The 57,671-nt window shown below is 56.1% G+C and carries 27 protein-coding genes (1 of these 27 running past the window's edge); 12 read left to right on the forward strand and 15 right to left on the reverse strand.

Features of this window, described 5'->3' with window-relative positions; translation table 11 throughout:
• From nrfD to surE, 8 genes are all read right to left on the reverse strand, one after another.
• A protein-coding gene (gene nrfD, locus Pla52nx_RS18590) for an NrfD/PsrC family molybdoenzyme membrane anchor subunit (protein WP_146520288.1) crosses the window boundary here: on the reverse strand, positions 1 to 673 show its 5' portion. It extends 737 nt beyond the left edge of the window; only the first 673 of its 1,410 coding nucleotides appear in the window; it begins with the start codon at positions 671 to 673; the stop codon falls past the left edge of the window.
• A gap of 107 nt (positions 674 to 780) precedes the next feature.
• A complete protein-coding gene (locus Pla52nx_RS18595) occupies positions 781 to 4,158 on the reverse strand; it encodes a TAT-variant-translocated molybdopterin oxidoreductase (protein ID WP_146520289.1) in 3,378 nt (1,125 codons plus the stop codon).
• Positions 4,159 to 4,203: 45 nt separating this feature from the next.
• Positions 4,204 to 4,899, reverse strand: coding sequence for a cytochrome c3 family protein (locus Pla52nx_RS18600; RefSeq protein ID WP_146520290.1), 696 nt, complete (start codon positions 4,897 to 4,899; stop codon positions 4,204 to 4,206).
• Positions 4,900 to 5,109: 210 nt separating this feature from the next.
• Positions 5,110 to 6,210 carry a 2-amino-4-hydroxy-6-hydroxymethyldihydropteridine diphosphokinase gene (gene folK, locus Pla52nx_RS18605; RefSeq protein ID WP_146520291.1) on the reverse strand — a complete coding sequence of 367 codons (1,101 nt, stop codon included), beginning with the start codon at positions 6,208 to 6,210 and terminating at the stop codon, positions 5,110 to 5,112.
• Between the two features lie 744 nt (positions 6,211 to 6,954).
• Complete coding sequence (locus Pla52nx_RS18610; protein ID WP_146520292.1) at positions 6,955 to 7,842, reverse strand: hypothetical protein; 888 nt, start codon at positions 7,840 to 7,842, stop codon at positions 6,955 to 6,957.
• 635 nt (positions 7,843 to 8,477) lie between these two features.
• Entirely contained in the window at positions 8,478 to 10,073 is a 1,596-nt protein-coding gene (locus Pla52nx_RS18615) for a DUF1559 domain-containing protein (protein WP_146520293.1), read from the reverse strand.
• Between the two features lie 338 nt (positions 10,074 to 10,411).
• Positions 10,412 to 12,454 carry a transketolase gene (gene tkt, locus Pla52nx_RS18620; protein ID WP_146520294.1) on the reverse strand — a complete coding sequence of 681 codons (2,043 nt, stop codon included), beginning with the start codon at positions 12,452 to 12,454 and terminating at the stop codon, positions 10,412 to 10,414.
• Positions 12,455 to 12,792: 338 nt separating this feature from the next.
• On the reverse strand, positions 12,793 to 13,554 hold the full coding sequence (surE, locus tag Pla52nx_RS18625; protein WP_146520295.1) for a 5'/3'-nucleotidase SurE: 762 nt from the start codon (positions 13,552 to 13,554) through the stop codon (positions 12,793 to 12,795).
• A gap of 139 nt (positions 13,555 to 13,693) precedes the next feature.
• Between surE and guaA the strand changes: the two genes are divergently transcribed.
• The 9 genes from guaA to Pla52nx_RS18670 all read left to right on the forward strand — a co-directional run bounded on the left by guaA (position 13,694) and on the right by Pla52nx_RS18670 (position 26,250).
• Positions 13,694 to 15,283 carry a glutamine-hydrolyzing GMP synthase gene (gene guaA, locus Pla52nx_RS18630; RefSeq protein ID WP_146520296.1) on the forward strand — a complete coding sequence of 530 codons (1,590 nt, stop codon included), beginning with the start codon at positions 13,694 to 13,696 and terminating at the stop codon, positions 15,281 to 15,283.
• A 3-nt stretch (positions 15,284 to 15,286) separates the two neighbouring features.
• Positions 15,287 to 16,963: an energy-dependent translational throttle protein EttA gene (ettA, locus tag Pla52nx_RS18635; RefSeq protein ID WP_146520297.1), complete on the forward strand. Its 1,677-nt coding sequence runs from the start codon at positions 15,287 to 15,289 to the stop codon at positions 16,961 to 16,963.
• A 110-nt stretch (positions 16,964 to 17,073) separates the two neighbouring features.
• Complete coding sequence (locus tag Pla52nx_RS18640) at positions 17,074 to 17,439, forward strand: hypothetical protein (protein ID WP_197454618.1); 366 nt, start codon at positions 17,074 to 17,076, stop codon at positions 17,437 to 17,439.
• A gap of 95 nt (positions 17,440 to 17,534) precedes the next feature.
• Positions 17,535 to 21,776: a hypothetical protein gene (locus tag Pla52nx_RS18645; RefSeq protein ID WP_146520298.1), complete on the forward strand. Its 4,242-nt coding sequence runs from the start codon at positions 17,535 to 17,537 to the stop codon at positions 21,774 to 21,776.
• A gap of 162 nt (positions 21,777 to 21,938) precedes the next feature.
• Entirely contained in the window at positions 21,939 to 22,748 is an 810-nt protein-coding gene (locus Pla52nx_RS18650) for a sugar phosphate isomerase/epimerase family protein (RefSeq protein WP_146520299.1), read from the forward strand.
• Between the two features lie 73 nt (positions 22,749 to 22,821).
• A complete protein-coding gene (locus tag Pla52nx_RS18655; protein WP_146520300.1) occupies positions 22,822 to 23,505 on the forward strand; it encodes a DUF3467 domain-containing protein in 684 nt (227 codons plus the stop codon).
• Between the two features lie 237 nt (positions 23,506 to 23,742).
• Entirely contained in the window at positions 23,743 to 24,399 is a 657-nt protein-coding gene (locus tag Pla52nx_RS18660) for a Maf family protein (protein ID WP_146520301.1), read from the forward strand.
• 99 nt (positions 24,400 to 24,498) lie between these two features.
• Positions 24,499 to 25,596, forward strand: coding sequence for a DUF1573 domain-containing protein (locus Pla52nx_RS18665; protein ID WP_342190198.1), 1,098 nt, complete (start codon positions 24,499 to 24,501; stop codon positions 25,594 to 25,596).
• Positions 25,597 to 25,629: 33 nt separating this feature from the next.
• Positions 25,630 to 26,250: an esterase/lipase family protein gene (locus Pla52nx_RS18670; RefSeq protein ID WP_146520302.1), complete on the forward strand. Its 621-nt coding sequence runs from the start codon at positions 25,630 to 25,632 to the stop codon at positions 26,248 to 26,250.
• 185 nt (positions 26,251 to 26,435) lie between these two features.
• Here the strand turns inward: Pla52nx_RS18670 and Pla52nx_RS18675 are convergent, their stop codons facing one another.
• Positions 26,436 to 27,635, reverse strand: coding sequence for an EAL and HDOD domain-containing protein (locus Pla52nx_RS18675; RefSeq protein WP_146520303.1), 1,200 nt, complete (start codon positions 27,633 to 27,635; stop codon positions 26,436 to 26,438).
• A gap of 505 nt (positions 27,636 to 28,140) precedes the next feature.
• Here Pla52nx_RS18675 and Pla52nx_RS18680 point away from each other — a divergent pair.
• Both Pla52nx_RS18680 and Pla52nx_RS18685 read left to right on the forward strand, forming a co-directional pair.
• Positions 28,141 to 29,232, forward strand: coding sequence for a hypothetical protein (locus Pla52nx_RS18680; protein WP_146520304.1), 1,092 nt, complete (start codon positions 28,141 to 28,143; stop codon positions 29,230 to 29,232).
• Complete coding sequence (locus Pla52nx_RS18685; RefSeq protein ID WP_146520305.1) at positions 29,232 to 30,116, forward strand: DUF6655 family protein; 885 nt, start codon at positions 29,232 to 29,234, stop codon at positions 30,114 to 30,116. The genes Pla52nx_RS18680 and Pla52nx_RS18685 overlap by 1 nt, the downstream gene beginning before the upstream one ends.
• A gap of 5 nt (positions 30,117 to 30,121) precedes the next feature.
• Here Pla52nx_RS18685 and Pla52nx_RS18690 read toward each other — a convergent pair whose 3' ends face one another.
• From Pla52nx_RS18690 to Pla52nx_RS18700, 3 genes are all read right to left on the reverse strand, one after another.
• Complete coding sequence (locus Pla52nx_RS18690; protein ID WP_146520306.1) at positions 30,122 to 31,351, reverse strand: hypothetical protein; 1,230 nt, start codon at positions 31,349 to 31,351, stop codon at positions 30,122 to 30,124.
• 1,056 nt (positions 31,352 to 32,407) lie between these two features.
• Positions 32,408 to 35,569 carry a fused MFS/spermidine synthase gene (locus tag Pla52nx_RS18695; RefSeq protein WP_146520307.1) on the reverse strand — a complete coding sequence of 1,054 codons (3,162 nt, stop codon included), beginning with the start codon at positions 35,567 to 35,569 and terminating at the stop codon, positions 32,408 to 32,410.
• 522 nt (positions 35,570 to 36,091) lie between these two features.
• Positions 36,092 to 37,261, reverse strand: a complete 1,170-nt coding sequence (locus Pla52nx_RS18700) for an FAD-dependent oxidoreductase (RefSeq protein WP_146520308.1) — start codon at positions 37,259 to 37,261, stop codon at positions 36,092 to 36,094.
• A gap of 379 nt (positions 37,262 to 37,640) precedes the next feature.
• Between Pla52nx_RS18700 and Pla52nx_RS18705 the strand changes: the two genes are divergently transcribed.
• Entirely contained in the window at positions 37,641 to 38,018 is a 378-nt protein-coding gene (locus Pla52nx_RS18705) for a hypothetical protein (protein ID WP_146520309.1), read from the forward strand.
• Positions 38,019 to 38,848: 830 nt separating this feature from the next.
• On the opposite strand, the gene Pla52nx_RS18710 is transcribed toward Pla52nx_RS18705, so the two are convergent.
• The 3 genes from Pla52nx_RS18710 to Pla52nx_RS18720 all read right to left on the reverse strand — a co-directional run bounded on the left by Pla52nx_RS18710 (position 38,849) and on the right by Pla52nx_RS18720 (position 57,563).
• Entirely contained in the window at positions 38,849 to 52,429 is a 13,581-nt protein-coding gene (locus Pla52nx_RS18710; protein WP_146520310.1) for an FG-GAP-like repeat-containing protein, read from the reverse strand.
• A gap of 214 nt (positions 52,430 to 52,643) precedes the next feature.
• Positions 52,644 to 56,828 (reverse strand): serine/threonine protein kinase, encoded by a 4,185-nt coding sequence (locus Pla52nx_RS18715; protein ID WP_197454620.1) that lies wholly within the window; start codon positions 56,826 to 56,828, stop codon positions 52,644 to 52,646.
• A gap of 186 nt (positions 56,829 to 57,014) precedes the next feature.
• Positions 57,015 to 57,563, reverse strand: coding sequence for an RNA polymerase sigma factor (locus tag Pla52nx_RS18720; RefSeq protein ID WP_231742007.1), 549 nt, complete (start codon positions 57,561 to 57,563; stop codon positions 57,015 to 57,017).
• Between the last annotated feature and the right edge of the window lie 108 nt (positions 57,564 to 57,671).

Below are 57,671 nucleotides of genomic sequence, written 5' to 3' on the forward strand. Positions count from 1 at the left end.
GACGCGACGAACCGCTCCAGCCAAGGCACAGGATTCCGTAAGCCATGCGACGCCATTTGTTGGTCGATCGATCGCGGAACGTTGCCAAGTCCGGCACCATCCCCATGTACCAGAACAACAGCGAAACGGTTCCGTACGTGCTGACCGCGAAGACGTCCCACAGCAGTGGGCTGCGGAATTGGGGCCACATCCACAGGTTCAAACTGGGATAGGGCGCCAACCAGAATGCCAACCAAGCACGACCGACGTGGATACCCGGGAAAGTTCCCGCACAGGCGACCGCGAAGATCGTCATGGCCTCGGCCGCGCGGTTGATGCTGGTCCGCCATTCTTGTCGGAACAGATACAAAATCGCACTGATCAAGGTTCCGGCGTGACCGATACCGACCCAGAACACGAAGTTCACGATGGGCCAGCCCCAGAAGATGGGCGAACGGTTGCCCCAAACCCCGACACCGGTGTAGATCAAGTACGCGATACAGAGGCCGAGCCACTGCAGCAATGCGAACGAGATCAGGAAACCGATCACCCAACCCTTGCTGGGCGGACGCTCGGCAACCTGGCACACCGACTCGGTGATATCGTGGTACGTCGTTTCACCGAGAACAAGCGGGGCTCGTTCTCCTGGGCGTTCGACGGTGTTGTCCAATCCGTTTGGAATGGCTAGTGACATGATGGATTAGCGGTTAGCTGTGGGCGTTAAGCAAATTGCAATGACGTCGTGCGACCGACCGAACTGGCTTCGATAAAAAACCAAATTCGATCAAGTCCTTCTTTTCTCTACTCTTTGTTCTCGTTTGCCGGCTTCTCAGCGGCGGCACCCTCACCGGCTTCTGCCGTTGAGTGTCCTTCAGCGGGATGATCGTGGCCGTCTGCGGCCGAGTCGTGGCCGTCACCACGGTGTGCGTCCGCGCCATGGTCGTCATGGCCATGTTTGTGCGAATGCAGATCGTTGAAGTCCTCGATCTGCTTCATCGTCCACAAACGACGGTGCGGATTGCGGACGCGTGCCAAGTACTCGGTTCGTGGCTTGACGTTGAGTTGTTCCAGCATTCCATAAGCACGCTCGTTGGCTTGCTTTTTGGAAACCGCAGACTCCGCATCGGCAACATTACCGAAATCGATCGCGTTGGTCGGACAGGCAGACTGACAAGCCGTGATGACGTCGCCGTCGGCGATTCGCCGGCCTGCGACGCGAGCCGCGATCTTGCCCTTTTCGACTCGTTGGATGCAGTAGGTACACTTTTCCATCACACCGCGGCCACGCACGGTGACGTCGGGATTAAGTACCAACGACTGCAGCTTGCGGTTCGCTTTATCGATGTTCGATTCGTAAGCATCGATGCCGTAGCCGACGCCGACGTCTTCGTTGTAATTGAAGTAGTTGAATCGGCGGACTTTGAAGGGACAGTTATTGGCACAGTAACGCGTGCCGATACAGCGGTTGTAAGCCATCGCATTGATGCCTTCCTCCGTGTGAACCGTCGCAGCCACCGGGCATACTTGTTCACAAGGAGCGGTTTCGCAGTGCACACAAGCCATTGGCTGGTGAACCACATCCGCGTTGTCTTCGTCACCTTGGAAATAACGATCGATTCGCAGCCAGTGCATTTCACGGCTGTTCTTGACTTGCTCTTTGCCGACGATCGGAACGTTGTTCTCGCTTTGACAAGCGATCACGCAAGCGTTGCACCCGATGCACTTGGTCAAGTCGATCGCCATGCCCCACTGGGGAAGGAAGCTCAGTTCAGGATCACGCTCGATCGCGACGATCGGCTCGGTGTGCAGCGACTGGTGGTCACCGACCTTGGGAACGTGCGGGCCCTTGGCACTGGCGAAGTCCGGCAGCTTCTTCATCAGATCCGCGGTTCCTTCGCGAATCAGCGAGAAACTACGTCGCTCGGTTTCGTCACGACCACGCTCATCGATCGCCCAGTGATCCTGGGTGGTCGCAAACTCGTACTCGGAATAATTCGGACGGCCCTCGACTTTGTACGCGATGTGCATCGCGTCTTTGGTGCGGATCGGCGAAACATCGACACCCACGACATCGACATCGTACGCTGGGTATCCACCAACCATGCCGACTCGGGTACGTCCGTATCCGATTGCCGCAGTCACGACACCGGGCGCACAGCCTGGAATCAGGAACACCGGCAACTGAATCTTTGCCCCGTCGCGTCGCAACGTGACCGTTTGTTCGTGCGTGATCTGGAGTTTTTCAGCCGTCGCAGGGCTCATGACGGCGGCGTTGTCCCACACCAGCTTGGTCACCGAGTGAGGCATCTCTTGCAGCCACGCGTTGTTGGCGAATCGGCCATCATAGAGCGCCTCCGAGGGCGTGAAGATGACTTCGATGTCATCCTGGTTGATGTCTTTTCGTTCCAGCGCCACTGGAGCTTCCTTGGGCAACTCAGGTGCCTTGCCGGTCACCTTCATCTCGCTCGCGTCGGGCTTGATCTCATCCAAGAATCCGTCGTGCAACAATTTTCGCCACTCACGCTCGCTCAGCGATTCACCACGTATGACGTCAGCAGATCGACGAACGATCTTGGAGCCTTCCGTCACGTCGGCGTCCAGCATGCCGGCGATCAACTCGCAAGCCGTGCGTCCACCCATCAAGGGCAGGATCTGCGGTTGGCAAACGCCGTAGTGACCGTCGGGAGTGACCACGTCGCCCCACGACTCCAGCGGGTGAGCCAACGGCAGCGACCACGTGCACAACGCGGCGGTCTCGTCGTCGTAGTCACCCAAGTAAATTGAGTTCTCGATCGTCTTCAGGGCGTCACCAAAGGCGATGTCACTGGGGGCGGTCGCGACAGGATTGTTGCCCAAGATCAGCAACGTTTGCACTTTGCCGTCGGTCATCTTGCTCGTCAGTTCGTCCAGCGAAACCGTCGTCAAGTCGCCGTCGATTTCGGGGGCAAACTTCTGAATCGTTCCGAGTGAACCAAGTTTCTCGTTCATCGCGATGCCGGCCGCGACCATGTCCGCACCCAAGGCTTCGCCGACCACCACCACCGCCTCACCGTCACCGGCCTCGGCAATGTCATGGGACAAAACATCCAGGAATCGCTCCAGTCGCTCGGCAGCCGTGACCTTTGGATCATTGAACGCAAGTTCTTCCGCAGGATGGTCGTGTGAGCCGCCGCCCTTGAGCTGTTCCACTCGCAGCGCCAAGTCCGACAGGAAGGCCGGCATTTGGCTGGGGCGAAGCGCCAAACGCGAGTCCGCCATCGTCCCCGTCGCCGTGTAGCCGCCTTCGACGACATACATGCGACTCATCATGCCTTCGTCTGGATCGCGATTGGCCGCGTATCCTTTGGCGTTGGCCAGGAAACCAGGGTCGGTTCCCAAAATGTCTGCTTCCAGCGTCAGGATCACTTTGGCTTTCGCCAAATCCAATGTCTGACGTGCGGGTTTGCCGAACATCGTCGTCGTCGCGTTTCGCATCACATCGGCGCCGACACTGTCGTATCGTGCTACGGTTGCACCGGGCAACTCCGTGACCAGATCTTGAACGGCTCGAACGATCGACGGCGACCGAGTCGGCCCCATCAACACGGCGAAACCTGCTCCGTCTCCGTTTTCCTTTGCTGTCGTGATCAGCTCAGGAGCAACCTCATCAAACTCCGACCAGTCGACTTCCATGCGTCGCTCAGGACCGCGACGCAACACAAAACCGTCGTCGCCGCGTGAACGATCGGGATCGAACAACGTCAGAATGGATGCTTGCGAGAAAACGTCCGTTCCGCCGCCCGCTGGGTGCAACGGGTTGGCTTCGATTTTCAACGGGCGTCCATCGACGCAATTGATCAGGACGTTGTAAACACGATCGGCGAGTTCGAAATTGGTGGCTCGCGAGTAAGTCTCACCGGGCACGCGTCCTTCCGGGCGGATCACGAACGGGGCGATCGTTTCCTCCGGATAACGGCAACCGGTTGCTCCGGCCATTGCCAAGGATGCACCCATCAACTGGATCCATCGGCGACGCGAAACGCCCGCCGGGAATTCAGATGCAGCGACAGGGAACTCACGATCCAAGTACTGTTGAAAGTCTTCGCGGTCTTGCAGCTCGGCAAAGCTGCGCCAATAGCGAGGACCATCCTGCGTAGCGCTGGATTCGGTTTTCTGATCAGCCAAGTCGTTCAGGGTCATTATGATTGCGACGACAACGAGAGGAGTCGAAGGTGAAAGTTTGAGTTACCGGTGACAGACCGCACAGTTGCGCTGCGGATGAATGTTTTGTTCTGCGCGAACTTGCTTCGCAAATGCTTCTTGATCCCAATCCGCCGGCGGCTCCCAATCGAGCTTGGTCACAAACTCCTTGGGACGCAGATGCTCGTTCGGATTTTGGTGACAGCCGATGCACCAAGCCATCGATAACGGCTTGTCCTGATGGACGACTTCCATCTGATCGATACGGCCGTGACAGGAAACGCAACTGACGCCTGAGTTCACGTGAGCGGAGTGGTTGAAATAAACGAACTCCGGCAAGTTGTGAATTCGTTTCCAGGCAACGCTCTTGCCCGTCTTCCAACTTTCGTGGATCGGTGCCAGCTTCGGTGCCGAGCCAACCGGGTGAACCGCAGCAAGCGCGGTCTGGCCGGCATCATTCTTGGGGCTGTGGCAATTGATACACGTTGCCGTCGGCGGAACCGCGGCATGCGCGGCTTCAAACACCGTGTTGTGACAGTATCTACAGTCCAGCTTTAACTGCCCCGCGTGAATGGCGTGGCTAAAGGGGACCGGTTGTTCGGGTTTGTAACCGATGTTGAGCGTCACGGGGTCTGTGACCAGACCTCCCATAGCAACTGCGAACAAGCCTCCGCCTGCGATCGCAGCACCAGCGACGAGCAAAAAAGTGTTAACCCAGCGTGGAAACAGGAAACGTTGCATGATCCTTTGGCCGCTGTGGTGCAGCGGCGGACAACAGCATGAGTGGTGAAAGAGCCTCTGTGAAGAACTTCACAGGCGTAGAGTATCGCGGTACTGCAAGCAATCTGGCAAGGGCAGCGAACAAGCGAGCGACATTGTGTCGCACAAGCACAAGCGGGCGACGCGGTCACAGGTCATCACAAGCCATCACAACCAGCGAAAACCGGACCATCAGCACCACCACTGGCCGTCCGCGGTCACCGGTGTGACATCGCACCGCATCGACTGCATCGCCGATGCAAGCTCGCTGGCGGCCCAAACCAAGTCGTCGATCTCCAAACGATACTCGGGCCAACGCCACCCGGCAGGCCACATTTGGTGCGGCGCAGGCCACTGCGTCTCCGCGGTCGTGCGGTGCATGCGGGCCACTAATCGAGGCACCGTCTCCAGCGTCGTGTACTGACTTTGCAAACTGGGCAGCTTGGGCAGGTAAGCAGAGACCCACGGCTGGTCACCGATGGAAATGATTGGCTCGCCGGTTTCAAACCAGTCACCGTTGGAACCTTGTTGCGACGGCCCCTTTGGGGAGGCGGTGTCTTGATCGAAAACAGCGGGGCGGTCTACGTGCAGCGGCTGTTCGCCGTTTCCACTTCGGTTCCCTTCGCGGAGGATGGCGGCCGGGGTGTTGCCGACGACCGCCATCGGAGGAGGCAACGGGCGGGCAGCGAAGGTCTGCATGCCGTGGTTTTCTTGCAGTAAACGGCAAAGCTCTGCACGGGTCTCCAGGTCGCCCCCGACCAGGGCGATCGAAGGCACCCCGGCATTGAGGTGCTCCGCCAAACGTTGCAAAGTCCAGCCGAATCGCGGATCCCGAAACTCGGCGGCGACGTCGCACGCCGGCTGCAAAACAAACTGCCGCGCGGTGTATCGAGGATGGGGCACGATAAGCCCGGTCCCGCCGCCGACCAATTGCCCGTGCAGCACCACATCTAAATCGATCGAGCGCGCGTCCCATCGCCGCTTTCGCTGCCGACCCAGCTCGGTTTCCAAATGTTGCAGCAACAGCAAGACTTCACGAGCTGATGCCCGGGTATCAAACGCTGCGACGGCGTTGAGAAACGGTTCTTGCCCCCCTGGACCGCCGATCGGAGGTGTTTGGAAAAGCCGGCTGGCGCGAAAGTTGGCGTCTAGCGACGAATCGGCGACCACCGCAGATTGGGAAAGCAACGCAGCGGCGTCAGCGATCAACCGATGCCGGTCTCCGAGATTGCTGCCGAAACTGACCAAACACTGGTTGATGGGCGGCAAACGGTCGTGCGAATCGGTTTTCATGATGGTTTCTCAGTCCACCAATCTTACCAACAAGCCCGCAAGTCTTTCTAGGCTGCCATCAGATGTGATTGACCCCGCATTCGAAGGAGATTGCTGACTTTGTGAGCCGCAAGTCGCTAGCGGGCCTAATGGTGTTGACGGAACCCTTCGAGGCCCGTGGCTAGCGCCATCGGCTCACAGACACAATGCAACACGACTAAATCAGCAGTCTCCACAGCTGGGGGAGGTCGGATCGAGCGAAGCAAGATCCGGGAGGGGGCCTACTCGCTACAAACCGCGTTGGTGAACCGATTCCCTCACCCACACCCCCTCCCTCGCATTCGCCTAAACGGCTCTGCTCGACCTCCCCCAAGTTCCTTGGGGGAGGTGACACGGAGAGTAAAACGGTGGCTTCAAAAAGACGTGTCAGCAGCAAACCATGAACAGTCCAACGCTAGCCCGGATTATTCATGCGGATGATTGATTTTAGCGCAAACAGATTCTTGGCAATGAGCTGTGACATCGTTGGGAAATGCAGATTGTTTTTCATACCCCGACGCGTAAGCGAGGGATTTGCCGAGTATCCCTCGCTTACGCGTCGGGTTATGAATCATCCGGGCTAGCCGCGGGCAGCGGTGTGTTGCCCGCGGCGAGGCGATTAACGGACGCCTCCTCAATTGGTGGCGCAGTGGATTTCGTGAAAAATCCTGCTCGAAGGGAATTCTGGCGAATCCCACTACCAGGTTCGCCAGCAACGCTTTTCAACTAGATCATGATGCTTCTGACAAACCCGTCATCATGTCGCCCATTGAGATGCAACTGATGCATCCAAGTCGACTTGGGATGTCCAAGTGAATCGAACAGGGCGGGACGAAACATCTGCAACACGCTGGACGCCACGGCACGGTTCTCACGCGGTGACGCCGCGGTGTCACTGGTCCGCTGGATCATCATGTCTCGCATCGCCGCATTCATCAGCCAAGCGGTCGTTGTGCGATGCTCCATGTCCCCGTCGCGGATTTCTTCGCCAAAGTCCTTCGCCCGCTGTGTGTCGATGCTGTAAGCAAAACGCAACGAGGATTCGACCGACAATCGCCCGATCAACAAGTCATTCCAGCGCGCGATGCCTTGTCGTAAACGATTCAAGCGAACCAAGTGTTCGACGCTGCTGCCCTGGCGAGCGAGCATCATCTGGTGAACGCGATTGCTGGCTTCCAAATGAGACAGAAAGACGCCGTGAGTGATCGGTGCGATACGCTCGACGATGGATCGATCGGGACGCACTGAATTGTTCGCATTGCTTGGTCCGGCATCCATCGCAGATGTCGAGTCGTCGATCAGCGCATCGTGGCAAAACGCTTCATCCAATCCGACCGCGACCGCCGCGACCACACGCGTCAGGATCTCCGATACCAGGATCTCCTCCATCGTCGCCAAGTGTTCGGACCACCAAGCCGACATCCTGTCCCAATCATCGGCTTGTTGAGCGAGCCGAAATTGGGCGAGTCGCCGGTGCCAGGACTCAAACCGTGTCCGAGATGCCGTCCAGTACTGGACCAAGGTCTTGTCGGGCAACGGCTGGCGGCGGTAGATCAGTTGGGGGCCGTGCTGCGAGAGAGCCGCGGCCAAATCGGTCAACGTGACACAGTGCATGTTGGGGAAACTCGTGGGGAATCTCTTAGGACAGGCTTCGCGAGCCAAGTGCACTGTCGGCAGTACGATAGGACTGTGCCTGAAGCTCGGATGATGCCTGACCGGATGCAGATCCCGCGCCAAGCCGCTGGTAAGTGGTGGCCGACGCCGCTACGGATCGAAGCGTTTTGGTCCGATATCCTGGGTTTCAGGCCGTTCTGTCGACGAAACGAGAGCCCTGCGGCAGCCGAAAATGCCGCTCACCGGTTGTTGCATCCGCGTAGAACATGTTGCGTCCAGGCAACATCGCGAATGAAAAGAGAAACAGGTTGGGAGGGTCAAGCCAAGGAGCGGAGGGCTCGCCCCACGCTCACCCGTCCGCTCACTGGCTTGATACCGTGTTCTTCGAATCGAAGGCCGGTTGAACCAAAGCAACGACGTCCTGTTTGTCGGAAAACCCGCATCCCGTCCGATCGCATCCCGCGTAGGACGCATGGTTTCACGTTGAATTTCAAGCAAAATACCAGCACGACGCGCAAGCGAGTGAATAGAAACGCAAAAGGAGGATTCACTCGCTTGCGCGTCGTGCTAGTAAAGACGAGATCAACCGCTGGTGCGATCAACTTTCTCAGCGGGACGCTCTCATCCGAGAGCGCTCAGTCTGCGGCAGCGCGGGTGAACATCGATTTGGCGTCCCCCGTATCGATCCCCTCTCTCATCTCCAGGACCGCGCCGTCGCCCATTCCGACGCTGGCGACACCATTGGCGAACATCAGGCTGGTGAAGGGATGTTCCAGATGGATTTCCACGTCACTTGGCTTGGTCCACTCCACCGCATGTTCCGGTGTGGTTCGGATCAACATGATCGTGTTGGACAGACCGTCCAGCACATCGCGAAAGCGAGAGTCTCCCATTTCTGAAAACATCAGTCCTTCGCCGACCGGAACATGAAACACGGTCGTTGGCGCGTCTGTTTCGCCGGTGATGTCTCGGTAAACCTCTGGCATCTGTGGCAGCAAAGCGATGTTGTGCGGGCTGTCCCACGCTTCGTCGAGGTGAAACTGCTCATACAACGCTTGTTCTTCGATGAACGGCAGGATGTGAACTCGCCAACTGAGCAACGGCTTGCCGTCCGCGTCGCGATGGATGGCTGCCGGCAGTCTCCCATAGGCGTCATGATAGTTGTGCATCGCCAACAGGATCTGCTTCATCTGATTCCGTTCGCCCATCGTCTTGGCTGCAACGCGTGCCGACTGAACGGCGGGCAACATGATCGCCACCATCGCAACTTGGTAAGGAACGGTGTTGTTGCCTGAAATCTTATAGACCAAGTCCTGTCCGTTTTGCTCGGGCGTGATCAAGTCCTTGAACATCGTGCTGACTCGCTGGGCATACTCCAGCGTCGCGTCTCCGATTTCGTCTTCCAATTGCATCTCCGCTGCGAACTGAGCCAAGCCGATTTGCTGGGCCAAGTTCATCGCGTCGTTCAAGATGCCGGCCAGCTCACTGGCGTTGTTTTCGTTGGCGGTATTCAGTGTGATCCGCAAGCCTTCCTTTGGCGCCGAAGCGTCCACTTGGATTTTCAACGACTCCAGCAGGTTGGGAATCTCGGTCAGATTCTGCACCTGCGGCGGAATCATCTGCTGCATCATTTGAACCGTGCCGTTGATGATCGGACGGACGACCGCGATGCCTACAACAACGTTGACTTGTCCGACATCGGGCGTTTGTGAAACGATCTGGCCGAGTGCGCCAGCGTCGTTGCCGCCGGCCGCACGCAAAACGGGCGGCAGGTAGCCTTCCGATGAAACCACGATCACTTTGGGGTTGTGCTGGTACAAGACCGCACCGCCGCCGACGTCGAGACATTCGTAGTTGCCGACCTTTCTCTCATTGGCTTCACCCATCACATGCTGAGCGATGTCGTTAATCGAAACAGGCTCCTTCATCACCACCACGGCCGCCATCATTGGCGGTCCCATCGCGGGTGCGGCGACGACCAATCGGATTCGTTCGCATTGCTGAAGCGAAACGCCGAGGGTCTCATCGACCCAAGTCTCTGCGACTTCACGTGGATACAGCTCCGTTTCCGGCATCGTCATCAGTTCGGCCGGCTTGATCTCGATCATCGCCAACGCGTCGCTTGGCAAAAACCGCGTGCTCAGCATCTGCTGAGCATCACAGCGGTACCCTGAAAACGCGAAAGAGAGAAACACGCAGAGAAACAACGGGGCAGTGAGAATCCATCGCATGGCGGTTTTGTTCTGCTAAGGAATGTTCGTCGAAAAAAGACACCGCGTGCAGTGTAACGGATTCCCACCCGCCATTGGATTGGTCGCACCAGAAATCCGCATCTGAATTCCCACCAGATTTCTGTCTGCCATGCGCCGACGGTGAATCGCCTGACCGGCCTTGCCGTCGTGGGGCAGATTTTCAACCTGCCGAGGTGTAGGTCATGCTGTGCATGACGCAATCCGTTCATCGCAACCCGGAGTTGCTGGATTTGGGCGTGCGTTTTTCAGCGAATTGAAGCGGCCGGTCGTGACGGCTGACATACCGTATAGCGTCATGCGGAGCATGACCTACGATGTTAGGACGCGGCGGCGACGACGGCGTCGGCGTTGATGCCGAAGTGCTCGTAGACTTGGTCGAACGGGCCGCTGGCTCCGAAGCCGCTCATCCCGACGAACTTGCCGTCACTGCCGATCCAGCGGTCCCAGCACATCCGGATGCCTGCTTCGACCGCCACGCGGTTGGTGACTTCCGGTGGCAAGACTTGGTTGCGATAGGCTTCGCTCTGTTGGGCAAACAATTCCATGCAAGGCATACTGACGACCCGAACGTTCTTGCCTGCGGCGGTCAAGGTTTCTGCGGCGGAGACGCAAAGTCCCAGTTCGCTGCCGCTGCCCATCAGGATCACGTCCGGGGTGCCTTCGCAATCCGACAAGATATAACCGCCTTGGGCGCAACCCGAGGCCGGAGCGTACTTGGTTCGGCACAGCGTCGACATGTTTTGACGCGACAGGACGAAGGCCGCCGGGTGGTCGGTGATCTGCATGGCCGTGCGGTAGCACTCGGCGACTTCGTTCGCATCGCCGGGGCGGAACACGTTCAAACCTGGGATCGCGCGACAGGCGGTCAAGTGCTCGACCGGCTGGTGCGTCGGTCCGTCTTCGCCGACCCCGATCGAGTCGTGCGTCAAGATGTAGAGTACGGGCTGATGCATGATCGATGCCAATCGCATGGCGCCACGCATGTAGTCGGTGAAGACAAAGAACGTCGCACCGTAAGCACGCAATCCGGCGAGGCTGAGTCCGTTGACGATTCCGCCCATGGCGTGTTCGCGGATGCCGAAGTGCATATTGCGGCCGCCGTATTGATTCGGCAAGTACTCACCAGCACCGTCAAAGGTCAGGTCGGACTTGTTGCTCGGTGCAAGGTCGGCTGAACCGCCCAGCATGAATGGAATGTTCTTTGCGATCGCATTGAGGACTTTGCCGCTGCTGTTTCGCGTCGCGTCGCCTTTCTCGCTGGCTTCGAAAACCGGAATGTCTTTGTCCCAGCCGGCTGGCAATTTGCGGTCAAAGATCGATTGCAGCTCGGCGGCTTTTTCTGGGAACGCGGTTTGATACGCGTTCCAGGTTTCGGTCCAAGCGGCGAAGGCTGCGGCACCGTTGGCGCCGACGTTTTGCTCAAAGTGTTCGAGGACGCCATCGGGGATGTAGAACTTTTCTTCTGGCGGAAACCCGTAGGTTTTCTTTGCCAATTCGACTTCGTCCCATCCAAGCGGCGCGCCGTGCGCGTTGTGCGTGTTTTGCTTGTTCGGTGCTCCCCAGCCGATGATGCTTTTGACAACGATGATCGTCGGCTTGTCGCTGCAAGCCTTGAAGCCATCGATGGCTTTGGCCAAACCAACCAAGTCATTGGCGTCGGCAAGGTGCAACACGTTCCAGCCCAAACCTTCGAACTTCTTGCCGATGTCCTCGCTAAAGGCCAGTTCGGTTTCACCTTCGATGGTGATGTTGTTGTCGTCGTAGATCCAGCAAAGGTTGTCCAGTTTCAGGTGACCTGCGACCGAAGCGGCCTCCGTCGCGATGCCTTCCATCAAGTCGCCGTCGCTGCACAACGCGTAAATGTTGTAATCGAACAGGTTGTGTTCGTCGGTGTTGTAGTTCGCGGCCAGCCATTTTTGGGCCATCGCCATACCGACACTGTTGCTGACGCCGGCGCCCAAAGGTCCGGTCGTGGTTTCGATCCCGGCGGCTTCCGCGTACTCCGGGTGCCCTGCACAAACGCTGCCGATCTGACGGAAACGCTTGATGTCATCCAATTTGATCGAGAGTTCATCGAGCACGTTGCCCGATTTGTCGACGGCTTTGACGCCGGCCAAGTGCAGGACGCTGTAGAGCAGCATCGAGGCGTGGCCGCAGGAGAGGACGAAACGATCCCGGCCGGGCCAGTTTGGCTGGGCCGGGTCGTAATTCATCGCGTGATTGAACAACTGATAGGCGATCGGGGCCAGTGCCATCGGCGTGCCCGGGTGACCGCTGTTTGCCGTCTGAACCGCATCCATGCTGAGGGTGCGGATCGTGTCGACGGCGACATTTTGGATATCAGTTGATGCTACGCTCATTTCGCGCTGGTTGGGCTAGAGTTCTTGGGCGGTCTGATTCTTCGCCGAAAAGGTACCCAAGAAGGCTGGATTTTGGAAGGGAGGCAGTCGGCAACCGCCAATTATCGTCGGGCACAGGCGGGGCACTTGGTTTGTGCAAGCGGATTGGCACGAAAACAGCCTGCGCACATCAGCCGCCACGCGATAGCGTCCGGTTCTCCGCCTGTAATCGGGAACCGGACGCTATCGCGTGCCGGCTGATGAACAATCCGGGCGAGCGTTTTGTGGCTCACAAAGTCAGCAGTCTCGTCCTTGGTGCAGGTGTCCGATACGCGTCACCGGCGCAGCCGAATGCTGCATCAATGCTTCAGCCCCCAGCGGTCCATTTCATCGAGCACGTTGTGGCGTGTCATGTCGAATTGCAGCGGTGTGAGCGTCACGTTGCCTTGACGAAGCTCGGTCAGGTCGGTGTTTTCTTGGGGCGGCTCGGCGGGCTCCTCCCAGAGAGCCCAGTAGTAGTTGCGTCCGCCCGGGTCCTGGCGTTTCTCGTACCGGCGGCCGTATTGAGCCAGTCCGGTCGGCACGATTTTCAGGTCGTTGGGAGTAACCGTCGCCGCAGTCGGCACATTCAAGTTGAATAGCCCGCCGGCGGCCGACGGTTGGCGGATCAAGCCGCTGATCACATTGCGAGCGATCACGGCGGCCGACTGAAAATCGGCATCCGGGTCGTACTCCAGCGACACCGCGACACTGGTCACCCCAAAAAACGCCCCTTCGATCGCGGCCGCCACCGTGCCGCTGTACAGCACATTGATCCCCGCATTCAGGCCGTTGTTGATTCCGCTGACGACAAGATCGACCGGATCATCCCGCAGCAACTCCGTGATCGCCAGCTTCACGCAGTCCGCCGGGGAGCCTTCCACCGCCCAAGCCCAGTGGCGTCCTTCGCGGTGGATCGATTTGCAAACCAGTGGAGTCAGGTAGGTGATCGAGTGGCTGACCCCGCTCTGCTCCGTCGCCGGTGCGATCACGACGACTTCGCCCAAGTGTCTCAGTTGCTGTTCCAGGGCGGCCAAGCCGGGGGCAAAGACGCCGTCGTCGTTGGTCAACAGGATTCGCATCAATTCATCTCTTTGCGAGTGAGAGGCATTTGGCCCCTTGGGGATATCAAGGTCATTTTCTACACTTCCCGTTTGGAACCTGCGACGGGTCCACGCGATCCACACGGGCGTCAAGCTACCAAACACAAGGCAAGATTGAATGAGTGGTTCCGCAACCGCGAGTGAATCGATCATCGAAACCGACTCGTTGACGGACCAACGGATCGTCGTACTGGACTTCGGATCCCAGTACGCGCAGTTGATCGCCAGACGCGTTCGTGAACAGAACGTGTACTGTCAGATTCTGCGCCACGACATCACGGCGGAGCGATTGAAAGAGATCGCGCCCAAGGGCATCATCCTGTCGGGCGGCCCTTCGAGCGTTTACGAAGACGGCGCGCCGAGATGCGATCCCGGTCTGTTTCAACTGGGCATCCCCGTGCTGGGAATCTGCTACGGCATGCAGTTGACTTGCATGGCTCTGGGCGGCAAGGTCGAAAATACTCCCAGTCGTGAATACGGCCGCGCCGACTGCCAGATCACGGACGGCAGTGGTTTGTTTGCCGATTTGCCCGGTTCGATCGAAGTCTGGATGAGCCACGGAGACCAAGTGTCGGCGATTTCCGAGCAATTCGAGCCGATGGCCAAGACATCGACGTGTCCTTACGCGGCGATCCGTCACCGCGAACTGCCCGTGTTCGGTATGCAGTTTCACCCCGAAGTCACCCACACACCGATGGGCGGCCAAATCCTGCAAAATTTTGTGATCGGTGTTTGCGGTTGCCAGCCGAATTGGCAACTGAGCGACTTTGCCGAGCTGACGATTCAACAGATCCGCCAACACGTGGGCAAGCGACGCGTGATCTGCGGGCTCAGCGGCGGCGTGGACTCATCGGTGGTGGCCGCGTTGCTGTACAAGGCCATCGGCCCCCAGTTGACTTGCATCCTGATCGACAACGGACTGCTGCGAAAGAACGAACAAGCGTTGGTGATCGACGAGTTCACTAATCACTTCAAAGCAGATTTGCACGTCGTCAATGCAGAGGATCGATTCTTGGCATCGCTGGCGGGCATCACCGAGCCGCAAGAAAAACGCCGACGCATCGGACACGATTTCATCGAATGCTTTAAGAAGGAAGCCGAAGAGATCGAGAACGCACATTTCTTGGCCCAAGGCACGCTGTACCCCGACGTGATCGAGAGCGGCGCCGATCCGGACGGACCGGCCGCGACGATCAAGCTGCATCACAACGTCGGCGGATTGCCGGATGAACTGGGGTTTGAGTTGATCGAACCGCTGCGTGATTTGTTCAAAGACGAAGTCCGCCGGTTGGGCTTGGAGTTGGGATTGCCAGAAAAGTTGGTTTGGAGGCATCCCTTCCCCGGTCCCGGCTTGGCCGTGCGATGCTTGGGCGAAGTCACCCGTGACAAACTGGTGGTGCTACGTGCGGCCGACGCGATCGTGATCGAAGAAATCGAGGCGGCCGGACTTTATCGCGAAACCAGCCAGACCTTTGCCGTCCTGTTGCCCGTTCAAAGTGTGGGCGTGATGGGCGACGCCAGAACGTACGACAACGCGATCGCCGTTCGAAGTGTCAATACAAACGATTTCATGACGGCCGACTGGAGTCGCTTGCCGTACGACTTGCTTGCTCGAATCAGCACGCGAATCATCAATGAAGTCAAGGGAGTCAACCGGGTTTGCTATGACATCAGCAGCAAACCGCCGGCAACCATTGAGTGGGAATAAAACATGTCCAGACAATATATCTATCAAGTCGAAAACCTAACGAAGAAGCACGGCCAAAAGACGGTCTTGGATGACATCTGGTTGGCCTTTTACCCCGGTGCCAAGATCGGTGTGCTCGGTCCCAACGGCGCGGGCAAGTCGACTCTGCTGCGCATCATGGCCGGTCAAGACACCGAGTTTGACGGCACAGCACGCTTGGGCAAAGGATTCACCGTCGGCTACCTGGAACAGGAACCGCCGTTGAACGAAGAAAAGAACGTTTTTGAGAACGTGCAAGAAGCCGTCGCCGAACGTCGAGCCATCGTGGACCGCTTCAACGAAATCAGCATGCTGTTGGGCGAAGTCACCGATGACAAGGAAATGCAAAAGCTGTGCGATGAGATGGCCAGGTTGCAAGACACCATCGACGCGTTCAACTTGTGGGAATTGGATCGCCAAGTCGAAATGGCTATGGCCATCATGAACTTGCCGCCCGGCGACGCCGACGTCACCAAACTTTCTGGTGGCGAACGCCGACGCGTGGCGCTTTGCAAACTGTTGATCCGTCAGCCCGACTTGCTGCTGCTGGACGAGCCGACCAACCACCTCGACGCCGAATCGGTGGCTTGGCTGGAAAAACACTTGGATCAGTACCCCGGCACCGTGGTCGCCGTGACCCACGACCGATATTTCCTGGACAACGTCGCGAAATGGATCTTGGAAATCGATCGCGGCAAGGGACACCCTTTCGAAGGCAACTACACGGCGTGGCTGGAGGCCCGTCAGTCGCGGATGCAAATCGAACAGCGTCAACAAAAGGCCCGTGAACGCACGTTGGCTCGTGAGCTGGAATGGATCCGGATGAGCCCCAAAGCACGTCAGGCCAAGAGCAAGGCACGGATCAAATCGTACGAAGATCTCGCGTCGCAACGGTTTGAGGATCGACCCGATGAGCTCGAAATCCAGATTCCATCGAGTCGCCACTTGGGCGACTTGGTGATCGATGCCAAGAACATCAGAAAAGCGTTTGGCGACAAAGTTCTGATCGATGATTTTTCGTTCCGATTGCCCGCCGGTGGCATCGTCGGAATCATCGGCCCCAACGGTGCCGGCAAGACGACGTTGTTCCGCATGTTGACCGGACAAGACACGCCGGACTCGGGTGAATTCCGCGTCGGTGACACCGTCGATCTGGGCTATGTCGATCAAAGCCGTGATTCACTTAACGCCGACAAGACGGTGTTCGAGGAGATCAGCGGCGGTACCGAAACGATCGTGCTGGGTGGACGCAATATCAATGCGCGTGCTTACGTCTCGCGATTCAATTTCAAAGGGCCGGATCAAGAAAAGAAGGTCGGCAAGCTCTCCGGTGGTGAACGGAACCGCGTTCACCTTGCCAAGCTGCTCCGCAAAGGCTGTAACGTCTTGCTCCTGGACGAACCCACCAACGACTTGGACGTGGACACGTTGCGAGCGTTGGAGGAAGCCATCATGAACTTCGCCGGTTGCGTCGTCGTGACTTCGCACGACCGCTGGTTCTTGGACCGGCTGGCAACCCACATCCTGGCGTTCGAAGGCGACGGCAAGCTAACGTGGTGCGAAGGCAACTTCGAGATCTACGAACGAAACCTTCGCGAACGCATGGGCGATGACCCAGACGAATTCAAGTCCGCTCGCTACAAGAGCATTCACGCAGGGTGATGGACGAACGGTCGATGATGTTCACGAGCGCGCATTGTTGCGTGCCCGTGACCCAGACCGTTCGTTTCTCCCATTCCCCCTTTCACTATTCTTTTTGAGGAACCTGATTGATGACCATTTTACGCGTCGGTACCAACGAACAATACTCCAACAACTGGGACAACATTTTCAGCGGCAAGAAGTCGACCACTAAGACCTCCAAGAAAAAGACGAGCAAGAAAGCGTCTGCCAAGAAAGAAAAGCCTGCGAAGGAAACGTCCAAGAAAACCGCCAAGCCAGCCAAGCCGGTGAGCAAGAAGTCGACGAAGAAGGTGTCGAAGAAAGCATCGAAGAAGTCGGTGGCGAAGCCTGCAGCAAAAACCACCACCAAAGTCACCTCCAAGGTCGTAGCGAAAGCATCAAGCAAGTCTTCAACCAAAGCATCGGCCAAGAAAGGGAAAAAGACGGCAAAGAAAGCGACCAAGCGAAAGAGTTAGGTTCTCTCCTACCCTGGGCGCGCGCGCTTCGTCGCCCGTCCTGCCCCTTCGATTGCTACCTCACCTCCTTGCCACCAACCTCACCTCCTGCCTCCATGTCCAACCTGCCACCACCGCAGTCGCTTCGCGAATCTCTGCAGCGGTTGGCTGGATACTTGAATTTCTCATCCGGCAGCAAGGATCCGGCCATCGCGGCGACTTGGAATCAAGTCTACGAGCTGGCCAGTCGAGGAGACCCGCTGACGGGGTTGCCGGCCTGGCTGGTGGTCAAGGATTGGCTGGTGGAGACGCTGGAGGAATTGCGTCAGGAGAAACCAGCGTTTTCCGATATTTCACAGTCGCTACGGATCGTCCGTTTGCTGTGGATCGAACTGCTGCCGGCGTATTTGGATTTCCATCGCGATCTGCTGTTCCACCAGGAACCCGAAGTCGTCTTCAACGGCTTCTTCATGGGTGTGGCTGCCGAAGCGATCTTGACGCTCGATGTCGATGGTGAGCAGCAGTTTGCCAGCGACGAGGATTTGATTCAGGCAACGATCTCGCGGTTGAACGATTTCGTCGGATATCGGCCGGTGGCATTGTTGGAGAATCGGCGGTGCGAACCGTACCCCAATGAGTTTGTCCGACCGATCCCACTGTACGTGCGTGACGCCGGAGTCTCTGCCGGTCCGTATCGCGATTTGATCGAAGCGGCCATCGCAGTCCTGCGGGACACCAGCGAAGACATTCTGCGTTGGGCATCGTTTGATTTTGATCAGTTGCATGAACTCGCGTTGGACCCACGGGCCTACGACTTTGATCATCCCGTCAACCGCCGTCCCAATTATCACTTCGGCGGATGGGATGATCGATCGGTGGGGCTGGACGGATACTTTCATCGCTTCGTCTTGCGGCAAGTCACACTTGATTCGCTGCTGAGCCGCGTCCGTGATCCTGAGCTGCGGGATCATGAACAGATCGATCGCGAGGAACTGCTCATTGAAGCCGCAACGGTCTTGGCCGGTACGATCTTGATGGGCTCGGGGATCACCGGCTGGGGACCGTCGGCCTATTCCAGTGACGTCACGCTCGGCACGTTGATGAAACCGATCGCAGAGTACCGCGACGCGTTCTATCAAGATCGCTTGGCTGCACTGACAGGCGATCATCTGGATCGATTGACCGACGAACAACATCTGCGTCGACAGCCTTTCGGAGCCGCGCGACAACACCTCAATGCCGCATTGGCCGAGCGAAGAGCAGCACAAGTTCAGCATGTGCAGCTCGCTCGGCTGTACGCGAGGATGGGCTACCCCAAAGCGGCCAAACGTCAGTCGGATGTGGTCCCGGCCGCGTCGGCGAGAATCATCTGTCGAATCGATTGCGAAATGACACTCGGTTTGCGAGCACTGCGAACCGGACGAATGGACGTCGCGACGAGTGTTCCCGCGATCGCATTCGGACTGATCCGCCGTGGAATCGAATGCGGTGCGATTATCGATCCCTGGGACATTCTGGGCAGCGGCGGCATGTTCAGTCTGCACCCAAGTCCCGATTGCAGCGTCCAGGACTCTCGTGTCGATGACCTGCTGCATCTGCTCGAGCATCTCTTCAGCTACATGGCTCGGGTGTGGAGCGAAGCGGCTGCGAGGAACGACGCGGATGCCTACGAAGAAATTTCGGTGCGGTATCGCGAGATCGCCGAATGGTGGCGAGGATTTGCGGCACACACCATCGAGTCCATCGAAGCGTCCGATCCGCTGGAGTCCTATGAGTCCGCAAAACTGGTCGCGCGGGCGTTGAAGGTTTGGCACGAAGGCGGCGCGGCGGCAGGCGATGTCAAATTCTGGGCGCCTCACGCGGAGTTCTTTGATTCGCCTCGCGCCTACTGGCTGGTCATCTCCGCGCTGTTGGACCGCGATGACTTCGTTCCCGCGATGGCGTTGCTGATCCATTGGTTGGGCAACGCAAGTGAAATCGGCTTGCGGCAAGGCGGCAATTCGCTGCCCCGCTTGGCCGAACGATGGTTGATGCGGTTACGCAGTCAGTTGGAACCGGCCGAAGCGTTGGATCAAGCTGACCGAGATGCGCCAACGGCCAAACAGCCCCATGAGATCTGGCCGCTGATCCAGAAATGCTTTGACTATCTGGAAGCCAACGCGGAGGAGTTTTGGTCGGCTCCCTCATTCTTGCTCGGTGAGAATCGCGGCAAGGTCCGAGACTGGGATCGCGAGCTGGAACTCGCGGACCGGGATGACGGCGACCACGGCGATGATGCCGACTTGTTTCAAGCCGCGTACGAAAACATGACGTATCGCGATACGACCAATGATGGAAACGAAGGCGCCGTTTTCGAAACCGGCGACAACGTCAGCAATGACGAGCTGGAATCCGAATCGCGTCGCTTGATCGATCGACTCAGCTTTCTGCAATCGCTCTGTCGCATGTGGAGCGTTGCCGCGGACATCGCGGTCGCCGATGAAAGCGGCACTTTGGTCGGTGTGCAACAAGGGTCACTGCAATCGTGGGCAGACCGCGCTCGCGAGAACCGCATCGGGTTGTTGGAACTGCTCGACTCTGTCCGCAGGTACAAAATCAAACGCTCCGGCAGCGACAAAGACTCGATGCGCGAGTACGACCGCAGCCGTGTGCTGAGAGATTCGTTGATGGAACGTATCATCGGTGCGGCGGTCGAAATGTCCGATGCCCGACGTTTGATTTGCGGTGCCCTGATGGCTCACGCGGCAAAGAACAACGTCTCGGTGGGCGAGAACGGCTTGGTCGGCTTGAGCGAAATGGGCAAGGACGACTCGCAGGCGGTGAGGCTTTACTCGACCATCTTGGCCGGTGACGCGAACGCCACACGCGAGTTGTTCCCTGAGTTCATTGAAGCCATCGCTAACGAAAATCTGCTGTACATTCCCCTGTCTCGGGGCGGTGATCCGGTCAAAATCTATCTCGCTCGATTGCGGCAACGCGTATTGCGTCACTTGATGCACTGGTTGCCGCGACTGGGGCTGCTGACCGAAGGCTGCCGACTGATCGAAGTATCACGGAGAATGGAACAGCAGGAAGTCATCGGGATCGGCGCGGTCACCGAATTTGACGGCCTGTTTCGCGATGGCTTTCGTTCGCTGGTGCAATCGCTCGTCGAATCCGTGCGTTACCGAAAGCCCGACGGATGGGATGAACTGGTTGGCCGCACCACGGCGTCAGTCAAGGAAAGTCCGCCGACTGGCCGTCGTGATTCGGAGAGCAAAGACGTCAGCGAACAATCCTTCGCGGGCGCAGACCGCGCATCCGCAGCCGAGATCACCGATTTGGCGCAACGCTGGTCCGCCGATGAACTGATCGTCCTGCTCGAACGCTTGACCGAAATCATGCTCGGCAGTTGGCTCGCTCACAGCCAAACCTTGCGTTTGTCGCCCTTGGAATCCGTCAACGACCACACGCGTTGGAAACAGCTCGTCGCTTTCATCAAAGAATACGGCGACCCGATGTTCACCCAAATGTTCTTGCAACTGGGCAACGTCCGCGCGATCCTGCATCAGGGAGTCAAAGACTGGTTGCAGCGAGTCCTGCAAGACAAACCGATGCCGATCGATGACATCAAACTCTTTGAAGACCTGCAAGCAGAGCGGTTGACATTCAAGGAAGCCGATCGCTGGATCACATTGGTCTACGAAACCTTGATCGATCACCACGCCGAATACCAAGACTACAACAGCACCACAACCCAAAGCGACCGTGGTGATCTCGTTTACATGTTCCTGGATTTCCTGAGACTGCGTGCACGCTACGATCGCATCGCGTGGAACCTCAAGCCTGTCATGTGGGCGCACGAAGTCCTCGTCGGCAGCGGTCTTGAAAACGCCGCGATGATGTGGCGTCGCAGCCTCAGTGAACGCATCGGTGTGGAAGCCGACCAATACGTCAAACGCTTGCGCGATCTGCAACACGATTACTCCATGCGTATGCCCACCGTGGCCGATCGGATCCTAGAACGGTTCGTGCAACCCATGACCATCGCGCGCATGACCGCCTTGGTGGGCCCGGCCATGCGCGATGCGGAAGCCGATCGGGTCAGTCGGCACTTTGATCTGCTGGAACAAGAATCCGAGCTGCTGACGCGGCATCCCACCGGCGCTGGACTGGACATCCCCGCGTGGTTGAGCGCCTTGGAGGAAGAAGTTGAGCGTTTGGCGAAACGGCAAGCGAGCAGCGAAATCGATCCGCAGTCACTGATGTCCGTTCCGATTCGAGCGTTGACGGTCGATGAAGTTCAACAGCAGTTGGCTGCAGCACAACAACAAGGACGTCGTTTGCCTCATATGAGACCAGGTCAAGACGAGTCTTGATGAAATTCTTTGATGCGATTCGATTTTTCAAATCGCTAAACATCCATCGCATGTTTCGTTCGGTATCTTGTACAATCCTCGACCGACCTGAACAGCGAGCCAAATGATCACGCTGAGACAGGTCAAGGATTCCTTCTCTTCTGTTCTCATACTTGGACGACGATGCTCGCGGTCAGCCAACTTTCGACACTCCGCTGGGATTTAGAACAAGACGTCGCCGGTTATGCTCGGCACGGTTTCTCTGGCATCGGCATCTATCGGCCCAAGCTCGATGACTACGGTGTCGACCGAGCAGCTGAATTGCTAGCGGAACATTCCTTTGCCGTCACATCGCTTTCTTGGGTCGGCGGTTTTACCGGGAGCGATGGACGTGGGTTCAACGACGCCGTGCTCGATGCGATGGCCGCAGTTCGCGACGCGGCGGTCTTGAGAGCTGATACGTTGATCGTCTTGGCCGGTGGCCGGAACAACCACATTCGCAACCACGCACGACGGACGCTATGCAAAGCGTTACGACGCATCTGTGCGGTAGCGGAAGAACACGGGGTCAAGCTGTCGATCGAACCCATTCATCCCGGATGTGGCGACGAGTGGTCGTTTGTGAATGACCTGCAGTCCACCCTCGATATCATCGAACGAGTCAATAGCCCGTCCTTGGGCATCGTGCTGGATACCTACCACATCGGCATGGACGAAGAGTTCCTGCATTGGTTGCCTGATGTCGCACCTTATCTGCATTTGGTTCAGCTCGGGGATGGGCGGCACTGCCCCTGCGGCGAGATGAACCGATGTCTCTTGGGCGACGGTTGCGTCCCGAACGAAAAACTGCTGCAAATCGTGCAGGAATCCGGATACCGCGGCCCCATCGAAATCGAACTGCTCGGCGAAGACGTCGAAGCGGTCAGCTACCATCAATTGCTCGGACACACCAAGGAATATTTAGACGGACTGATGGGGCAAGTCAGTCACTGACTACACGAGCGTGGCACCCAATGCTTAGAATAAAGGCATACTCTCGCCACCTTTCACTCTCAATCCGATCCGCATGTCATCTGACTCACCTGAACCTGCACCCCAGCCCGAACAGCCAAACCCACCGCTGCGTGCTCGAGTACCCGACCACGTCGCCGGCGGCTGTTTCAGTACCGGGGCGATCGTGATGACCGGTCCGAGTGAATTCATCATCGACTTTCTGCAGACGATCGGACGACCGCACAAAGTTGCCGCGCGGATCGTGATTCCACACCCGGTCATGCCTCAATTCATCGACGCGTTGTCGACCAATTTGGAAATCTATCGCAGTCGTTTCGGCGATCCACAATCGCCTCAGCAACAGCCACCTGACCCGAATGCCCGCCGCCCCACGCCTCAGGAAATCTACGACGACCTCAAGATGCCTGACGAAGTACTCAGTGGCACCTATGCCAACGGTGTCATGATCGGTCACGGCGCCACCGAGTTCGGATTGGACTTTTTGACAAGCTTCTTTCCGCAGTCCGCAGTCAGCTGCCGAGTCTTTGTCGCGTCAGGTCAAGTCCCACGATTGCTTGAATCGCTCAAGGGAGCTGTCAACCAACTGGAGCAACGACGCCAAGGCGGTGCGGCACCACCAACGCCCCAGCCGCCTCCAGCTCCCCTACCACCTCCAACGCCGCAGGCCGAGAACCAGGATGCTCCTCCTACGGACGACCCATCCGATCCCGACGACGACAATCCCAACGACACCTAGCAGGCTGTTGGTTTGGTGAGCCGCGACGCGTAAGCGGCCGGGCCTACCGCATTGCCCGGTGCCTTACGGCCCACGGCTCACAAGTATTGCGTAACGCTCCAAATCAACTGCCCGTAATGGGATTCGCCAGAATTCCCAACCCTGCCAACACAGACCGAAAACGCAAAGCCGGAATTCTGGCGAATCCCACTACGGCGACAAAAAAAGTTTCCAGACGTGACGAATCATTTGCCCCTGATGAACAACTTGCCCAAGGCGGCTCTCCCCACCGATGAACCACTTGTGTTGGCGAGCGGTTCGCCGCGCCGGGCGCAATTGATGCGGGCCGCCGGTTATGATTTCACGGTCGACCCGGCTGGCGACGAAGCCGAGTGTGGGGTGTGCAGTCGCGAAACCGCGCCGGAACTGGTCGCGCGATACGCTTACCGAAAAGCACTCGATGTCGTGACACGGTACGATTCAGCAATCGTATTGGCCGCCGATACCGTGGCGTCCTGCAAAGGCTATATCTTGGGCAAACCAAAAGACGAAGCCCATGCCGAATCGATGCTCCGCATGCTCAGCGGCACTCGGCACGACGTTTACACCGGCGTTTGTCTTTGGTCGGCAAAGTCTCAGCGGTGCATTGTGGATGTTTCACGGACGCAGCTGGAGATGCAGACGCTGACCGACCAAATGCTTGCAGATTATCTTGAGACCATGCTGTGGGAGGGAAAAGCAGGATCATTCGGATACCAGGACGGAAATGACTGGATTTCCATCGTCGGTGGAGGCAGCGAAAGCAACGTGGTTGGGCTGCCGATGGAACGTTTAGCAGAATTACTGGAAAATTTCGACGCATTAGCCGAAACGGTAAACAATGGCTCCGTCGATCCAGGTTGGGTGATCGATTAGTCTTTGCTAGGATTAGGCAGCGTCCAGTCTTGGTTCGACGCCTACACTTCATGACGCCAATCTTCCCATCCAATTATAGATTCGATGAGGACCGACTCCATGCGGACAACAGCACCTGATTTCGTGGCTTCGGATGACCAACGCCATCTCTGTTCGTGCTGTTGCGTGCCTCCACGGCTTTTTATCGGCGCGCTGATGGTTTTCATCGGCGTAATGACGCTGGCAGTCACCCCCTCGGCTCATGCGCAAACCATCAATTCGAGCGTTGCCGCAAAGCAGTGGGCGGAAAAGATGTTCGAGAATCGGTCACACGATTTTCGCGCCGTCGGACGTGGTACCAAGTGCGAGTACCATTTCGAATTGACCAACCTGTACGAACAAGACGTCCACATCGCGGGTGTTCGTAGCAGTTGTGGATGCACCACGCCGACGATCACCAAGGACACGCTCAAGACGCACGAAAAATCTTCGATCGTCGCGACCTTCAACACCAGCACTTTCGTCGGCCAAAAGTCTGCCGTTGTCACCGTCATCTTTGATCGCCCGGCCTACGCAGAAGTGCAACTGACGGTCAGCGGATTCATTCGTACCGACATCACCTTTGAACCGAACGAAGTCACGTTTGGTGAGATCGGCATCGGCCAAACCGCGGAGCAAGATGTCGTGATCACCCATCGTGGTTCCAACGATTGGAGAATCACGGATGTGCGGAGTCTCTGCTCGGATCTGCAAGTTCGATTGAGCTCGCCGGAGATTTCCCCAGGCATCGTTCGTTATCGAATGAAGGTCAACGTGCTGGAGTCGATGCCCGAAGGCGATGTCCGAGAACGCTTGACCCTGATCAGCAATGATCGCAACTTCCCAACGACCGAGATGTCGATCAACGGCAGGGTGCGACCCCCGTTGAGCATTTCGCCCGCAGCGATGAGCTTTGGAACCGTTCAGCCAGGAGCCACGGTTTCAAAACGTGTTTTGCTGCGTGGAGAAAAGCCGTTCGCAGTGACGCAAGTCATCTGCCCGGACAGTCGCTTTCAGTTTGATTTGCCCGAGGGTTCCAAGACGTTCCATGTTCTCAATGTGCGATTCGCTGCCGGTGCCGAGCCTGCTCGTGTGGGGCAGGAGATCCGTGTGGTCACCGACATGAATGATGGAAAGTCGGTCACCTGCGTGTTGACGGGCACCATCGCGGGCTCGTGACGCCATATACCGTTCCCAAGACGGTGAATTGATGTGAAAGTCCTCCTGATTCACGGCTTCGCTGCCAACTCGCTCGCAATGTGGTACTTGCGATACAAGTTGTCGCGATTGGGATACGATCCGCTCATCTGGTCTTATCCTTCGTTAAGACGTTCGATCAACCACCACGCGGATCGACTTCGTCACGACCTGCAATCCATTGATGACGCCGGGACGCCTTTTCACCTGGTTGCCCACAGCATGGGGTCGATCGTCGTTCGCTCCGCGTTCCATCAAGAGCAAACGGTCTCGGCGGGATCACTTCAAGGACGCTTCGTTCAGCTCAATCGGATCGTGATGCTGGCACCACCGAATCATGGCTCCCCACGAGCGGGCAGGGCGGCAAAATATTTTGGCCGCTTCCTCAAACCAATCGACGAACTCTCCGATCATCCCGACAGCTTCGTGAATTCTCTGCCGATCCTGTTGGCCGAACGAACGGGAATCATCGCAGCCTCGAAAGACCGAGTGGTGCCCATCGCCAGCACGCACCTGGTCGACGAAGCAGACCATGTGACCTTGCCCTGTCAGCACAACACCCTACTCCGCTCAGCCACCGCCGTGCACCTGATCGACAACTTCCTCACCCACGGCCGGTTTGAAAGAAACTCGTGAGCCTCAGGCGCTAGCCGTGGGCCTGAGGCGGATTGTGGTGCCGGCCCACGGCTAGCGTTTGAGGCGGATTGTGGTGCGGCCCACGGCTAGCGCCTGAGGCTCACTCTGATTGCGATGCATGGGACAAAAACATGGACTGAAAAAACAATGTCAACCCCGTACTTTGAACAGCCCAGCCCAGCGGCTCACGCACGCAGCGAATTCGTCGTCAGCCACTGCAGCGTTTCTTCATAAGTCTGAGCAACTTGCGCACGATTCACATTTGCCAATGTCGTCACGTTGCCCGATTCATAATTGATCACACAGGACAATACATCTCCCAAAGTCCCGGATCGATTCAGTAACGCATCGTTGGTATCGTTCGTCAATGGCAACATCTTGACGATCTCGCTCATCGGCTGATCCAACAGTGCATCCAGGGTGGAGAATAATCCGAGCGTATAGAATCGCTCGGGGCGGTCCTCGCCGGCTTGAATCGCCAGCAGCTCGCACATCTTCGCCCGCATCAATGCGATGTTGATCAGCTCATTCGGCTTGGTTTCGTCCACATTGGACAACAGCATCATCGAGACCAGCGAACGCAGACGCTGGATTCCCATCAATGCAGTTGCTTGCCGCAGCGAATCGATCCTTCGACGCGTCGCCGCATTGGCTGAGTTCACAAACTGTAGCAGTTTGTAGGATAGGTTGGCGTCCGTTTGGATCACCTCCTCGACTCTTTCCGTCGTGATATCCGGATCCTGCAGCGCGGATAGCAATCGAACAACGGACGCGATGTTACTGTTGACCCGGCGACCACTGATCACCTGCGGTTTGCAGAAAAAGTAGCCTTGGAAAAGATCACAGCCCAGCTCACGGCATCGCTCAAACTCTTCCTGCGTCTCAATCTTCTCTGCCAAGATCGTCTGAATCCCACGGTCCCGGAGCTTGGAAATGTGATCCGCCAGTTCATTTGATGGGATGGCTGGGAACTCAACCTTGACAATGTCCGCCAAATCGATCAACGGCTCCAACTCCTCGCGGTAAATGAAATCGTCCAATGCGATCGTGTAACCCAACTCTGAGTACTCGGCGACCGCCGCCAGAACATGACGGTCTGGCTGGATGTCTTCCAGTACCTCTAGGACCACTCGATCAGCGGGCAAGCAGCTCAAATGCCGAGCGAGCAGCAGATTGCGAGTCAGATTGATGAACGCACACTTGGAACCCGCCAGCGTCTCCAATCCGATGTCAGTGAATGTATTCAAAATGACATTTGCTGTCGCACGATCCCCCTCGCAAAAGCGAGCCGAGTTCTCTTCGCCAGATCGAAAGAGCAACTCGTATCCGTAGACGTCCAGAGAGGAGGAAAAGATCGGTTGGCGTCCAACAAGAGCCCTGTCCATGCTGCGTGTTCCAAACCACAAAGGATGCAATGTTCTAAAGGTAATCCGCAAACATGCGTCGCTGAGGGATGTTCACGAGCCAACTACGCAACGGATGTCCGATAACCCTCGCCCTGTCTCAATGCACGCTGAAGCTGGATTCTGCGCTTTACATCACGAGCCAAAAAAAGGCGGATTTTTCAACACTTTCGCTCAATGCAAGCATTGTCGCCTCATTCCGGCGTTGACCTGCCATCGCTCTGCTTGCTAGTTGCACGGTAGAAGCGTCGGTTTTTCGCCCTCGCTTTTCCCACCCACCGCTCATTCGCAATCGCTTCATCGCAGCCCTGTGCGTCCACTCAAAGCTTCCTTTCCGATTCAAGTGCCACGACCAGCAGCAGTCTGCATGGGTTGTTGGGCTCTTCGTTGCGTTGGGCATTGCACATGGGGACTTGCCTGGACCATCACGCTGTTGATCGCAACGGGATGTCAAAACAGAGCACACCGCGATGCTTACCACGCCAAAATGGCCAGTGAAATTCGCGTCTTGGAAGATCAGCTTTACGACGCCGATTATCAAAACCGGGTGCTCAGAGACAAACTGGAACGCTTGGGCGCCCAACAGAAAAATAGCGTGACCCCCACGCCATACGCGCCCTTGGTCGAGTCCTCACGCGAGCCCCTGCCGCCGCAGCCCAAACCCTATCCGACCGAGTCGTACCACACCGATCCCTACGACTTACCACCAGACAGCGATCCCTCTGCAACGGTCGACGACGGGAAAGTGGTTGTTCCGCCGACCACCACTCCGCGGGAATCGACACCGCCAACGCGCGCTCCGGATTCATCCAGCCGACCGCTGACCGAACCTGAACAGATCCCGACTCCTGATCCCACGATCATGAAGGAAAACGAGGATGCTGCAGCGAACCCCTCCACACGCGATGCCGACGACAACCCGTTCCCAGCAGAAAAAGAAACCGAGCCGCGTATCTTGCCGCCGCCCAACCGACCAGAACCGCCAGGACCGTCGAGCCTGGAGGTCAAGCCAATCATTCCAGGTGAACTGATTCCACCCGGCGTGCCCGAACCTGATCCGCCAGGGAAGATCGAGTTGCCAGACGACGCGAAAGTGTTGTTGGATGATTTCGCGCCTCAAGTGATCGATCCCAACAGCACGTCTGGGATTCCAGATCACCTGGAACTTCATCGTGGACTCTCCGGTGGACATCAGATGGACGAGGACGACGAAGTGGACGGAGTGTTCTTGGTCGTCAACGCGCTGGACGATGACAATCGGGTCGTTGATTTATCAAAATTTGACATCGATGCGACTTTGACCGTGGTCGCCGTGGATCCCACGATCGCAAGCGATGACCAACGCATCGGACGATGGGAGTTCACCGCAGACGAAGTACGCGAGATGATAAAGACACAACCCGTCAACGGGCTGCACGTTTCCATTCCATGGAGCGACCAGCGCCCGGCCGGTGATGAATTGATCCTCCACGTGCGACTCAAAGCGGCCGACGAAGAAATGATCTGCCAGGGCAAAGTCTCCCTCGCACCCTCGGTCGCAATGTCCAATTGGTTGCCTCGCGGAGGAGCCAAACGCTGATGGATCATGTACTAAGAGCTGTTGCGACAGCGTGCGTCGCATGGCTATTGGTCAGCGCTGTCGGATGCGGCACGACTCGAGCCAAAATAGCGACCGAACAGTTGGTCATGAGCGACGCGGTGGACAAAAATATCCAGGACCTCGACTTTCGCCCATTGAGCGGACGGAAGGTCTATCTGGACACGACGTACCTACGCCAAGTCAAGGGAAGTGGGTTCGTCAACGCCGAGTATGTGACCAGCGGAATCCGCCAACAGATCGTCGGCGCAGGATGCTTGATTCAAGACGCATCTCAGGACGCGGACATCATCATCGAAGCAAGAATCGGCGCGCTGGGAGCGGACGATCACAGTGTCACCTTGGGCATCCCCGACAACAGCAAACTGGCGTCTGCGGTTTCGGTGCTGCCCAACGCACCGAACCTGCCTGCCGTCCCCGAGTTGGCGGTTGCGAAACGCGATGTCCAAGAAGCCGCTTCAAAGATCGCCGTGTTTGCTTACGATCGAGAAACACGAGAGCCCGTCTGGCAATCGGGAGTCCGGCACAGTGTCTCCACCGCGCGTGACACTTGGGTGATGGGAATCGGGCCTTTTCAAGGAGGCTCGATTCGCGACAAAACCAAGTTGGTCGGCAGTAAATTTGCCTTCGGCCGTCGAAGCGAGAGAGGCTCGCCGACGGACATCTACGAACGACCACCGGTCGATTACACCGCCGAAACGAGGTTTAATCAAGGTCATCCTGTCTTCGCCGGAGACGACGCAAGCGATGGAATGATCGGAACCCTGCCATCACCAGATGAACCACCAGAGGCGGCGGATGCGCCGGAAGCTCAGATCGCAGAAAACGATTTGGGCACCAAGCTCTCGGATGTGGATGTCCAGTAGTCTGTTCAAGCAATTTGCAGCATCGACTGCAGCAACAATCCGATTCCTTCCGCGTCTCTGCAACGCCCTGATCCGGGTCGGCTCTGAAACACACCAGACTTCTCCAGAAACAACACGCCCATCGCTTGTTCGGCGAGCGACTCGATCGTCTCGTCAACGTCGACATGCTCTCGCATCGCGACTAAGAATTTCAACGATTCACCGTAGTCTCGCGCGATCGCCGTCTCGGGCGGCAAGCCTGCGTCTTGCAACATCGTGACAAAGGATTTGGCAAGGCGCAGATACGTGTCCTGTCCCGTTGCGTCAAACAGCATTCTCATCGCATCGGCATAGTCCATCGGATGCGCTGCGACAAAGGACAAATCGGGACTGCTCAAGTCGTCTTGGGTAACAGTGGCTGCCTGCTCATCCACACATTGCTCCGCACTCGCAACCAGCTCGCTGCGATCAAGCGTCTGGCTTGCGTGAATCAAAGACTGAATCCAACGCCCACGATCTGGCAGAGGAGCGTTCATGAATCTGGCTTGGTAACGATCCAGTGACGGACCAAAGTCCATCCGAATCAAGCCTTTCGATAGTGCCCAAAGCGTCGAATCGCACAAAGAGATGATCGTGGTGTTCACCGATGAAGCAGCTATGTTTCTGAAAGACTCTGAGACGGAAAAGAATGTAGAGAACCGATCGACCGTTTCGAGAGTTGCGTCTGGAGCGTGCTTTGCCAACAGATCCCATTGGTCGGGAGAAAGCCGGGCGATCAACCCGGAGTCGTTCTCTGTGAACTTGTCCACGTCAAAGTCGTAAACGCATGAATCGAACATGGGCAGCTTGTCGAACTGGGCAGCAGAAACATGCAGCAGCGATTTCAGATGAGACTCGGCGGCTTCCGTGTAGCACTTGCATCCCGTTCTGGACGCTAGTTCCAGAGCTGCGGACACACTTGGCATGCTCAGAGCGAGATGCGAGGTCACTCCCGGTCGAACAGCCCGGGCATCCCAATCGATCGACCAAATTCCACTACGTGTGCGGCCGCGCTGATCGGTGCAGTAGAGCGTGAAGCGGTCGAAGTGCGATTGAACGGCTTCGACCCAGGCGTCATTGGAACCTGCAGCGACGGGGATCGGCGTGGGGTCCTGGCCCAACGCCAGTGAGCGGACCAGTGTGGACCCGATCAACCCTGCGCAAGATCCCAGTCCCTTGCAAAATCCACGACGTGTGATGCTAGTGGTCTGGGACAACTTATCTTTAGGGTAGTAGCTTATCTTGAGAGTAGTGGATCTTGTTAAAGATCCTGTAGCGGTGGGATCTTTGCCAAGATCCCCTAAGGCATACCATAACTTCTAGCTGTCCCAAACCACTAGGGCGACAACTGTAGCTCATTGGAGGACCTCGATTTCAGGAATGTCTCGGACGGAAAAACGGACTGAGGGAAAGAAAATTCGATAAAACCGGTCAAAGCTCACGAACCCAGGTGCTAATGGCTGGGTCTAAACCCCAACGGAGCCAAAATTCTCTTGCCTTGCAATTGCCAAGCAGAGATAATAGCTCCGTCGGGTCGCAATAACGCGTTGCGACGCACCATTTCCGAACGGTCTTCCACCCCATCTGGTTGGCACTTGGGTTGTGGACCGTCAAACAAATCGTTTTTAAAGGAGGTGATCAAGTGGATTATTGCTGTACTAGCCAACGGGGTAGTAACCCGTAGACCAAGTCGGCGGGCTGACGCTACGGTCAGCTACCCCACTCGGGATCTCTTTTGTTTTCCGAGATAGTCGCCCGTTTGTCGAGATTCTACCTTGGTCTCGGCAAACGGGTTTTTTCATGCGCACTACCTGCACGAGTAGTCGTTTGAGCATGGCAAAACGCTCGGCATTACTCGCTATCGACTTGGAAAGTCGAGCGACAATTGTCGTTCGACTCTCCGAGTCGAAAACGAACACCACCATACGCCCAAACACGAACCATACGCCCCGAGCCATACCCCACGCCGCCACCTCCCGCGAGGAAGAGACTGCTAACTTACTGAGCCGCGATGCGTAAGCGGCCGCCGGGGCTAACGCTGGACTGCTCAAAGTTTGGGGTTGACAATGTTTTTTCAGTCCATGTTTTCGTTCCATGCATCGCAATCAAAGTGAGCCTCAGGCGCTAGCCGTGGGCCGGCACCACAATCCGCCTCAGGCCCACGGCTAGCGCCTGAGGCTCACTGGGGGCCACCAGCTTCGCCGGCAGTAGGGACATAAACTTGCGCAAACCCAAAAAGACACAACACCAAACTTTGAGCAGTCCAGTCCAGGCTACCGCTGAGCCCACGTTCGGAATTGCTGCAAATCTGCGTCGGCACGTCCTGCAAAAGGAGAACCTTCGCGGGTATACAACGCTGCTCTCTCCTCCAAGAGCCATTCTTTCCAAGGAACGTATGGCTCAAAATGGCTCAACGCATCAATCATCTCGGCTTGGCCAAGATTTTCGGAAATCACGTACCGCGTCAACAACCTCATGTCTTCCAAACGATACATCGAGAAGGGTTCTTTTAGCTGAGAAAACAGCAGTCTCGCAAAGTCGATGTCGGTTGAGGCAGCGTCGACGGCATTTCGAAGAACGGACTCAAAAAGTTGGCGGCTACCCCACGGACTACTTTGCATTTGCAGAATCGTCGCCAAGATCGCTTTGCGTCCCAATTCTCTCTCGTTGCGTTTCATGTAGCTGACTGTCTCAATGGCCGCCGCCTCACCCGCGTTACTGATTCGCAAGACATCCATCAAGTCGGTCGGAAGCGAGGTGCCGGTTTCGGCCAAGGTATGAGAATAGACCAAGCGTTCGATTGGACAGCCAAAATCGACGTTGATTCCACCGAAGAGTCTTGCGGCTTCCTGATAGTTTTGTGTTAGATAGGATCGATATGCCTCTGATCTGAGTTGCTGATCGTCGCTATTCTTCGATTCTGCAGGAACCTCATGACCCAAGTACAGATTCATGGCGAGTTGTCGCCTAGCGATTTGCTTCAGATCCAAACAGTCCTTCGATAGCGGCGTACTATCGCCCATGGTTCGGGCAAGTCGATGTAAAGCCTCACTAGAGAATCGCGTCTTTTGGCCTAATGATTTCGCAAACGCATACTCAAGTAGATTCCGATCATCAGAGTTGACCGGAATGTCTTCGTCGTTGGTCCACTTCTCGACAGTCTTGAGACCACAGACGTAGTGAGCGATGACACCTTCGAGATCGTCGACTCGCCACCCGAGATTTAGTCCTTCACGGATCGCCGGCAGTTGGGTTCGCCTTCGAATGAACGCTTCATCGTCCCAGATCGGAAATCGGGACTTTCCACAAACCAAAACAAGATCCCGCGACTTGGCTCGCCAGACTTCCACATGCGGAAAGACCGTACGAAGCGTCTTCAATACGATCGCCACCGTTCGGTCGTCGACTTCATACGCTTGAAGCCATTGAAGGAATATTCCATCTTCTGTTAGTCGATCCAATGCTGAACTGTAGAACTCAGTCGTATAAAGATTTGCGATCCCAACTCGGTATGGGTTCGAAGGCTCCGATACGATGACGTCGTAGGCCCCTCGACCGGATAGCAAGAACTCCCTCGCGTCATTGAAGTGAGTTTGAACCTTGGGATTGGCAAGTGCGTCTTTGTTCATCGCACGGCATTGTTCTGCCATGTGCATGATCACTGGCTCCAACTCAACGACGTCGACAGATTCCACTTCCTCACATGCTGCCATCCATCCTGCTGTTTCGCCCGTCCCCAATCCGATGACCAAGCCACGTTTTGGCGACAGATGCAGCAATGGACCCAGCAGTCCGAGCCCAACTTGTGTTCCGGCATCGTTGTAAGCGTTGCCGTCGTTCTTTCCATTGACGATAAATGACAAGCTATCTGTTGCCGTAATCGCAACACTGGATTCGACGCCCTCCGCCTCCCAGATGCACTGCCGACGTTTGGCATTGATAAAATTTTTCTCGGCGTTGCGTCCGACGCCTTCTAAGTCCGCTCGTCCAGCCCCGATTCCAGCGTGACGCCAGACAGCCGTCGGTCCCTCTGCCTGAATCGCAACGAGTAAAAGTACGGCTCCGAATGCAAAGAACGGCAGAAAGAGTTTTCTCGATAGCCTCGAATAGGTAACGACTACCATCCCCCAAACCACCAATACAATGATCGCTGCCCTCCAAATTCCCGGCGCGGTCAGAATAGGCATGAGGAGAAATCCTCCTGCAAGCGAACCACAGATTGCGCCTACAGTATTTGAAGCGAACGTCCAGCCAACATGCTTGGCAACGTGTTGTCTTCCCTTGCCAGCGACGGCGATCAAGAGTGGGAATTGAAACCCAGCCACGATTGATGCTGGAAGAATCACGAAGGACGCAATCTGGAACCAATTCCACACTTGATCAACAAACGAATCGATCACTTCGTTTTGTTGTTGAAGCACCCACATTGCGACTTGATCACCAAACCAAAGTGGAACCGCGATGAAACAGGCTTCCAGCAGACAAGTGATTGACAGTAATGGAAGTGTGGGTTTTCCCCATCGAACAAACAGATTGTAAAGGGCACCACCAACGCCAATGCCCAGCAGTGCAACGCACAGAATCAATCCAAACGTGTAAGTGGTTCCGCCCAGCAGGGGACCAAGCATTCGATACCAAACGATTTCCATCAAAAAGAAAACAAAACCAACAACCGCTGCTGAAATACAAACGAGCGGAAGTCGGTTCTCGGTGCCTTGATCAATCGCTCCATCCTCGTCGACTGCCTGCTTGGCGTTTCTCGGGTTCACAGCAGAACGCGTGTGCGGGATCGCGATCAATTGACTGGAATAGCGAATCGCCGTTACGGCGAGCAGCAGATTAATGAAACAAGCGGACCACAGAACCGACCGGTTGCCCAGCCATTCGATCAGCACGAAGTTGGCTAGCCCCGCACCGGTCACCGCACCAAGCGTATTCAACGCATAGATCATAGCGACCCCCTTTCGTCTCGCATCCGAATCGACCGAAACCGCGAGTGCTGCCGCCGGCATGGTTCCCCCCATCAAGAACGTCGGCGCAGCTAAGATTGCAGCAGAAGCAACCAAGCGGATCATTGTCGCGAGACCGATACCCAATGACGACTGTCCTCCGACAGAGACATAGGCGTACCTCGCGATATCGATCATCCAAGGGCTGATCGCAGCGAAGATCGCAATGCCAAACTCAAGCATCGCATAGAAGCGAACGGGCTTCAACGTTCCTTCGATTCGCCGCCCCAGAACGACATTTCCGATCCCCAAACCCGCCATGAAAATGGCCAACACGGCAGCCGACGAAGAAGTGGTTGCGCCAAACACGAGTCGCAACTCGCGTATCCAAACGACTTGGTACACAAGTGCGCACGCTCCCGAAATGAACAACAAGCAAGCAAACTTTGACGGTGCAGCATTGCCTTCTGCTTTGCCTTCAATCAAGAGAGTACAACTCCATTTGAAACTGATTGGCTGCGAAACTCGCAATCAATGAATGGACATGAACACTGAACAACAAGACGTGCGTGTTCGATCGAGAATGAACTCTAGCGTGCCACGGCTGGATTTGCACGATGCCATGGCGTCAAGTTCATCCGCTATTCTTCCGTTCTTAACATTCCACCTCGTTGCAACTTATCTTTAGGGTAGTGGATCTTGTTAAAGATCCTGTAGCGGTGGGATCTTTAACAAGATCCACTACGGCAAACCCTAACTTCTAGCTGTCCCAGACCACTAGTGCATCGTCCAGACTTGATTTTGGGGTTAGTCGTTTTGGCGATAGCCACGGTTGAGTTGCGAAAACCGTGGCTAACGCCAAAACGGCTCATTGATCGAACCCGCGTTCTAAGACTGGACGAAGCACTAGACGTACGCGAGCATCTCGCCAAAGCGAGTCAAATCAAGTCCGGCCATGACAGTGCCTTTTTCTCTTCAAACTCATTCTCTCTTCACACGACTGTTTTCCTAAGCTCCGCGAGCGACGCCAAGCCAGCCAGTTTTTAGCCCCGCCATCGTATAAACCATTTGCTTTCCAACATAAGGCAAATGCGGCATCACGGGCAGCGAAACGTCACGCCCGAATTGCAACACACGATTTGAGGTTTGGAAAAAGGGCGTCAACATCCCGGTCAATACGCTGTAGTAGCCCGTCGTTGATCGACGCAAAGTTTCATAGGCGGCATACGCATCTCGGTAGTCTGCATGAATCGACATTTGCTCGGCCAACACCGCCGCATCCACCAACGCCAAATTCAATCCCTGCCCCAAGTGCGGACTCGTCGCGTGGGCCGCGTCGCCGATGAAGGCCACCCGCCCCTGCGTTACGCGGTGCATCCGACTATTGAGATAGGTCGCGTACGTCACTTCCGCAAGCGATTTGATCTCCGCAATCGCTTCTTCCGCCAACGGAAAAAAATCAACCACCTGACGTTTCCAAGCGTCCAATCCGTTTGCTCGCACGCTTGGCTCGTCGGTCTTTTTCAAACCCCAAAAGAAGCTGCAGCGTCCATCTCCCACTGGCAACAACCCCATCAACCGTCCGCATCGTCCCACGACCTGCAGCAGTCGATCCTGCGGCCCCGAGTAAGGACCGATCGTCCACAACGCTGCGTCCGGATACTCGCGAATCGATCGCGTCAAACCAGAGTGCTCACGCAGTCGCGACCGAGATCCATCCGCCGCGATCAATAGATCAAAACTGCCTTTACTCTCACCGTCGTTTCCGATCAGTTCAACGCCATCGTCCGTCGCCACGTAGCTGGTTATCAGTTGCCCTTCGCGAATCTGCACGCCCGCGTTTGCGCACCGATCAAACAGAATTTGAAAGATGTGACTGCGCAGCACGCCCAGTCCGAACAATTCGCCAGAGACCTTTTTGTAAGGCAGATGCACCAGTGTGCGGCCCGACCGATGCTGTGCCAGCAAGTTGCTGATCTTCGCCGTCTTCAGCGCCACTTCATCCAGCACTCCCAACCGCGCCAGTACCGCCTGTCCGCTAGGCTGCAACAAAATGCCTGCTCCAATCGGACCACATTTGCCCGCCTGTTCAAAAAGCGTCACCAAGTGCCCCTGATCAGCCAGCTGCCAAGCCACTGCCGTTCCCGCAATCCCGCTCCCCACCACAGCAATGTTCATATCAACTTTCTTTCGATAGGTGTTACCGGCCTCGCTGCGGTCGTAGTTCTCGCCTTTTTGGGGCCGGAATGTGGTCGTATTTTAGCGTAATTCTTACACCGTGAATTCGGTACACTTTCTCCCGCCCTCGCAGCCTGCACCTCGCACCCCGATTTTCAAAAAATCTAAATCGTACCCCGCTTCTACCTCGCCCCTTTTCAAACGCGTTTGCATGTAAATGGGAGGGCACATGGGTGGCCTTTCTCGCCCACTGTTCTTCTCATGCGAACTTGGGGGAGCCATGGTGACGCGATGGATTTTTGCTTCCACAATACAACGCGACCAACAGCTCGCCTTGCTCAAATGTTCCCCCTGTCCACACTGCAAGCACACCGGGACGTTGAATCGACACGGCGTCCTCAAAGGCTACGACGAGCAGAATTTCAAGCACAAATCCGTCCGAGCGATACGCATCTTTTGCAGCAATCGTGGAAACGCCAACGGCTGCGGTAAAACTTTCAGCGTTTGGATCGCTGACAAAGCTGCCCGCTGCCCGTATCTCCCTGTCGCCTGTCCGGCCAAGGGAAAGATCGAACGCTTCTTTCGCCGAGTCCGCGATCCGTTCTTGATCGACCTGCGTGGCCGAAAGATCGTGCTGCGTCACGAACGTCATCGCGATGGCGACGTGATCGTCTACGAAGGTGGCCGCCGGATCGGTAAGGCCCGCCTGCTGGACGCCGTGGCCAACGGCATGATGCGACGGAAAGAAACCTCGTGAGCCTCGGGCGCTAGCCGTGGGCCCCGCACCACAATCCGCACCTCGGTGCCTCGTGGCCTCGGGCGCTAGGCGTCGATTGGCACGAAGACAGTCTGCGCATATCAGCCGCCACGCGATAGCGTCCGGTTCTCACGCCTGTCATCGGGAACCGGACGCTATCGCGTGCCGGCTGATGAATCATCCGCGCCTAGCCGTGGGCCCAGTACCACAATCCGCACCACTCGTCCACTCTGGCTTCTCCCCCAGCTTTTCTGGGGGAGAAGGGCTGGGGATGAGGGGGCTGAGCGCTGAAACGTTGCTTCACCCAACACGCATCCATCCCAAGCGACTTCGCGCACGAAAAGCCAACTTCAAACTTCACTCCTCCCACTTCAAACTTCCACCCATGATTCGATCCTACTTTCTCTGATTAGCAGCTCCTTCCGTCGAGCTTGTCTCGGCGGAGGAAACAACTGACGGCTACTTGCCCAAGCCAACAAAACTTCCCCACCGCCCGCGAATCGCCTTTGGCGATTCGCGGGCGGTGGGGAAGTGAATGCGATTGTGTTACCGGGTAGCTGTCAGTTGTTGCTCCGAACCGGGGCAAGCCCGGCGGAAGCAAAGAATCCATCTTGCGTCGACCGTGAATGCCGCCAGCCGCAACCTTTTGCAGCCCGGCTTTCGACAGCCAAGCGTCCCCATAACTACCCCCGTCCCATTTTCTCGTCCGTTCGGTCTGACGAGAACCGACCCCGGAGGCGGTCGCAGCCCAGATTCCGAGAAGTCTGCGACACCCTGCGGGGTCGATTCAACATGGTCGTCGCATACCACGGGTGCGCCTTATTGCTCGTTCAGTAATTATAACTGCCGATGCCGACACTAAATCCGACTTGTATGGAGTAACTATACCCTATATCGACGAAGCCGCGTCCCTGCTTTTGCGCAATTCCTGCCCCAGCCGATGTGTCGGCATAGAATGAATAGCCATAGGCAAAACCATAGTTAACGACCGATCCCCCTCGGGATCCATTGGCAAAGGGAGTTAAGCCAGACTGGCCATTTCCAAAACCACTCGCCTCAATCCCAAGCCCGATGCTGGTGTAAAAACCAGCAAATCCAGCAGCCGAACTGCCAAACAACAACGGGGTGTTTACTGTCGCATCACCTATCGAACCGCCCAAGATGCTTTCGACGTTGAACTGATCTTGTTTAATATTCTTAACTGCTTTTCTCTCCAATGACTTTCGGTTCGGCGTTCCTTTTGGAAAGCTCTTTCCTGCATATTTTTTTAACCTCGACTGTGCCAATGCTTTGCTAGACGCACCTTGGAGGCTGTTACCACCTCCAAGAATCTCCTCAGCGAAAGTCAAGACAAAGATTTCACTGACTTCATCCTTGTAGGGCGCACTCAAGAACGCAGCCAAACCCAGCGATAATTTCCCATAACCGAGCGAGAGAGTCGGCCCGTTCCATTCCAACGTCCCGTAGAGTTGTCGCAGCGCCGTTCCTACCAAGGCTTGACCCACCGCAAGGCTAAGGATTACTTTTTGCTGAATCGACAAACCAACGATTTGCTCGGTCAGTGGGCTAAGCCCAGTTGGATCGTCAAGATTCACAGGGTCGTTCCATGCGTATGCATAGTCGTGATGGCTTTGCGGCAACCATTCAAGTCCTTCTGCTAAATCAGGCGACAGGAATAGGCCATCGCGGGCAGAATAGAACCGCGCCTGCAAGTAGTAAAGTCCCGAGAAGGCATCGTAGGTTTGGCCATTCATCCCGATGGTTAGACCAGGGTATAATTCTTCTAGCGGTTCTCCAAATGCATCATAGGTTTGAGAGAATCGAGTAACTCCATTCGCTGCCGTACCGATCCGGATACTGCCACGCGAATCGGCAACCGCATAGATGGTCTCATCTTTGGTCGTTGACACCAATCCGTTTGAGTAGGTGTGACTTTCAATGACATTGCTATCGGAATCGATCGTTTCAAGTACAGTTAAATCGCCGCGGGTTACATCGTAGATCAAGTCAATTCTCTCGCCGTCCCGAATGATCGCCGTACGCACGCCGAAGCTATCGTAAAGGTATTCTTCCGTCATCGTGACACCGGCGGCTGTGACGGTAACCTTCGTCAATCGTCCTGCATCGTCCCAGAGATATCGCGTCACGTTGTCTTGGTCGATTAGACGTTCGGCTATTTGCCCATCGTCGGTATACGCAAATTGAATCGTCGCATCGTTCGTTTCAATTCGTAGCAGGCGATCATTCTTGTCGTAAAAATAGGATTCGATTCGAGTCCCGTTGACGGTCTTTGCGAGGCGATTTCCAACCGCATCGTATCGATACTCGATAAGTGTCTCGACACCGAAGGAATCGGTGCGTTTCTCACTGCTCAGCGCACCAGATGCAATATAGGTAAACTCAGTCACCGAACCGTCATGCAGCGTTTCGCTAACCAACCGTCCGCTGGTTGAATATCGATAAACGAATTGTTGCAATACTTGTCCGTCTGCCCCACGAAGACTTTGTTGAGCGACAAAGCCATCATCGTTATAAACGACTTGCTGTGTGGTCGCATTTGGAAACTGCGTCTCGACAAGGCGTTCCAGATTATCGTAGGTGTAGGAGGTAATGCCACCTGATGTGTCTTGTACCGTCGCGACCAATCCCGTAGGGGTGTAGGTATATCGCCGAGTCCCACCAGGCGTTTCGATCGATGCAACTTGTCCGTTGGTGGTATACGTATACTGCGCGGTACGCCCGCTGGGTAAAGTTTGCGTATCAACCCGACCAAAACTGTCATAAGCAAAGGTCGATTGTTGACTAGAATCACCGACCGACGCGAGGTATCCTTTTTCGTCGTAGACAAAGTCTACGACTGGAAGATTGCCGCCGGTCCGTTGTGTCACTCTGCCAAATTCGTCGTAAACGATCTTCGTAGAGATGCCGGAGGGTTGCACGATCTCGGTAAGTTCTCCTCTAGCGTTGAACTTGTATTCGAGAATCGAGCCATCGGGGCGCTCCAGACGCGTTCGGTTTCCAAGTTTATCGTAACCATACGTAGTTTCCCGACCAAGCGAGTCTGTAAAACTGACGACTCGTCCAAACTCGTCCCGCTCATAGGTCGTCGCGTGACCGTCGGCATCAATAACTTGGGTTAAGTTTCCATCGAGGTCATACGAGTACCGACTTAACAGGATACCGTCTTGGTATTCCGCGATTAGGTTGCCGACTTGGTCATATTCAAACTCAATGTCTGAGCCATTGGACAACTCAGTGCGTATAAGTTGTCCCACCTCATCATACACCACGCTTCCTGATTTACCGTTTGCTGTTTCACTGGTGACGCGCCCGACTGCATCATACTGGAGTGTTTGTTTTTCGGCTCCCGCAGTCACGCCCGTTCGCCGACCGGCAGCGTCGTATTCGAAGTTAGAAAGCGACCCATTGGCGTCACTGACACCAATGATGCGGCCATTCTTGTCATAGGAAAGTGTCTCCGGACTGCCGGCCACATTCCCTTGCTCGTCCATCACGCTTTTCGAGACAATCTGACCCAGTGAATCACGAGTGATCACCATTTGCACCCCGTTGGCCATTGTCATCGACTCAGTCGATTCCGCTGGATCACGGCTTGCCTGAAGCAAATCCACGTTGCCGCTACGAAGATTTGTAGGTTGACCACTTTCGCTGTACGTCGTTTCAGATGACCGTCCCAATGGCCCTTCGGATCGAGTCGGTTGTCCGGCGGCGTCAAAAAAGACTCTCACACGATCGCCTGCAACATTTGTCAGCCCCGTCCCTCTTCCTTCCGCATCAAACGTTCTCGTTTCCCGACGCGCCTCCAACACCCCATTGATGCTCACGAACGAGATTACTGCCACAAGATTACCATTCGCGTTATACTCGTAAGCCTGCCTAGTTCCCTCGGGACTGACCACGGACAGGATTCTGCCTGCAGCATCGAATTGATTCGTAGTCACTGCTCCATTCGCATCGAAGGATTTGAGGAGGTTTCCAGCGGAGTCGTATTCAAAGCGACTTTGGCTGCCATCTGCAAGTGTTTCCACCGTGATATTGCCTGCTTGATCGTTTTCAAAGCGAGTTGTATTTCCGAGGGCGTTCGAATAACTCAAAAGCACACCAAACGAATCTCTCACCAGATTCTCGCGATTTCCGAGCGGATCGATGCGACTAGTCACAAACCCGTTCGCGTTGAATGTTCGGGTATAGCGATTGCCCAACGGATCAACCGAAGCAATCCGGTTCCTGTTCGAGTCGTACTCGTACCATCTTGTGTTGCCGAGAGTGTCGGTGGATTGAACGACATTTCCATACGAATCGTAAACAACCAAGGTCTCATTTCCATGTGCGTCAATGATGGTTTCCGATTGCGCAGTCGGATCGATTGAAACCTGTACTGCATTGCCGCCGATGTCCACCAAAGTACTAAGCCTTCCATTCTCGTCGTACTCCGTTCTTCCAGTCGTCCTTCCAAGCGGATCTTCGACCCTGGTTAAATAATGTTCGCGGCCGGTAGAGTATTCGAATAATGTCAAGTTGCCTTCACGGTCTTGTACTGCGGTCAAATCACCGGACGGGTCGTAAGTATAGAACGTCGATTCACCGTTTAGATCGGTGATCCTGTTGATACGCCCTAACGCATCACGACCGATGTTGACACTCAACCCACTGGAAGTAGTTATGCCACTGGATGAAAATTTCAATGTATTTCGATTTCGATCGGCCGCACTGCTTAGCGTGCCGTTGGAACCGTTGACCCGATACACAATCCCATCCCGCGTCGTCAGCACGTAGGCTCCACCAAAAGCTGGACTGGCGGGGTTGTAGGGGATTCCACCTGGGGCGTAGAGCTCGCCAAGTTCGTTGACTTGGAGATAACCGCTGGTGCCGGTGGACAGGGTGCTGGTGACGCCAGGGTCGGGAGTGAAACGGGGTCGTGCGAGCGTCAGATTTTGACCGCCGAATCCAGGCAAGACGCGAATGTCCGGGTTGAAAGTGAAGCCCTGCCGGCCTTGGCCGGGGACGTTCAGGTAGACCTTCACGCCAGGTCGCATCGGGGTGTAGATGCCGATGTCTTCTAGGCCGCTCTTGGGCAGGCCGACTCGTAGGTCCGTGTTGCGATACTCCAGCCTCCAACCGTAGCCGAAGTCGCCTTCGCGGTCGGCTTGCAAGGTGTCATAAATCCGGGTGATCTCAATCGGGATGCCCGCGACCGGGATCACCATGTCGGTGAAGCTCAGGCGGAAATTACCGAGCTTGAGTTCGCCAGCGAGTCCCACGTGATGTTCAGCAACGTTGACGACGCCGGCGTTGGTGGCGACTTCTAGGCGAATGACGTATTCATCGTTGAGCAGCAAACTGGTGTCCCAAACACCGAGTTCGCCGTTGGTCACAGCAGTGGTGCTTTCATGGAACTCGGTGAAACGGGTTTCGTCGATGTGGCGATAGGAGAGTTTGTAGCCGAACAGGTCCTCGTGTGCTGCGGTGCCAACGATGCTGACCATCCCCGTGACCGTACCGGTGTCGGCAGGGCTCGTGATGGCGGCGGTCGGAATGTCCGTCGTACCCGCTCCGCTCCATCCCTCGGGGAAATCGTAATCGAACTGGATCGTTTTGGTGGTCGCATTGCCATTGGTGTCGATCGCCGTGGCCGTGGCGTTGATGGTGCTGAATGTCCATTCTTCGAAAGTGAATGTGGCGGTGCCAGCCGCGTCGAGCGGGATGTCTTTACCGTTGGCGGTGAGCGTCAACGAAGCAACCGCCACGTTATCGATCGCTTTGACAAAGACTCGGAAGGGGCCTTGCCATGGCAATATGTTGCGTGAACCGTCACCGAGGTTTTCAATCAAGCTGACTTTGGGTGGCACGAGGTCTTCGATCACCGCCAGCGTGAAGCTCTGAGTCACCTCGCCGCCACGGGGATCGTTGACGCGGACTTCGAAATCATGGTCTCCGATTTGGGCGACCGACGTTTGCCAGCGGATGCGGCCGAAGGTGTCGATGGTGGCGCCAGCGGGCGACGTAAGCAGATCAAACGTGAGCCGATCCAGGTCGGCATCACTCGCCAGCACGTCGTAGCGGAACTCCGCACCGGCGGCGACATCCACCGGCGCGATGCCGTTGATCACCGGCTCGGTATTTTGCGCCAAGACGTCCAGCTCGAACGATTCGATTGCAGCCGCGCCCCCGACGTCGGTGACTCGAATCGTTACAACGTGTTTGCCGTCTTGGCCCGCGACTGGCGTCCAGTTGATCTGGCCAGATGTTGGACTGATCGTCATTCCAGTGGGACTTTCGCTCAGACTGTACGTCAGCGTCGTACCTTCGGGATCGGCGGCGGAGACGACGTGTGAGTAGACATCCGAGACCGCAGCGAATCGCGGAGACACGTTGTCGATCGTTGGCGGTGCGTTGGGGACACCGTCGCTGACCAGAATCGCAAAGGTCTGAGTCGCAGCGCCGCCGATTCCGTCACTGACTTCGATGACGACCGACTGCTGACCGAGTTGATCGATCGTCGGCGTCCACGTGATCTCGCCGGTCAATTCTGCGATCGTCATGCCGCTCGGTGCGGTGAGCAATCGATAAACAAGCGGGTCGGATTCGGCATCCTTGGCTTTGACGCTGTAAAAGTAAGCCACGCCGACGGACGCTTCGGATTCGGGGAAGCTAGCGATTATGGGCGGTCCACCGGTTCGGCTGACGCGAAGCTTGAATGATTGCGTGGTTTCGGCGCCAAAAGTATCAGCAACGCGGACAACCACGTCGGACTCGCCGAGTTGGTCAGCGGCCGGTGTCCAGCGGATCGTTCCACGTCCCGCGTCGATACTCATCCCCGCCGGAGCATCCAACAAATCGAATGACAGCGGATCACCGTCCACATCGGATGCCAAAATGTCGTACTGATATTCACGGCCGACGACCGCAGAGGTCGTCGGGGTGGAGTTCACAACTGGCGTGGCGTTGACGAGCGAGCCGACGACATCGAGCAACAGTGGCACGACGAAGACTTGGCCATCGGCATCGGTCGCGGCGAGCGAAACCGGGTGCTGGCCGAATTGCGAGACGGCCGGGGTCCAAGTCATGACACCGTCGGAGCCGATGCTCAATCCAGCCGGTCCGCTGGTGATCGACCAGTCGACGGGTCGACCGATGGAATCAACCGCGGCGATTCGTGTCACGGTCTTCTGGGTCAAGGGGAATGAAGTACGCGGACCGGTGAGATCACCCAACGCCACCGTTGGCGTTGCTGCGGAAACACTGACAATGAAAACTTCTTCGGTCGAAGCTCCCGACATATCGCTGGCTCGGATCGTAAATTCATAGTCGCCGGCCACAGTGGGAGTCCAAGTGAATCGTCCCGAGTCGGGATCGATTGATGCCGAATGGTTCTCACCGACCAACGCATAGGTCACCGTCTCCTGCTCGGCGTCTTGGGCAACAACGTCGTAGACATGTTTGATACCAACAAATCCCAGCGGCGCCGGCAGCCGAGTGATGGCTGGGGCAAAGTTCGGTGCGGTGACGTCAATATTGAAGTCATGCAGCGAGATAGACCCGTCGTCAGCGGTTGCCCGCAGAATCACGGTGTGCTGTCCGACTTGGTTGATCGTCGGGCGCCATGCGAGCAGGCCACTCGTTGGATCGACTGACATCCCATCGGGCGCGAGCGACAAATCGTAAACAATAGCCGGATTCAGGATCCCAAAAGCGACCGAGGCGTAGCGATAAACTTGGCGGGCTTCGACTTCGGCCGGCGGCATGGTGACAAAGTGCACACCGCCTGTGACGGACGTGTTGGTCGGCGTGAGCGTAAAATCCTGGCCGGTTAGCACTTCATCCACGGCGACTGTCACGTCCAATCCATCTCGGCCGGCCACATCGGCCCAGCCGGCCGGCAAGTCGAGGCGAATCGTGTAGTCGCCGGCGACCAGTCCCGTCAGGGAAAAGTTTCCATTTCGATCCGAGGTTGCCATCGGTTCATCGGTGTCACGCCCGCCGTTTCCATCGAGATCGGCGTAGACTTTCCAGTAAGCGATCGCATCACCGTCTTCGGTTCTGAGCTGCCCGCGAACGTGACTGAGCGACAGTTGCTCGATGGCGAGGTCAAACGCCGTCTCTTCGTTCACTTCGACATCAACGTTGGTCTCGACTGTCGGCACGTCGTAACCGGCGACCGGAGAAATTCGAACGGGATACTCTCCCGGCAGCAGACCATCGAATTGGTAATCACCACTCGCATCGGTGATCGCTTGTGGCTCGCCTGGATCGGGGTACGCGTTGCCGTTGGTATCGATGTAAAGTTGCCAGCCCTGGAGTGACGGTTCGGCCGGATTTTCACTACCATCATCTTGGACGCCGTCGCCGTCGAGGTCATCAAACAAGTGCCCCGCAATGCTGCCACGCAGTTCGGGCGCAACGTTGACCGTAAATGTCTGTTCGTCGTAGCCTCCACGTCCATCTTCAACGGAGACAGTGAATGTGTGACTGCCGGCATCCGTTAACCCGGTGACAGACTGCGGCAATAACCCATTGGAGATGCGAAAGCCGGTGTTGCCATAGACAGAGTGATCTTGGACGCTCAGCATTCGCGTGTCTTCAAACCGAAAATCGAGCGCGAGCCTCGCGTCGTTCTCGTATTGCGTCGTCATTAACTCATCAATCTCGGTCCCTGTGAATGCAACATTCCAGATCCGGAAATTCTCGATCGTGGCTTGTGTTTTCCATGACCCGGCCTCGCCGACATTGAGTGTTCCGCTGTTCGAGTAGCCGATGGAATCTGGAATGGTCGTCGAGCCGATGACTTTACCATCGACCCAGATGGTGGCTGTTTTCGAAGCATCGTCTACTGTAAGTGCGATGTGAATCCATTTGTCAACCTGGAATTGGTATCTCGGTTGAAAGTCGATTTTCGCACCGTCAAAATCCATGATCAGCTGAAATCGATCGTTGAACAGTGATCGCAAGTAGTATGCTTGACCATGGGCTCCAGGGAGAGAAAAGAACAGCGAAGCTCCATTGCTTGCCGTCAGCTTGTGTATGTTGAACCAGCCTTCGATTGTAGTGCTCGCTGGCTTCAGAGAATCGCTTGCTGCCACTCGGACTTCGCCGGGGTCGCCGTACGGAGAAAAGATGAGGGCCGTGCCCCGTCCATCCCACTCGACTAAGCCTGTGGTAGGATCAATCGTCGCTCCGGGCGGAGCATCGATCAGTCGGTAGCGAAGCGCATCGCGGTCATTGTCGAGCGCCGTCGCTTGGTAAGTGAACGTCTCACCAGCTCCGATTGTGGCTTGCGACTGAGTTGCGATCAGTGGCGCCGCGTTTTCGCGGGCCGCTACGACATCGATCTTAAACGATTGAGTGGCAATACCGCCGCGGCCATCGTCCGCGGAGATGGTTACATCATGCACACCGACTTGATCTGGAGCTGCAGCCCACAATAGTGCGCCCGTTTCGCTGTTGATGATCATCCCACCGGGCCCATCAACGATCGCATAGGTCAAGTGGTCATCGTCGGGATCGATCGCATCGGCATCGTAGCGATAGACTTCGTTGGGGTCGAATCGGTTGTAAATAACACTCGCCGTCGCGTCGCCGCTATTCGCGACGACGAAATCCATGCGTCCATCTTCGTCCGCATCCGCCAAAGTAACGCGGCTCGGCGATTCGCCCACTTGGATGTGTTGGGCTCTTGAGAACTGGTCATTGCCACGGCCGTACAGCACACTGAGCACATTCAGGTTTGTGAGCGTTGCTGCTAAATCCGGGTTGCCGTCATCATTCAAATCAACCACGGCGACATCGCTGGGGGCCTCCGCAAGGTCGACGTAGATGGGAGCTCCAAACGCTCCCATTCCATCGCCGGGCAGAATCATCAGTCGCTGCGTATCAGGCAAGGTCATGACGGCGTCCAAAATACCGTCGCCCGTCGCATCTGCGATCGAAAAGCGAGAAGGTTTGTCACCCAAAGCAAAAGGCGTCGGCGTTCCAAGCGTCGTTGTTCCGTCACCGAGGAACAGCCACAACGCGTTTTCGGCGTCGTCCAGGACAAGAATGTCTTGATTGCCGTCGCCATCGACGTCGGCGGCGGCAACGTCGATCGGCCTTAGCCCCACAGGGAACTCAGCCGATGTGTAACCGGAATCAATGCTGCCGGTGAAAACGCTCAACGAGCGACTCGTACGGTTCGCGGTTAATAGTTCCAATCGCCCATCGCTGTCCAGGTCTACAGCGGCAACCGCATGGGGTGCTCGACCGGTCAGCAAATCAGGCTGTCGCGTGAAGCCGCCGAGATTGTCGCCGACAAAGATTTGCAATCGCTCCATTTGCTGCTGAATCGCCAAGATTTCTTCATTGCCGTCACCGTTTAAGTCGACAGCGAGTAGATCGACAAGATCATCACGTCGACCGGCAAAGATCGACGCCGTATCGGAACTATAATTTCCGACACTTCCGGTAGCGTAGACAAAATCCAAATGCCCATCACCGTCGAGATCGGCAAAGGGGTTTCGAGAAATACGCCCTGGGATCCCACCTACCAGTCCGAGTTGTTGCGGAGCATCGAAAGTACCGTCACCATTGCCGAGTCGAACGATCAGTGGGCCATTGCCATTGGCACCAGTTTGAATCAAATCCAGTTGCCCGTCTTCGTCAAAGTCGACCAGCCAAGAATCGCGACCGCGTTGCTCGGTACCCGGATACTCAAACAGCGAAAGGAACTCAAAACTACCCGTTCCATCGTTGATGAGAACACGAGCACCTGCGGTGGTTGCCGCGACGAGATCAACGCTGCCATCGGAATTGATGTCGCCAGCCGAAAAGTCACCAGGTTGAGAGCCGTTGTCGAAAATGGTCTGCTCGCCTTGACGGCTAAAGTCACCTTGGCCATCACCCTCCATGATGATCAGTTTGATCAAGCCGTCTGTGTCACTGTTTCGCTCGGCAAAGGCCAAGTCGGGAATACCGTCACCGGTGAAATCCGCGACCGCGTAGGACTCTTCCCAACTGGATATATTGGTACCGTTGGATCCTCTGGGCAATGTGATTCGAAATGTGCGAGTGAAAACGCCGGGGTCTGACGGGCTGTTTATATGGACATCGATCTGTTGCTCAACGCTTGACTTAGCCACAAAGTCGGGTAGGCCGTCCTGGTTGAAGTCCGCAATGAGTGTGGAGCTGTACCCATAAAAACTACTTTGAACGAGTTGGTCATCGCTGACGGTGAACGTCCCGTCGCCGTTCGCCAGAGCCACGTAGTAGCGGCTACCATTTTGATTGGCTCGCGTTGCTACGATGTCGTCCAAGCCGTCAAGATTGAAGTCTGCCGTCGAACCGAAGCCACCTGGACGTGAAACTCCGACCGCAGGAAAGGGTTCTGCGAACGAGCCGTCACCAACGCCAAGAAAGACTCGATCGTTTACGGTATCGACCAAGTCGACGATGCCATCTCCATTGAAGTCGCCCGGCAGCGCGTCTTCGTCTCGCGAACCAGGCACCCACGGGATGGTACGCGTCTGACCAAACTCGCCAGGTCGCGTGCCTAGCCGAATACCGACGCCGTTAAAGTCAGCGCCAGACGTAAAGTATGAGAAGTCGATGACGCCGTCCCAGTTGTAGTCTCCAAACATAGCTCCCCGAGCGATATCCCCAGCCTCGAACGGTTGGATGTCTCCGGAAAAATCGACCATGGCGTACTCGGTAATCGAGAAGTTGCCAGCTCCATCATTGATGGCAACTTTTGTAGACGTCCAGTCGCCGCTAGAGTGGCCGAATATCAGATCCAAGTCACCATCACCATCGACGTCGACAGGGTCGTCCGTGCCCGCGTAGTTGCTCAACAGACCGTCCGTTTCAGGACCACGTAGCGAAGTAAAAGTTACGCCATCGCCGTTCCCCAACAACACTTCCAAACGTTCACCGTGGTGAAAAACCAAATCAGCGATCCCATCTCCGTTAAAATCGCCGCCGCGAATCCAGTCGCGAGCAAGCGCAGTCGTTGGAGTAACCCCAGAAGGCTGCGTGAAGTTGCCGTTTCCGTCTGAGTGGTAAATCGTGACGCCATTTCCTGTCAAGAAAGCGATGTCCAGATTTCCATCACCATTGAGGTCGAGTACGTCATGAGGACGCTGTTGCGTTGCATAACAGCAATTCGGATCACCTCCTGCTGATCCAATCACAATCGGTTCTGTAAACGTTCCATCGCCATTGCCTTTCAACCAAACGGCTTCGTAGCTGGCTCCAAATCCAAGCGATGCCGTCCGGCCAATCAAATCGAGGTTTCCATCCTCATCGATGTCTGCGGTGCGAAAATCGCTGAGCGTTTTGCTGAAGGTCTGTTCGACAGCCGCGTCAAAGGTTCCGTCGCCGTGACCGAGGATCGTAATCAGCCTCGGGTTGCGTTGCCTTTCAACGGCAAGTACGTCCAATGAGCCGTCTCCATTCACATCCCGCAACAGCAGATTCCGAATGTCGTTGCTACCGGATCCGATATTTTGTCGAAGGATTTCGATGGGGCTACCGAAATCTCCGTTTCCCTCGCCCAGCATCCCGGTGATGACGAGTTGATCATTTTGACCAACACTCGGGGCGTCGTACGTATACAAAGCCACCAAGTCCAATATGCCGTCACCATTCAGGTCTCCCTGGTCCAAACCAAAGATACCATTCGTTTCGTCGTTGGCACGGAATTCGGGTAGCCCGATGTCCACCGCATAGCCGACGTCGAATAACTGACCGTCAGCGGTGGGGAACCCCGTCGCGTAGGTCTCCGCGTCGTCGAAGCGATCGTTGTTTTTTCCTGCATAGACACCGACGGTTTGGTTGCCCGTGTTGATGGATACCAATCGCGGACCTTGAAAACCGCTGATCACGTTGACGCCGGCCGGAGAATCTCCAATCGCCACGGTGGTGATCTCAAAACCGCTCGATGCGATTGCATCGGTCACCGGCTCGCTGACAAAGTTCGGGGGGCGATTCTGCAGGGTCTCGACGACTGCGAGGGAGAACTTTTGATCGATAAACAGTCCATAGGGATCGGTCGCACGGATCGTGACCGTGTGATTACCCACGTCTGCCAAAACGGTCGGCCAAACGACTTCGCCACTTGTCGGATCGACAGACATCGATTCCGGACCAGCCTCGATGCTGTAGGTGAGTTGCTGCTGATCGGGATCCGTCGCTTGGGCAACATACCGAAACGACCGTGTGGCTTCGATTTTATCAATCGGGGTGGATTCGAAAGCATTCGGGGCAACGTTCAGGTCGCCCATGGTCGTCAATCGATATTGGAATCGATTCCCACCGGGGTTGGTAAAGCGAATTTCCCGTGGCCGGGTTGAATCACCGGGCAACAGCGGCCCGTCCAAGTACCCGGTCATGTCAAAGAACGGGCGTCCATCGGGCAGGATTCCATCAGGACGCATTGCAACCGCATCCAACTCAGAAATGCGATCGATGACGATGACCAATTGCCCTGTCACCGCTTGGTTGCCAAGGTTGGTCACCACCAACTCGGTGATCACCTGTGAACGATCGGCCGTGTAGGACGTCCTGCCGTAGCTTGCCCCGATGCTGGAACTGACGTCTTCGAGCTGGTCAAAGCGGAGCGGTGAGTCCGATCGAGTCAGTAGCGACTCGCCTTCGAAGACCAACGGCGGTTGCTCAAGCCCGGCGACTCGTTCCAGATCACGAATCAACACCGTCGTTCCATCGTCCCCGTCGTTGTTGATCAATCGCGCAGTGAGGATGACCTGAGTGCCTTTCTCAAGATGCGACAGATTGAAAAGGACTTCGTGTGTCGATTCGGATGTTTCGGTGTCTGGTGTAAACGTCGTCGCCGCGCCGCCGGCACCCGCCGCCGACTCGGACCAATTGAACTGAGCCGTCCGACCTGCCGAGTACGGCTGGCTGACTAAATTGCCGTCAACGTCGGTCACCGTCACTTCGAATGCGTCTTGCATCGCGCCGATCGACGACGTATCGAATTGTGGAGCGTCAAAACGCAATCGTAACCCATCGGTATCGGCGCCCAGGGTGACACGTGTTTCGATTTCAGTTCGCAGTGATTCTCCTTCGCTCAACAGGGCATCGCAACCGACTGTCGTGTGGTCGCCTAGAATGCCGTCACCAGTCGCGGCAAACTTGAAAACCGGATCCGGGTTTTTCCCACCGAGCACATTGATCACAAGCAAGGCATCCAACGCGGTTGCCGAACCACTACAATTGACGTCGAACAACGGCGGAGTTTCGTTGTCGCCCACCTCGCTGTTGAGCTGCCGGGTTAATGGATCGCTGTAACGATTTTGCCCCAATTCGTTGATGATGGTCAGTGCATCGAGTGCACTGGCGACGGTGTTTCCGTTGACATCCGCCGGGTACAGCGAGTTGTGCCAAACGGCGGCCGCCAACATTCGCCGCGATTCCAGTGCCTCGAAACGGCTGACGCGAGATCTTCGTCTTTTGCGGTTTTCGTGCGATTTCGTCCTTTTTTCAGACAAAATCCTGAATCGTTCAATTTTCACAGGACAAAACTCGCGTTCGAATCAAGGGACTGCCAATGACAATCTCTTCGCAAACGTCTTACAGCAAAATATCCAAATTTGTCGTCGCCTGCCTCAATGAAGACTACCGATACTCGAGCCCCTTGAGCGGCCAGCCATCGGCGTCGGGAATCGCGCCGAGGTCCTTTCGGTCACTCGCCGCGTTCTCGCCCGGTGATCCGGCCTGCAGGCGTAGGTCACTGTTCTTGAGACCGGAGAATCGTACTCCAAACATGGGTTCCTCACCGGTGATACAATCACTCATCACAATGTTGAGTCCGTTCAAATGATCGAGAGAACGGCCCTCGGGCGTCGTGGCGGTGTAGGCGACACCCTTTTCGTCATCGTCGAACACAGCGTGTTCGTTTGTTGCTGACCAAACGAGACAACGCTGCAGGTTGACGGCGCGTGGAGGATGTCGCATGTTCGTACCAAACACAAATCGTGAACCGATAAAGATAGAATCCTTGACTTGATAGAGACTGTCTTGGTCGAACACGTTGTACCCGTGCGTGGCCGAGTCTGGTGCAGGCGTTTCGAGCAATGTGCAATGGTTGATCGTGAATTGCGCCAGGTAAGAGCCGCCCAACCTCCCCACACAGTTCTGCAGGGTGAAACGATTGGCTTTCGACTCTGCCGCAACCCGATTGTGAAGGCGGCAGTTGATGAGTTCGCTCTTCGCACCGTCTGACATTTGTACGCAGCCCCAAACATCGAGGCTGTCGATCAAAATGCCGTCTGCGTCGACGATTAAAAACGCTGCGACCCTGCTGCGATGACCGTGAATCGTCAGATCGGCAACGTTCACGTCCAGACGGCCACCGTCGACCGGATAGTCACCCGTTTCCAATTCCAGTGTCTGACCCGGTTTAGCAATTTGGATCGCGTCTTCGAGAGTCAACGTGTCATCGCCGCCCAGCGGAGACACTCGAATGACTCCAGCGTCCGAGTTTGGTTTCTGCAAAGCGTTGTGGTCTATTCTCAACGGCCAGCCGTCTTCACTGGTCCGTGGTCCCAAATCGCCGCCATCGCTTGCCTTCCCTCTGGCTGGTGAATCCACGTCGAGAAATACGTCGCGTCGCATCAATTCGAGTTTGACATTTTGTTCTAGTTTTGGATCCACGCCCACCAGACAATTTGAAAGCGAGATCCCTGGCGTTTTGCTAAGTTCCGCCAAGGCCCGACGCGAAGCAATTTCATACGACGGAATTTCCCGAATCGCAAAGTTATCGGTCTCGCTAAACAACAGGCAGTTTTCAAACCCAATGACCGGTGGATTTTTTATGTCCAGGGTCGAGAAAAGATGCTCCTCTGCCCAAAGTATCGAATCCTTCATTGTATGCTTGGATTCACCGAGCACCTCCATGTGCCAATAGGGCTGTGCATTCGCGTCGTTGTAGCTGAGTAGGAGGCATCGCGTGGCGGTCACTGTGGAACCGAAGCCTCCACGCAGACAACCGACACTATTGTGAATATTGACCCGTGAGCGAATTCCCGAATTCGCCGAAGCTTTTCCGGTGCTGATCGTCTTCGCGCGGCAATTCAGCATGTTGAGATCAAACGCTTTTTTGTCATCGTGGATGAGATGCCAGAAGCACAAGCTATCGAGCGAAAGCTTGTCAGCGTCCTGCAAGATCGATCCATGATAATAGCTCTGATTTCCACGGATCGTCAGGCCGGGTGTGGTGATTCGTAAAAGGTCATTTCCGTCTTTGGCCTTCTCAGTTCCCCCAAGGTAGTAACCTGAAACCAATTCCAGTGTCTGACCCGGTTTAGCTATTTTTATTGCGTCTTCGAGCGTCAACGTGCCATCGCCGCCCAGCGGAGACACTCGAATGACTCCGGCGTCCGATTTTGGGTTCAGCAAAGCGTTGAGGTCTATTCTCAATGGCCAGCCGTCTTCACTGGTCCGTGGTCCCAAATCGCCGCCATCGCTTGCCTTCCCTCTGGCTGGTGAATCCACGTCGAGACTGAGGTCGCGTTCCATCAAATCGGTTTTGACGTTTTGATGGAGTTTTGGATCTATACCCACCAGACAGTTTGACAGCGAGACACCTGGACTTTCTTGAAGGTCGCCAAGGATCGGACGCGAGGCGATCTCGTACGAGGGAACTTCGCGAATCGCAAAGTTGTCGGTCTCACTAAACAATAGGCTATTATCAAAATCAATGACCGGTGGGTTCTTTATATCCACTGTCGAGAAGAGATAATCCTCTGCCCAAAGTATCGAATCCTTGATCGTATGCTTGGATTCACCGAGCACCTGCATGTCTCGATAGCCCGGCATCTTCTCGTCGTTGTAGCAGAGGAGAAGACACTGCGTGGCTGTCACTGTGGAGCCGTAGCCTCCACTCAAGCAACACACACTATTGTGAATATTGACACGGGAGCGAATTCGCGACTGAGACGAACTTCGTCCCGTACTGATCGTCTTCGCTCGGCAGTTCAGCACGTCGAGATCAAACGATTTGTTGTCATCGTGTTTGAGACGCCAGAAACTCACCCCATCAAGAGTCAGTTGGTCAGCATCCTGTTCGATTGCTCCATGTAAATAGCTTTGGTTTCCACGGATCGTCAGCCGAGGCGTAGAAACTCGGAAAACTGTGCTGCCAATCTCATCCTTATCGGTTGATCCAAGATAGTATCCAGAGACCAGGTCCAGTGTTTGACCCGGCTTTGCTCGTTCGAGCGCCTCGACCAAAGTCAAAGTGCCGTCGCGGCCATCGGGCGAGACTTTGATCACACCATACGCTGCCAGATTTGCCGGAGCTGGATCCGAATCTTGAGAAGCGACACCCTCGGTATTGCCGACACCGATTTCCAATTCGGAGCCGCCGTGTTTGAATTTTACGTAGAACCAAATCCCGGCCAACATGACTGCTGCGGACACCGCCAACAGCCAGGTAAGCTGCCTGTTCTGACGACCGTCTCCCTTCGCGTTGACTTGTGGTTCCGCATCGGCGTCAGTGTCGGACAGCGAGTGATCGGCACCAATCGTTGGCTCCAGTGCCGATGACGTTTTCTCGCCGATGGTCCAAACCTTAGCCAACAATCTTGACAGATCGCTGCCTTCGCAAAACGGCTCGATGCGTTGGGCCAACTCAAATGGGGTTTGAATTCTTGCCTTCAAATCCTTTTCGAGCATCCGATGAATGAGGTCGGCGACCGCGGGAGGTACATCTGCTCGCAACGTTTCGATCCGCTGAATGTCATCGTTCGCCATCGCGGAAAGTTTGGACAACGTGCCGTACTGCTCGGTGTGGTGGTACGGTGTCTTGCCTGTCAGCAGGCGAAACAACGATGCGCCCAACGCGTAGATATCGGCTCGAATATCAACGGTATGGGTGTCGCTGATTTGCTCAGGTGCCATGTAGTCGATGGTCCCCATCATTTGACCGGTGTTCGTCAATTCCTTGGTTGGCGAATCCCCCAGCAATGCCAGACCCATGTCCATGACTTTGACGATCGCTGGTTGAGAGACCAGCCAAGTTGCAGTTTGAGGGGAAATCCACCGTGTGCCGGATTCGATTTCCTCTGGAACACGCTGAGTCGGCTGGACGGCCAACATCAAATTGGATGGCTTGATGTCGCGGTGGACCAGGTGGTGCTGACTGGCGTAGTCAAGTGCAACGGCGGCCTGTCGGATGATTTCGCAGGCGTCGGCGACCCTTAGTGCCCCGAATCGCCTACCGACATCGGACACATCGAGACCGTACACCAATTCCATCGCCAAATAGTGAGTCCCGTCGACTTCGCCCGCGTCCATGGCGCGAACCAAATTGGGATGATCCAAGCAACCTATGGCCCGCATTTCGCGTCGGAATCGCTCAATGCTCGCTCGATCGTGAAGCCGATCGCTAGGCAGGACTTTAATAGCGACCTGTTTATTCAGCTCCGTATGAAGGGCTGAGTATACCGCCCCCATTCCGCCACGGCCGATCAATTGCTGGGCGCGGTACCGGCCAAAAACGGGCAAGGACTGGGGCTGGATCTCCGCCTGTTGGCTCGAATCGGCATTCCTGAAATGAGACGGATCAATCGCCTCGATCCTTTGGGAAACTTTGGCGAGCGCCGGCTCACACTCGAACTCGTTGTCGACGTTCCGCATGCCCAAGACTGACAAGAGAGTATCACCATCACCGTGGCAATGCGTGACTTCCTGAAGACAATCGACGCAGGTCTCCACGTGCTCTGCGATCAATTGCAATGGTTCGGCGGCTAGCTTTCCCAATGCAAAGGCCTTGAGCTTTCGTGAATCGGGGCAGGGCATTTTGTTCACAACTATTTGTCCGTGGCGAATGGTGCTCGTTGCGTAGCTCAACTCCGAAGGCGACGCCGCTTCGGATAAACCACCTTCGCATGGGGAAGGCGCTGGGTGCCAAACCGCAAGGGAATCTGGCAACAGGGTGCTGGAAAGCTCTTCGATGTTTCCTTACACGAAAATCTAAATGCACCTTTACCAGTCGATCGCGCCCTCCAGTTCGCTTCTCAATCTCGCCAAAACCCGGGACTTCGCCGTGTAAACTGATGCGATGGAAATGCCCAAGTCTTCTGCGACTCGGTTGGGCTGATGCCCCTCCACGCATACATTCCAAAACGCTTGCCATGTGGTTGGCTGGAAATCTGTCTTCACCAATTGCGCGGCACGGCGAGCCAGAGCGGCCAACGCGTCACGAGGCTCGTCCAGTGATTCCTCCGGAGCAGCATGAATGAACTGGTTGGCCGTCGAACCGCCGCGGGCAATCGGTCCTCGGGTCTTGGCACGGGCGAGGTCGGTGATCTTGTGTCGCGCGATGCCCCACAACCAGCCTCGGAATCCACTGCCTTTTTTAGGCTCAAACCGATCGATCCCAGACGCGACTGCTAAGAAGACCTCCTGCACCAAGTCTCCTGCATCCTCACCCTGCAGATTTCTCCTTCTGGCCCAACTGTACACCAGCGGGCCGTAAAGACGCGTGAAGCGAATCCAGGCTTCTGAATCGCGGTCTTGGACGCGACGAATCAATGATGCAGAAGTGCTTGATTGGGTCACAATGGCATTCACAAGCAGATAAGAAATTCAGTTCAATCGACCAACCGCTCTGCTGAGCTATTGGATGATACCTGACCCGCA

Source organism: Stieleria varia (genome assembly GCF_038443385.1).
GTDB lineage: Bacteria > Planctomycetota > Planctomycetia > Pirellulales > Pirellulaceae > Stieleria > Stieleria varia.

Coding starts and splice junctions, on each gene's coding strand:
- Pla52nx_RS18710 (WP_146520310.1), bottom strand. CDS start 52,429: ATGTTGGCGGCCGCCGTTTGGCACAACTCGCTGTACCCGGCGGATGTC.
- Pla52nx_RS18645 (WP_146520298.1), top strand. CDS start 17,535: ATGTCCAACCTGCCACCACCGCAGTCGCTTCGCGAATCTCTGCAGCGG.
- Pla52nx_RS18680 (WP_146520304.1), top strand. CDS start 28,141: ATGGCCAGTGAAATTCGCGTCTTGGAAGATCAGCTTTACGACGCCGAT.
- Pla52nx_RS18655 (WP_146520300.1), top strand. CDS start 22,822: ATGTCATCTGACTCACCTGAACCTGCACCCCAGCCCGAACAGCCAAAC.
- folK (WP_146520291.1), bottom strand. CDS start 6,210: ATGAAAACCGATTCGCACGACCGTTTGCCGCCCATCAACCAGTGTTTG.
- Pla52nx_RS18600 (WP_146520290.1), bottom strand. CDS start 4,899: ATGCAACGTTTCCTGTTTCCACGCTGGGTTAACACTTTTTTGCTCGTC.
- ettA (WP_146520297.1), top strand. CDS start 15,287: ATGTCCAGACAATATATCTATCAAGTCGAAAACCTAACGAAGAAGCAC.
- Pla52nx_RS18675 (WP_146520303.1), bottom strand. CDS start 27,635: ATGGACAGGGCTCTTGTTGGACGCCAACCGATCTTTTCCTCCTCTCTG.
- Pla52nx_RS18665 (WP_342190198.1), top strand. CDS start 24,499: ATGCGGACAACAGCACCTGATTTCGTGGCTTCGGATGACCAACGCCAT.
- Pla52nx_RS18660 (WP_146520301.1), top strand. CDS start 23,743: ATGAACAACTTGCCCAAGGCGGCTCTCCCCACCGATGAACCACTTGTG.
- Pla52nx_RS18685 (WP_146520305.1), top strand. CDS start 29,232: ATGGATCATGTACTAAGAGCTGTTGCGACAGCGTGCGTCGCATGGCTA.
- Pla52nx_RS18610 (WP_146520292.1), bottom strand. CDS start 7,842: ATGCACTGTGTCACGTTGACCGATTTGGCCGCGGCTCTCTCGCAGCAC.
- Pla52nx_RS18700 (WP_146520308.1), bottom strand. CDS start 37,261: ATGAACATTGCTGTGGTGGGGAGCGGGATTGCGGGAACGGCAGTGGCT.
- surE (WP_146520295.1), bottom strand. CDS start 13,554: ATGCGAATCCTGTTGACCAACGACGACGGCGTCTTTGCCCCCGGCTTG.
- tkt (WP_146520294.1), bottom strand. CDS start 12,454: ATGAGCGTAGCATCAACTGATATCCAAAATGTCGCCGTCGACACGATC.
- Pla52nx_RS18615 (WP_146520293.1), bottom strand. CDS start 10,073: ATGCGATGGATTCTCACTGCCCCGTTGTTTCTCTGCGTGTTTCTCTCT.
- guaA (WP_146520296.1), top strand. CDS start 13,694: ATGAGTGGTTCCGCAACCGCGAGTGAATCGATCATCGAAACCGACTCG.
- Pla52nx_RS18715 (WP_197454620.1), bottom strand. CDS start 56,828: ATGCCCTGCCCCGATTCACGAAAGCTCAAGGCCTTTGCATTGGGAAAG.
- Pla52nx_RS18595 (WP_146520289.1), bottom strand. CDS start 4,158: ATGACCCTGAACGACTTGGCTGATCAGAAAACCGAATCCAGCGCTACG.
- Pla52nx_RS18640 (WP_197454618.1), top strand. CDS start 17,074: ATGACCATTTTACGCGTCGGTACCAACGAACAATACTCCAACAACTGG.
- Pla52nx_RS18650 (WP_146520299.1), top strand. CDS start 21,939: ATGCTCGCGGTCAGCCAACTTTCGACACTCCGCTGGGATTTAGAACAA.